Source organism: Alistipes sp. AM16-43 (genome assembly GCF_003435745.1).
Lineage (GTDB): Bacteria > Bacteroidota > Bacteroidia > Bacteroidales > Rikenellaceae > Alistipes > Alistipes onderdonkii.
This window is the reverse complement of sequence record NZ_QTUQ01000005.1, coordinates 1-57,671: the sequence shown is the minus strand read 5'-3', so window position 1 is coordinate 57,671 and position 57,671 is coordinate 1. Positions and strand designations below refer to the sequence as shown.

The following is a 57,671-nucleotide window of genomic DNA, read 5'->3' as shown; positions in this document are numbered from 1 at the left end:
ATTCACCGCCCGTTACGATATGTCTTCGAAGTTCCTCAAGGAGCGCAACGGAGCCTTCTTCCCCTCGGTATCGCTGGGCTGGCGCATGTCGCAGGAGAATTTCATGCAGACTTACCGCGACCGTGTCGGCGACCTGAAACTCCGTGCTTCGTACGGTCTGAACGGTAACCAGCAGGATGTGGGCGATTACGATTTCATGACCACCTACGGCACCTGGGCCAACGCCTACGGTTTCAACGGTGTCCCGGTTCAGGGTCTGATGTTCACCATGGGTAACGAACTGCTGACGTGGGAGACCGCCAAGACTTTCAACATCGGTGTGGATGCGACGTTCTTCAAGAATACCCTGAGCGTCAACTTCGACTACTTCTACAAGCGTACGGAAGATATTCTTCTCTCCCCGATCGTCCCCGGAACCTTCGGTGCCTCGATCGCCAAGGAGAACCGCGGTATCCTCGACAACCAGGGCTGGGAGCTTACCATCAACTATAACCTCTCTCGCGGCGACTGGAAGCACAACTTCTCGCTCAACCTCGCCGACTCGCAGAACGAGGTCGTCCGCTACGGAACCCCGGCTATCAGAACTTCCGACAGCGCCGGCACCATCATCATGGAGGGCCTTCCGATCAATGCGCTCTACGGCTGGAAAACGAACGGTTTCTTCCAGAACTACGATGAAATCCAGGATGCAGCCCTGCCGACCGGCATCGACCGTTCGCAGCTCCGTCCGGGCGACGTGCGCTATGTCGACCTGAACGGCGACGGCAAGATCGACGAAAACGACCGCACCTACCTGGGTTACGCCTTCCCGCGCTATACCTACGGCTTCACCTACAATGTCAAATGGAAGGGCATCGACTTCAGCATCATGCTCCAGGGCGTGCTGAAGCGTGAGAACCCGGTTCGCGGCGAGCTCGTGCAGCCGTTCCACGGCGATTATTCGATGACCATGTTCGACCACCAGCTCGACTACTGGTCGCCGCAGAACCGCGACGCACGCTGGCCGCGCCTGGCAGTATCGGGCTCGGTAAGCGATACGAACAACTGGGGGCACACCGGTTCGGATATGATGCTGCTCGAAGGTGCCTACATGCGTATCAAGAACATCCAGCTGGGTTACACCCTTCCCAAGAAGTGGACGAAGAAATTCGGCTGCGAAGCACTGCGCATCTATTTCGACACCCAGAACCCGCTGACTTGGACTAAAAACGGGTTCGTAGACCCCGAGACCACGTCGTTCGGCAACAACATGAGCGGCGGAGCGGACAACTCTGTGCGCAACTACCCGACCCTGCGTTACTTCGGTGGAGGTATCGACTTGACTTTCTAACAATTAAACAATCGGAAAGAATATGAAAATCAAAAATATATTAGCCGTCCTCTCCCTCGGTATGGTCAGCTGCGTAGGCCTTGAGCAATACCCGACGACCTCCTATACCGACGAGACTTTCTGGACAATCGAGGACAATGTCCGCACGGCCCTGTACCTGGGGTACAACCAGTGCTGGCACCAAGACTACTATTTCGCCAATAACCTGCTGTCGGACGACGTGTACGGCAGCCGCCACTCGACGAACGAAACCAGCATCGTAACGGGTATGGCCAATACCTCGAACGGCCGCTTCTCGGACGAATGGGACAAGTGCTACCAGGAACTGCGTACGATCCACACGGCGCTCGACGCCCAGGATCGCATGAATATCGACGAGACCTTCAAGACGCGCATGCTTGCAGAGCTCCGTCTTATGCGTGCCTTCACCTACCTGCGCCTGGTAACGTGGTTCGGCGACGTGCCGTTCTTCACGACCAACCCGACGCTCCCCGAATCGCGCGTGGTCAAGGTAACACCCGCCACCACGATCAAGGAGTTCATCCACTCGGAACTTGCCGAGGTGGCCGAGATACTGCCGAAAAACACGGATATTCCGGAATCTGAAAACGGACGTTACACCCGCGGTACAGCCGTGGCGCTCAATGCACGTGCATACCTTTATGACAACGATTTCGAGAACTGCGCCATCTGGTGCGACAAGCTGATCAATTCGACGGAGTACGGCACCTACGCACTCGAACAGGACTACAAGAAACTTTTCCATGACCAGTCGTGCTGCTACGGCCCCGAGTCGATCATGACGATCGAATTCGCCACGCTCGGAGGCATTGACAACATCGTCAGATCCTGGAACAATTTCAATGCTTTCGTTCCCCAGTCCATCGGTAACAAGGGTGTAACCACCCAGTCGCCGACGCAGGAACTGGTCGATACCTACCGCAAACTCGACGGCAGCGTCGCCGATGACACGGACTACGAGAAGCGCGACAAGCGTTTCGAAGCAACCATCGCCTACAACAACTGCACCGTGGATATTCCGGAAGCAAAAACCCTGAGTCTGGCTGGCTCGGAAGGCACGGGTAAAGGCACTTACCAGGTCTTTACGAAGGCATCGGACGAGAGCCAAACCAGCGACAAGCAGCACCGTTTCGACTCGTACAACGGCACGCAGGATCGCACGGCTACGGGGTATTATACCCTGAAAAACTACAATGCCGACATGGTCGACAGCAAGGGCAACACCTACAAATCACTCATGGAAATCCGCTACGCCGACGTGCTGCTGATGTATGCCGAATCGATGAACGAACAGAGTAAAATGACGTCCGACATCTGGGACAAGACGATCAAGCCGCTGCGCGAGCGAGCCGGATTCGACGCCGCATACTGCTCCTATCCGGGCAGCAGCGACCTGCGCCAGGTTATCCGCGACGAGCGCCGCGTGGAGCTGGCCCTCGAAGGCCGTCGTGTATTCGACCTGCGCCGCTGGGCGCTGCTCGACAATCCGTCGCTCAAGAGCACGGGAGCCGCATACCTCACGACCCGCGCTACGGGTGCCCCCTTCCTCGACGATGGCAGTAACATCCAGTGCCAGAATGCCTACAACATGAAATACTGGTTCCCCATTCCGCAGAAGGAGCGTGACATCAACGCCAATCTGCCGCAGAACCCGGGATGGTAACAGCCAAGTTGTAAAGGAGATTAACTAACCAATCAAGAAAAACACATGAAAACCATATTGAAAAATATCATGTTGTTCGCTGCAGGAGCCCTCACCCTCGGGTTTACCGCCTGTGAGGAGGATGGCCAGGATCTGAATTTCAATATTCAGCCCGGCAACGAGCTCTACGCACCCGCGGACAATGCATCGGTCAATCTGGATCAAGGATTGAATACCAGTTTCGAATGGGCACCTTCCGTTGCCGAAGACGGCGGATACATCACTTACGAAGTGCTGTTCGACAAAGCGGACGGCGATTTCTCGGCACCGCTTGCCGTTAAGAACAGCCAGATGACCGGCTCCAAAGCCTCGCTGAGCATCTCGGCCAAAGAGCTGAACGAAGTGGCTGCCCTGGCGGGAATCGAGAATGCCAAGACCGGGCAGCTCAAATGGACGGTACGTGCCGGCAAGGGTTTGTTCGCCCAGACCTACACGCAGGCCAATGTGCTCACCGTTTCACGTATCAACCTGGTCGACCCGCTGCCGACGGCCGTTATGCTGAAGGGTGAAGCCGTGGAGGATGCCGCAGGCATCAAGCTGATCCCGGCGTACCTCGACGGCAAAGCAGTCGGTTCGGGTGTATACGAATGCTTCACGAAAATCTCGGAGGGCGAATTCACCGTAGTCGACGAACTGGATCGCTACTACTCGCTCAAGAGCAACGGCCGCATCAAGCATATCGTCGACGGCTCTTCGACCGCCAACACGCTGAAGGCCGGCATCTACTGGATCAAGATCGACTTCAGTGCGATGACCTACACCGCAGTTCAGGTCAGCATGATCGAATACTATGCCGCATCGTGGGCAGACAACTCGATGTCGACCGTCTACAAGACCCTCACCTACAAAGGGAAAGGCGTATGGGAGCTGCTCGACTACGATAACGAAATATCCGTCAACTCTTCCAACGATACGCGCCACCGCTTCAACATGACGACTGCCGACGGCAACAAATGGTTCCTCGGAACGACGTCCTCGCTGGGATCTTCCTACACGACCGACTATCTGAGGGTGTACATCTATACTTTCAACGATAACGATAAGGACTGGAACAAGACCTATAATTTCCTCGTTTCGGATTGCGGCCGTGATTTCGACTGCTACCTTTACCTGAACGGAGACAACAAGGCAGGCGGATTCTGGCATGAATACATCTTCAAATAGCAACAAGATACCGGATGGTTCCTCCCTCCGGGGAGGAGCCACCCGGAACCTTTGCCGCGCAGTCCGCAAGGCGGCACGCGCGGAAAGCTATTCGAAGCACGGATTCGGACACGGAACCGGAAACAAAACAGTATTGAATAAAAATTAAAATCAACCTATAAATTATGAGAAAATCTCTATTCAGATGGACTGTTGCCATGCTGACCCTTTCCGCAGCAGCCGTCTCGGGCGCCTGCTCGGAACAAGAATACGAGGATCTTACCAAGCCGGAAAAAGTAACGGGGAACACCCAGTACGCGCCCTACACGATCGATTGGACTGAGGCTGCGGACTCCTGCTCCACGGCTTTCATCGAGCGCTTCTACTGCAGTGAAAACCGCAATGGCTACGAAGGCGTGTTCTCGTACAGGGAATACAATGCGACCGGCAGTGCCAATTCCAACAACTACTGGCAGCAGGCACACGCCATGGCTGCCATGGTAGAGTACTACAACCGTATCAAGGCGACCGATGCCGAGGAGAAAGCCCGTATCGAGGGCTATTTCCAGAAATGGTACGATAAGCGCGGTAACAACTACGAAGGCAATCAGAACTGGCGCGGTTCGACGGGTTTCGGCAACGATTTCACCGACGACACCTGCTGGATCATTATCGCCTTGTTCCAGATGTACGACGCAACCGGCAACCAAACCTATTACGATGCAGCCAAACAGACCTGGGACGAGTGCGTATGGCCCCGTCACGAGTTGACGCAGTCCGGCTGGCTGCCTTGGAAATGGTCGGATCTGGGGCCCAACGAGTGCACGAACGGCCCTGCAGCCATCGCAGCCGCGACCCTGGCACAGTACAGCCGCGCAGCAGGCAACGAAGAGGCTGCCCAGGAATACATCGACCAGGCCTGCACCTGCTTCGATCAGAACATCGACGTGATGGCATCCGACGGCACGCTGGGTTCGACCCCGCTGAGCTACACGCAGGGTACCTGCATGGAAGCCGGCCGTCTGATCTGGAAACTGACCGGCGACACGGGCTACCTGCGCAAGGCCATCCAGGCGGGCCGCGGCCAAATGACCTCAACCCGCATGAACGAAGTTTACAACTATGAAATGGTATCGCGCGACGAGGGTACGGACGAGAACAACTCGATCTTCCACGCCGTGATGTTCCACTGGTTCACGCGCATGATCCTCGACACGGAAGTCGACTCGTTCGACGGCAAAATCCGCAAGGAGCTCTACGATTATCTCTATCGTCATGCCTCCTACTACTGGGCGACGATCGACAAGACGCCGGAAGGCTGGCCCGAGGCTTACTTCGGTGTGAAGTGCTACCAGCCCCGCTCGTCGATGAACGGCGACGTAGGCGGTTCGCTGGGTGCATATACCAGTGCTGCGCAGGCGATCGAATCCATGTGGATGATCAAGGATGTCAAGTTCTAACCCGTCAAAACCAACCGATTTATGAAGAAGATTATCATGATGCTGGTCGCCGGAGCCATGGCATGTGGCCTGGCCGCCTGCAGCGACGACGATACGACGCCTTCGGGCAATATCACCCCCGCGGATCAGCTTTACCTGCCGCGCAATAATGCGACGATCATGCTGGAGACCGGCAACACCACCCACTTCGAATGGGCGGTTTCCAAAGCGAGCAAGAACGGCTATATCACCTACGAACTGCTGTTCGACAAAGTAGACGGGGACTTCAGCCAGCCGCTTTATGTCCTCACCAGCGACAACAACGGTTACGAACCCTCGGCCAAGGTCGCAAGTTCTACTTTAAATACGGTCGCCACACTCGCAGGTGCAGACCTGGGCGAAACCGCCACCGTCAAATGGACGGTACGCGCCTGGTGCGGCCTCAACTCGGAGATTTACGGCAGCGAAGCCGGCGTACGCACGGTATCTCTCACCCGTATCAATTCCGTAGACCCGATGCCTTCGGAGATCAAGATTTCGGGAGGAATCACCGAGGAACAGAAGGAGCTCACCCTGTTCGCTGCCAGCGTCATCCACACGGCGAAAGGCAAGTACACGGATCAGCGCGAGGCCGGGGCTTACGAAATCTTTACGAAACTGACTGCCGGCGAACTGATTATCACCGACGACCTCAACCGCCATTTCAGACTGGCCGAGAAGAACAGACTGGAACTCGTCAAGGACAACGAAGCGACGACTGCCGTAACTGTCGAACACGACGGCATTTACTGGCTCTACGTGAACTTCTCCAACATGACCTATAAGTTCAAGGAAATCTCGAAGGTCGAGCTCTTCATTTCCAACCCGGGCAACAAGGCCGAACTCACGTACGAAGGCAACGGCGTATGGGGCATTATGGACTACGCATGGAACGTCAAAGAGGGCGGTAACACGGACTCCCGCCACAAGTTCATCTGTACCTATGCCGACGGCTCGTCCGAGTTCTGGGGACATTTCGAAGACGACTGCCATGACTCGGAGAAGTCCGAGGCTGAAAAGAATCCGCTGTTCTACAACATTTTCCGCCATACATTCAACAACCAGTGGGATAACACCTGGAAAGTGAATGAAAAGGAAAGGGAAGGCTACGGAAAGAAAGTTTCGTTCTGGGTTCATATGAACAATACGGATGACGACCTCTTCCTGCTGGAGCGTTCGCTCGGAGTACCCCTCGCAGTCAACATGCAGGGTTCCGCCACCGAGAACCAGGAAGCCATCGCGCTGAACAAGGCACTGCCCGTCCTGGAGACCAAGGGTAGCGACGACTTGAAAGTCGGCCGCGAGGCGAGCATTTTCGAATGCTTCACGCAATTGTCTTCGGGCGATTTCAGCATTACCGACGACAAGGGCCGCTACTACAAGCTCGACGCAAGCAACATGACCTTCGCCATCGCTGAAAGCCCGGCAACGAACGTCGTTTCGAAAGCCGGTATCTACTGGGTCGCACTGGATTTCAACACCATGACCTACAAGATGCGCGAAATCGAGAAAGTGGAACTCTGGAACAAGCCCTGGTTCGGACATGATGTACCCGATACGGCAGAGATGACCTATCAGGGGCAGGGCGAATGGAGTATTTCCGATTATGCATGGGTCGTTTCGCATGAAGACGGAAGAAAGGACACCCGCTACTATTTCATCTGCACCTATGTCGACGGCTTCAAGGAGCGTTGGGCGTATTACAGCGACGACTGCCGGGAGCCCCAGAACAGCAACCCCGGAAATTATCCGAATTTCTACAATATCTACCGCTTCGACCACTCGAAGTTGGAAGAATGGGATGATTCATGGAAAACGCTGAACGACTCGGAAGGCGTAGGCAAAAAGGCGACGTTCCATATCTACATGAACAATACGTACGCTGCAGACTACAAGCACACGCGTTCGTTCAAATAACAGCACAAACCGACAAGGATAGCATCCTTATACAGAAAAGAAACGGTCGACAGAAACAGTCGGCCGTTTCTTTTTACAGTATCCCCGGTCAAACGAGCTATCCGGATAAATATATTACTTTTGCACCTATGAAACCATCCGAAGAACTGAAGGCCTACATCGAGGCCGAGATCATTCCCCGCTACGGGGCGTTCGATGCGGCACACCGCACCGACCATGTGCGCACGGTCATTGCGCAGAGCCTCGTGCTTGCCGGGCATTACGAGGTGGATGCCGACATGGTCTACGCAATCGCAGCCTACCACGACACGGGGCTGGCATACGGACGGGAGTCGCACCATATCCGCTCGGCCGAAATACTCCTCGCCGACACCTTCATGCGGCAACGGTTCACAGAGGAACAGATGGCCGTGATGCGCGACGCCATCGAAGACCACCGGGCCTCGTCCGACCACGCCCCGCGCACGATTTACGGACGGATCGTAGCCGAGGCTGACCGCTGCATCGATCCCGAAACCGTAATCCGCCGCACGATACAATACGGGCTGGCACACTACCCTGCGCTCAGCCGCGAGGGGCAGTTCGACCGTTGCGTGGAACACCTGCAACGGAAATATGCCGAAGGCGGTTACCTGCGGCTCTGGATACCCGAATCGGACAACGCCCGCAAACTGGCGGAACTGCGTGCGCTGATTCGCGACACGGCACGGCTGCGCGAAGCCTTCGGGCGGATTTACGAAGAGGTATACCGGAGCTGATCCCCGGGGACGGAATACCGTATTACGATTCCGGAAACAGCAGGCATCGGGTACGAAACCCCACCTGTAACGGCACACAGCAAGGCAAAACGAAGAGAGAAAGGAAGAGACCCATACCGGCGGATCCCTTCAAACGCAATATTCCCCGAAGACCTCAGCAGATCTCCGGGGAATATTTTACATGCGGCTGCCCGCAAAGGTTATTCGGCATCGTGCGGAAAATATTTCATATACTGCACGCGCTGGTACACGTCGCTTTCGGCGTTGCCGTAATCCATCCTGCCGCGGAACTCGCCCAGCGACTCGAAACCGTGGCGCTCGGCCCACTGGTCGATGAACCGGTTGATGTCGGCAATGACCCCGAAGCCCTTCTCGTGGATCGCCGAGCAGACCTGCACCGCATTGGCACCGCACAACAATGCCTTGACGGCAGCCTCGCCGTCGTGCACGCCCGTCGATACGGCGACATCGAGCTGCGGCAGGGCCGTAGAGCAAAGCGCCACGCTGCGCAGGACATTGCGCAATTCCGCAGGTTCGCTGAACGGGTTGCCGTTGACGAACGCCATGCGCTCCACGTCGATATCGGGTTCGAAGAAGCGGTTGAACATCACCACACCCCGCGCCCCGCGCGCCAGCAGCGAATCGGCGACGGCAAGCACATTGGTCAGGCGCATCGGCAGTTTCACCGACACCGGGATCTTCACGGCAGCCGCCACGCGGCGCACGACATCGGCGTAGTCCTGCTCCAACTCCTGCGCCGTACGGTGGCGGTCGGTCGGTTGCAGGAAGATGTTCAGTTCCAGGGCTGCGGCCCCCGCAGCCTCCATGGCCACGGCGTAGTCCGTCCATCCGTCATCCGCCGCGATGCAGTTGATGCTGGCGATGACGGGTACCCCTGTCGTACGGGCATCGGAGACGAGTTTGAGAAACTCACCCTTATACGCATCGCCGAGGTAACGTTCGAGGTATTCGCCCGAATCGCCCATGCCCTGCGACGGATAGTCCAGCGCGGCGGCATGACGGATGATCTGCTCCTCGAAGATGGATTTCAGGACGACAGCGCCCGCGCCGTTCGCTACGCATTGTCCGATATTGGCCACAGTCGCCGTATAGGGCGAACTGCTGACCACGACGGGACTCGAAAGGTCGAGTCCGAGGTATTTTGCTTTCATATCACAGAATTACATTAATTTTCAAAACATTCCCGAACCGGGCAGGCCGGAGTGCAAGCCGGCCGGGCAGGTTAAACGAACGGGATCTTCACCACCTCGGCGCGCAGGGGTTTCTCGCGGATAACGACGGCGATTTCCGTGCCCGGCTTAGCGTATTCGGGCTTCACGTAGCCCAGGCCGAAGCCAACCTTCAGGCAGGGCGACATCGTACCCGACGTAACATGGCCGATCTCCCCGCCACCGGCCGCAGCGATCGTGTAACCGTGACGCGGGATTCCGCGGTCGATCATCCGGAACCCGACAAGCTTGCGCGTAACCCCCTCGGCCTTTTGTTTTTCCATCAGCGCCCGGTCGATGAAATCCTTTCCTTCGACGAATTTGGTAATCCAGCCCAGGCTGCCTTCGATAGGCGATGTGGTGTCGTCGATGTCGTTGCCGTAGAGGCAGAAGCCCTTTTCCAGGCGCAGCGTATCGCGGGCCCCGAGGCCGATGTTCTTCAGCCCGTACTCCCCGCCGGCCTCCCAGAGCGCCTTCCAAAGTTTGTCGCCGTCCTCGTTGGCCGCATAGATCTCGCAGCCGCCCGATCCGGTATAACCCGTGATCGAGAGGATGGCATCGCAGCCGGCGACCTTCATCTTCTTAAAGGTATAGTATTCCATATCCTCGACCGGCTCCGCGCACATTTTCTGCACGACCTTCATCGCCAGGGGCCCCTGTACGGCCAACTGGCAGATTTCGTCCGAAGCGTTGTAAAGCTCCTTGCCGTGGCCGGCCTCCATGCCGAACGCCCGGCCCTGCTCGCAGATGTGCTTCCAGTCCTTTTCGATATTGGCGGCGTTGACACAGAGCATATAGGTTTCGGCATCGACACGGTAGACGAGGATGTCGTCCACGATGCCGCCGTGCCCGTTGGGCATACACGAATACTGCACCTTGCCGTCGAAGAGTTTCGACACGTCGTTGGTAGTGATGCGTTGCAGCAGGTCGAGCGCCTTGGGGCCCTTGACCCAGATTTCGCCCATGTGGCTCACGTCGAAGACACCGGCGCCGTTGCGTACGGCCATGTGCTCGTCGTTGATCCCCGTGAACTCGATCGGCATATTATATCCCGCGAATTCGGCCATCTTGGCCCCCGCGGCAATGTGGTACTTGGTAAATGCTGTGGTTTTCATATAGGTACGGTTTTAGGTTTTACTCGCGGCGTTTCACCCCCAGGCGCGGACAGCGGTGGAACTCCTTCGTCCGGTCGAAGAGGTAACGGTAGGTGGTGTGTATCTTATGGCGCGTAGCGCAGACATAAGTCTCGATCATACGGTTCATTACGGGGTTGAAATCGCCGATCCAGGCCAGCTCGAGTGTCTTGTAGCGGCTCTGCGTCTCCATCATGAAGTGCCAGTAACGCGCCATGATGGCCGACTCCACACCCTTGCCGTGGAATTCGGGGGCGATGCCGAAGATGATGCCGAAGATACGGTCGCAGGATTTGCGGACTTTCAGCTCCCACATCAGGCGGAGCTTCTGGATCAGCCCGAATTTGCCGTTGAACTTCCCGATGATGCGGTTCAGGTCGGGCACGGTGATGAAGAATCCGATCGGTTCGTCGTTGAAATAGGCGAAAAAGATGATGTCGGGGTCGATAATCGGCTTCATAGCCTTCATCATCTGCATCGCTTCCTCCTGCGCCATGGGTCTGACACCCGAAAAGAGCGCCCACGCCTTGTTGTAAACCAGCCGGAAATTCTCGGCGGCGTCCTCCAGGTTGTTCATGTCGATATTCTCGACATGATACCCCGGCGTAGAGAGGAGCCTTTCGGCGCGGTCGAAAATCCGTTCGCTGGCCTCCGAGACATTGGCACGCCAGATAAAGCTGTGCTGGTTGAAATAGTTTTTGAAGCCGTAATTCTCGAACAGCTCCTTATAATAAGGCGGGTTATAGGGATTCTTGTAGAGCGGCTGGAATTCGTAGCCTTCGACCAGCAGTCCCCACCAGTCGCGCCGCTGCCCGAAGTTGATCGGCCCGTCCATCGCCTCCATGCCGCGGCTGGCGAGCCACATGCGCGAAGCATCGAACATCATGTCGGCGACCTGCTGGTCGTCGATCGCCTCGAAGAAGCCGCAGCCGCCCGTGGGCTGCTCCTCGATGGCCGCCTTTTCGCGGTTGTAAAACGCCGCAATACGCCCCACGACCTCGCCGGCCTTGTTGCGCACCACCCAGCGGACGGCTTCACCGTCGGCGAAAAGTTCGTTTCGTGCCGGATCGAAGACCTCGGTTATGTCCTGATCCAGCGGGCAGACCCAGTTGCGGTTGCCCTTGTAAATCTTCTTGGGTAAATCGAGCCATTCGCGCTCCTGTGCGGAGGTTGTGACTTCCTGAAGGATATATTTGTCCGTATTCATTGCGAATCGTTTTTTTATCAGAACAAAGATAGAAATAAAAAACGAAAATCGCGCAGGCCCTGCCGGAAAGTCGCTGACAGGCAAAAGAAAGCCCCTGTAAATAAACCCCGTTCCGCTTGCGCGCGATGAAAAATATGCCTACATTTGTTTGTTATTGCGTCTTCAAATCCCACTACACCATGACGACATCCAGCTACAATGAATTCGGATGGCGCGACGCCCAGCCGATGTTCTACCACAAACTGCTCGGCAAATACATCGAGCGGTTACTGCCCACGGACGGTTCGCCGATTCTGGATGTAGGCTGCGGAAACGGTTACTTCGCCAATTACCTGGCTGAAAAAGGCTATTGCGTCTACGGCATCGACGCATCCGAACAAGGCATAGCGATCGCCAACAGGATGAAGGGAGGGGGAAATTCGAACCGGTTTTTCGTCTGTGATGTAACCTCGGGCAAACTCCCGCCCGAACTGCGCGGCATTCCCTTCAAAACAGTGATTTCGATGGAAGTCATCGAACACCTCTACCAACCGCGGGCATTCGTATTGTTCATCCGCAGCATCCTCGAAGCCAGCGGCGGAGGTCAGTTCATCGTCACCACGCCCTACCACGGCTACCTGAAGAACCTCACCATCGCCTTGGCCAACAAAATGGATTATCACCTGAGCGCCCTGTGGGAAGGCGGCCACATCAAGTTCTGGTCGCGCCGGACACTCGCCATCCTGCTCAGGGACGCGGGATACCATCATCTGGTCTTTACGGGCGCCGGACGCATACCCTACCTCTGGCGCCACATGGTTTTCAGCGCCAGGGTCTGAACCCGGACGCCGCGCCCGGCACCCCGGCAACTCCCCTCGTCCGCCGGTATCACCTGCCGTCGGGAAATTTCTTTTTACCGGTTGGCGATTTTTTCCTATTTTTGTTGAAATAAACGAAGTCGCGATGAACAAGAATCTCGAAGAATACCTGCCGGACGGGAACAAGGCCCAGTACCGGTTCATGAAATACCGAATCCATAAGATCCTGCTGGTCTGCTGCAGCTACGACGGGTATATCCTCGAGGAGGACGGACACATCGAATCGCAGATCAACCAGGAATACCTCGACCTGAACATGTCGAACCCGCCGTCGTTCACGCGCGTGAGCTCCACACGCGAAGCGTTGGAGCTGCTCGGCCGCGACGACTCGTTCGACTTCATCCTGACGATGTACAACGTCGGGGAGCTGGACGTATTCTCGTTTGCCAAGATCGTCAAGGAACGCCACGCCCAGATCCCGGTCGCGCTGCTCACCTCCTTCTCGAAAGACATCTACCGCCGTTTGGAGGAGCAGGATCGCTCGGGGCTCGACTACATCTTCGGCTGGCACGGCAATACCGACCTGATCATGGCCATCATCAAGCTGGTCGAGGATAAAATGAACGCCGAGGAGGACATCACCGACGGCGGCGTGCAGGCCATCCTGCTCGTCGAGGACTCGATACGTTTCTACTCGACCTACCTGCCCGAGCTCTACAAGCTGATCCTGCTGCAGAACACCGAATTCCTCAAGGACGCCTTCAACGAGCAACAGCAGATTCTGCGCAAACGTGCCCGGCCGAAAATCCTGCTGGCCACCAATTACGAGGAGGCCGTGGAACTCTACGACCGTTACAAGAAGAACATCCTGGGCGTGATCTCCGACGTAGGGTTCGTGTTGCACCGCAACGACCCGCCCGAGAGCGAGAAACGCGACGCGGGCATCGACCTCTGCCGCCGCATCAAGGCCGACAACCCGCTGATGCCCGTCCTGCTGCAATCGTCGCAGACCGAGTTCGAGGTACAGGCCCGCCAGCTCGGGGCGGGGTTCATCGCCAAGAATTCCAAAACGCTGCTCACGCAGCTGCACGAATATATCGACAAGGAGTTCGCCTTCGGCGAATTCCTCTTCAAAGACCCCGACACGGGCGCCGTCATCGGCAAGGCCAAAGACCTGGTGCAGATGCAGGAGATGATCGCCACGATCCCCGACAAGGCATTCGAATATCACACGTCGCAAAACCACCTTTCGAAATGGCTCTATTCCCGGGGGCTGTTCCCGCTGGCGGCGGCGATCCGCCGGGGCAACAAGAGCCAATTCGCGTCAACCCAGGAACATCGCCAGCGCATCGTCAACCTCATCAAGGATTACCGCACGCTGCTCGGGCAGGGCGTAGTGGCGCGTTTCGACCCGGAAACTTACAGCGACGCGGTGGCCTTCGCACGCATCGGCGAGGGTTCGCTCGGCGGCAAGGCCCGCGGGCTGGCCTTCATGAATTCGATGATCCTTAAGCACCGGCTCTACGACAAGCACGCCAACGTGCGCATCATGATCCCCCGCTCGGTGGTCATCGCCACGGATTATTTCGACGACTTCATCCGCCTCAACGGCCTCAAATACATCATTTCGCAGGAGTTCTCGGACGAGGAGATCCTCTCGGAATTCGTCAGTTCGACGGTGCCCGCCAGGTTGCAGCAGGAGCTGAAGGCCTACATCCAGACCGTCCGCACGCCGCTGGCTGTACGTTCGTCGTCGAAGTTGGAAGATTCGCACTACCAGCCCTTCGCAGGCATCTATTCCACCTACATGATCCCCTACGTGGACAACGGGGATCAGATGCTCCGACTGCTGCTCAAGGCTGTCAAGAGCGTCTACGCCTCGGTCTATTTCGCCACGTCGAGGGCTTACCTCTCCTCGTCGCAGAACCTGATCTCGGAGGAAAAAATGGCCGTCATCATCCAGGAGGTATGCGGCACCGAGCAGGACGGCCTCTTCTTCCCGACCTTCTCGGGCGTGGCACGGTCGATCAACTACTACCCCATCGGCGACGAGACCCCTGCCGACGGCGTCTGCAACATCGCCATGGGGCTGGGCAAACTGGTCGTCGACGGCGGCCGCACACTGCGTTTCTCGCCCCGCTACCCGCAGAAGGTACTCCAGACCTCGACCCCCGAACTGGCGCTGCGCGACACGCAGAACGAAGTGCTGGCGCTGAGCCTCAAGCCCGAAGAGTTCCGCACGTCGATCGACGACGCGGTGAACCTGCACAGGCTGGACATCGCACAGATCGCCGGCCTGCGCAACGCACGGTTCGTCTGCTCGGTATGGGACCGCGAGAACGAACGCATCTCGGACAGCCCGTTCGACCGGGGACGCAAAGTAATCACATTCAACAACATACTAAAATACAACACCTTCCCGCTCGCGGACATCATCGGCGATATCCTGAGGCTGGGGGCCGAGGAGATGCGCTGCCCCGTAGAGGTCGAATTCGCCGTCAATATGGACGTACAGGCCGGAGAACAACAGATATTCAACCTGCTCCAGATCCGCCCGATCATCGACAACCAGGACAACCGCCCGATCGACTGGAGCAAGGTGGACGTTTCCGACGCGCTGGTATACGGCCAGAACGCGCTCGGGATCGGCATGATGGGCGACATCGCGGACATCATCTACATCAAAAGCAACACGTTCGACTCGCTCTCGACCGAAAAGATCGCCGAAGAACTGCTCGAATTCAACAACCGGATGCAGGATGAAAAACGCTCCTACATCCTCGTCGGCCCCGGCCGCTGGGGCTCTTCCGACCCGTTTCTGGGCGTCCCCGTGAAATGGAACCACATCTCGGAAGCGAAGGTGATCGTCGAATGCGGCATCGAGAAGTTCGAGGTCGAACCGTCGCAGGGCACGCATTTTTTCCAGAACGTCACCTCGCTGGGCGTGGGTTACCTGACGATCAACCCCTTCCGCGGCGACGGTATTTTCCGCGAAGGGGAACTCGACGGCCGCCGCGCGGTCTACGAAGGGACGTTCCTGCGGCAGGTGCGCTTCGAAAAACCCCTGTGGGTCTGCATCGACGGGCGCTCGAACAAGGGTATCGTCAAGGAAGAGGGCGATAAATAATAATTCCGCGGAAAAATTCGTCCCGAAGTTACAATTTATAAGAAATAATATTATATTTGTAATAAAGAAACAACCTTTTAAAACTTCAGGCAATATGGACGTAAACAAATTGATGGCGGAACTTGAGCGCAAGCACCCCGGCGAAAGCGAATACCTGCAAGCCGTGCGCGAAGTTCTCATGACGGTAGAGGAGGCTTACAACCAGCATCCGGAATTCGAGGCCAACCGCATTGCAGAACGCATCGTGGAGCCTGACCGTATCTTCACCTTCAAGGTGGTCTGGGTCGATGACAAGGGCGATGTCCAGGTCAACCTCGGGTACCGCATCCAGTTCAACAACGCAATCGGCCCCTACAAGGGCGGCCTGCGTTTCCATCCCTCGGTGAATCCCTCGATCCTGAAATTCCTCGGTTTCGAGCAGATTTTCAAGAATGCGCTGACGACGCTGCCCATGGGCGGTGCCAAAGGCGGCTCGGATTTCAACCCCAAGGGCAAATCCGACCGTGAGGTAATGCGTTTCTGCCAGGCCTTCATGGTCGAGCTGTGGCGCCATATCGGCCCCGAGACCGACGTCCCGGCGGGCGACATCGGCGTGGGCGGCCGCGAAATCGGATACCTCTACGGCATGTACCGTAAACTGGCACGCGAGAACACGGGCGTACTGACCGGCAAGGGCATGACCTACGGCGGTTCGCTGATCCGTCCCGAGGCCACGGGGTTCGGTGCCGTTTATTTCCTGCGCCAGATGCTCGAAAAAGCCGGCATGGACATCAAGGGCCAGACCATCGCCATCTCGGGCTTCGGCAACGTGGCATGGGGCGCTGCGACGAAGGCTACGGAGCTGGGCGCCAAGGTGGTGACGATTTCGGGCCCCGACGGCTACATCTACGACCCCGCAGGCCTCGACGCCGAAAAGATCGCCTATATGCTCCACCTCCGCGCATCGAACAACGACGTGGTGGAACCCTATGCCAAGAAATTCCCCGGTTCGCAGTTCTTCGCGGGCAAGAAACCGTGGGAGGTCAAGGTCGACATCGCCATGCCGTGCGCCACGCAGAACGAGCTCGACGGCGAGGATGCCCGCAAACTGCTGGCCAATGGCGTGAAGGTCGTGGCAGAAGTTTCGAACATGGGCTGCCGCCCCGAGGCGATCGACGCTTTCATCGAAGCCAGGATTCCCTATGGCCCGGGCAAGGCCGTGAATGCCGGCGGCGTCGCCACGTCGGGTCTGGAAATGACGCAGAACGCACAGAAACTCAACTGGACGGCCGAGGAGGTCGATGCCAAGTTGCACCAGATCATGTCGTCCATCCATCACGCATGCCTCGAATACGGCACCGAGAAGGACGGTTACATCAACTATATGAAGGGCGCCAATATCGCCGGCTTCATGAAGGTTGCCAAGTCGATGGTCGAACAGGGTGTCCTGTAAAAACCGACCGTAATACACAGAGAAGCGGGCTCCCGGAAAGAGGGGCCCGCTTTTTATTCGGGGACGGGATCCTGAAACCGGGGACTCCCTCCTAAAATACGGCACATGCAGCCAGTGAAAACGTCAGCATATGCAACCGCTGGCGGGAATCCTTCGCAAAAGGCGGCGCCATGTCGTAGTCGGTCGAGAAGCGGATCCCGAAATTCCGGGAGGCAAGGTAGGTGGAAGAGATGCCAGTCGCGAGCACAAAGCCGCCACGGTCACCCAATTTCTGCAAATCCGTGTTACACGATTTATAGTATCCGTACCCGCCGAGCAGTTTCGACCCGACCAGCCACCGGACGGAAAGCGGATAGGACAGGTAAAGGCCGGCAGCCGCCGAGCCGCTCTCCAGATTATCGTCCTGCGGCACGCCATTGACGGTCATCTCGAGGTTCGTCACGGCAAAACGCCCGCCCACGCCGACATAGGGCGAGGCGAACCATGCCCCCTGCGCCCCGACCGTAGGCCCGGCCTTGAACGAAGTCCTCATCCCCGGGTACGGCAAATAGGAGCCGGGCGAAGTGGTCACACCGACCGTAAAACTGAGGAACGAAGGCCGGCGGAAGCGGTCGTACACGAGTTGGGTCTCGCCGACATGCAGCCCTTTGTCCTTGAATATCAGGTCTGCGAGGAAATAGCCAAACTCCGTGGCGAGGATACCGATACCGGCGCCGACCATCACGTCGCTCATCCAGTGGCGGTTATTGAGCTGGCGCGTAACGCCGGTGACCGTCGCCACGGTATAGGCCCCGATGCTGTACCACGGGCTGCGGTGCCCGTACTCCTTGTGGAGCATCGTCGCCGTCATGAAAACCGTGGCCGTATGCCCCGAGGGAAACGAATTGCGGGTAGAGCCGTCGGGACGCATCACACGGAACGAATATTTCAGCGAATTGACCGCTGCGGCCATCAGCCCCACCGAGAACGCATCCGAGACGAGCATGCGGCCCCAGGAGCTGCGCCCCTTGACGCCGAAAGCCTTCAAGCCGAGCATCACGGCAGCGGGTGCATATTGCAGGTAGTCGTCGTAATCGTGGTGGAACGACTTTACGTAGCCGTTGCGCAGTCGCCGGAAATCGGTGTCGTAAACCGACATCACGGCACCGCCCACGATCAGCGGAGCCGCAATGAAGGTCATGCGGTAGCCCTTCGTGGAGGTGCGCCGGTCGATATAACGGGCGAAACCGCCCTCATCGGCAGCCGGGACAAGACAAACCTTCCCGAGGCTGTCTGTGATTTGTGCCGATACGGTGACAGACGCAACCACCGCCAGCAAGCAGCAACAAAAGAATTTCTTCATATGTGGGATCGGGGTGGGTCAACGCTTGCGGCCTATGGCCCGGACGATCTCGCCGCCGACAGCGATCAGCGACGTACTGCCGATGATAACAGCCCACTCCCGCCATGCCAGCGGTTCGGTTCGGAAAACCTCGCCGCCGAATTCGACGATGAGCACCTGCCCCACGGCGATGGCCAACAGGATCAGGAAGAATTCACGGCACCCGCGCAGGCAGAAAAAGACCGAATGGCGTGTTTCGAAACCCTTGGCGTTGAACATATTCCAGAATTGCAGGAATACGAACGTCGAGAAGAAGACCGTCAGCTGGCGCACGGTCAGCCCGCCGGTCGTGATCGTCCACCAGAACAGCATGCCCAGCAATATCGCGACCATGACAATGCCGCACGTGAAAAGCGTGCGTGCCATGGCCCGCGTAATGATGAATTCATTGCGCGGACGGGGTTTTTCGAGCATCACCTCGGGGTTCGGCGGCAGCGAGGCCATGGCCATCGCGGCGAAAGTATCCATGATGATGTTCACCCACAGGATCTGCACCACTGTTAGCGGCATGTCCGTACCGAACACGGCGCCGACGAAGCAGATCAGGATCGCCGCGAAGTTGATCGTGAGCTGAAACAGTACGAAACGCTGGATATTGCGGTATAGCGAGCGTCCCCACATCACGGCCGTGGCGATCGAAGCGAACGAGTCGTCGAGCAGCGTGATGTCGCTGGCATCCTTGGCCACCGACGTCCCGGAACCCATCGAAAGCCCGACGTTGGCGAAATTCAGCGCCGGAGCGTCGTTCGTACCGTCGCCCGTGACGGCCACCACCTCGCCGCACTGTTGCAACAGGCGCACGAGCCGCTGTTTGTCGAGCGGCCGGGCACGCGACATGATCTTCAGTTCCTGTACGCGGCCGAGCAGCTCCTCGTCGCTCATCGCGGCGAATTCCGTACCGGTCATGTGGTTGCGGTCGGTATTCCGGGCGTCGTTCCACAGGCCGATCTGGCGGGCGATCTCACGCGCCGTAGCCGGGGTGTCGCCCGTGACGATCTTGACGTCGATCCCCGCCTTCAGGCAACGCCCGACGGCTTCGGGGACATCCTCGCGCACGGGGTCGGAAATCGCTGCGACGCCCGCAAAATGAAGCTGCGCCGCGGCGACAGCCCGCTGACAATCGTCCTCGGCCGTCTCGGCCCATGCCACGGCCAGCGTACGCATCGCCCGCCCCTGGAACCCGAGCAGCTGTTCCGCCACCTGCTCGTCTTTCCCGTCCGGCGCACACATCGCACGCACGATTTCGGGCGCACCCTTCACGCAAACGATCCGGCGGCCCGAAATACCGCTCTGGATAATCGTCGCCATATACTTGCGCTCGGTGGAGAAGGTCAGCCGGTCGACGATCTTCGCGCCGGCACGCAGGGGTTCGTAGTCCTCGCCCTGCGCGTGCAGCCATTCGAGCAGCGCCCCTTCGGTCGGATTGCCGATCACGGCACCCGAAACATCGAGGAAGGCCGTCGAATTGGCGGCTACGATCTCGGCGAAATCGTGCATCGGCAGCGCATCGTAGCGCACCAACTCCTGCACGTGCATCCGGTTCTGGGTCAGCGTTCCGGTCTTGTCGGTACAAATCACCGTCACCGCCCCCATCGTTTCGCAGGCATGCATGCGCCGCACGAGGTTATTGGTCTTGAGCATCCGCCGCATGGACATGGCCAGCGACAGCGTAATGCTCATGGGCAACCCTTCGGGAACGGCCATCACGATGATCGCCACCGAAACCATGAAGATGTGCAGCACGTGCTGCGAGATGGCGAGCCAGTCGCCTTCGAGCAACCCGTTGATGAAGATCGCCTTGCCGAGCATGACGCAGAAAATAGCGATGGAAAGCACGATGCCTGCACGGCCGATCAGTTTCGAAAGGCGTGTCAGCTGGCGGTTGAGCGGCGTCTGCTCTTCGCTCTGGACGGTCGCCTGTTCGGTAACGCGCCCGGCTTCGGTCGCATCGCCCACGGCCGTCGAAACCATCACGCCGTAACCGTCGGCGACCGTAGTGCCGCGCAGCACGACGTTCGACGGATAGGTGGCATCGGGGTCGAAATGCGCCTCGTCCACCGTTTTGTCAACTTCCAGTTCGCCCGTGAGCGTGGATTCGTTGATCCTCAGCGACACGGCCTCGACCAACTCGCCGTCGACAGGCACCGTCTCGCCGCTCTCGATGTAGACCACGTCCCCGACCACGACGTCGCGGCGCGGGACTTCGTGCATCGCACCGTCGCGCATCACCTTGACCGGAATATCGTCGTTGACCTGGTTCAGCCGCCGGAAACGCCGCATGGCATCCCACTCGAACCAGAAACCGACGCAAGTGGCTAAAATAATCGCACAGATAATACCGATGGACTCGGTGAAATCCTTATGCACGAAACCGATGGCGAGCGAGAGCACCGCAGCCAGCAGAAGGATGCGGATGATCGGGTCGCGGAACTTATCGGCCAACAGTTTCCATACCGAATCGTCCTTCGGCGGCGTAATGACATTGTCGCCGTGCTGCCGTCTGCTCTCGGCGACCTCGTTCGGAGACAAACCCCGGGGATTGTAACGGATCATGTGTGTCAGAATTTATTATTCAGGGAGAATTGCCGCGTCGACGCATCGAGCCGTACGGCAATGAACAACAGTATTGTAAAGGCAATGAGCGACGAGCCGCCATAGCTCATGAACGGCAGCGGGATCCCCATGACGGGCATCAGCCCGATGGTCATCCCCACGTTCACCAGCACATGGAACAGCAGGATGGCCGCCACGCAATAGCAGTAAATGCGGCCGAAAGGTTCCTGCTGCCGCTCGCCCATGCGCATCAGGCGCAGGATCAGCAGGCACAGCAGCGCCAGCACGACCATCGTCCCCACAAAGCCCCACTCTTCGCCCACGGTACAGAAGATGAAGTCGGTATGCCGCTCGGGCACGAACCCGTACTTGATCTGCGTACCCTGCAGAAAGCCCTTTCCCAGAAAGCCGCCGGAGCCGATGGCGATCTTCGACTGGTTGACGTTGTAGTCCGTCCCCAGCGGGTCGCTGATGATGCCCAGGAAGCTCAGGATACGGTCTTGCTGGTGGGGTTTGAGGATCGAATTGAAAATATAGTTGGTCGTAGGCAGGAAAACCACCGTGCAAAGGAACAGCCCGACCGTAATGAAGATATTGTTCAGGTTGGTGCGGTAGGCATAAACCACCACCCAGACCAGCGACAGCAGCGTCACGGTCAAGAGGCAGGCATGCAGATCCATGAAGCCCGGCGCGACAAGCCCCATCGCCATGCAGAGCAGGATGCTCCCCAGGGCCAGTGCGGCAAGGTAAACGAGGCATTGGCGCCAGTGGCCGTTCATCATCGCCTGCGAAAGGGTGCAGACCAGAATGATCGACACGAGCATCGTCATGGGCGAAAGCAGGAACGAGAAGATGAACAGCGCGGCGATCAGCAGCGCCGGGATGCAGAGCCACTTGTTGAGCCCTTCGCGGTAGAGCACGAAGAGGAACGACCCGAGCACGATGCCCGAACCGGTATCGTTCTGCAGGATGATGATAAACAGCGGGACGCAGATCACCATCCCGACCTTGAACAGGTCGCCCGGCCGGTTGATCGAGAACGAATAGGCGCTCATCACGCGGGCGAGCGCCAATGCCGTAGCGATCTTCACGAACTCGACCGGCTGCATGCGGAACGACCCGAACTCGAACCACGCCTTGGCTCCGTTGACCTCCCGGCCGAACAGCAACGCACCGACCAACAGCGCAAGGCCCGCGAAATAGGCCGGGTAAGCGAACATATGGTAAAACCGGTCGTCGAGCAACAGCACGACGACCGCCGTAGTCCATGCCACGCCGATCCACATCAGCTGTTTCATGTAGAAGTGCGAAAAGGAGAAGACATCGGCCGTACCCTCGTCGTACGAGGCCGAAGTGATCGACACCCACCCCGCCATCACGATCAGGACATAGAGCAGGACTGTCCAGAGGTCGACACCGTAGAAGATACTGTTATGGCAGTTAGCGGTCATACGCGGGGTAATTTATGGTCATGTTCCTGACATAATCCAGCAATGCCGGGCGGCGGATCGTATCCGTCAGGTAATACTCTTCCAGCAGGCTGGCGATGGGCAGCGCCGCCGAGGCGCCGAACCCGCCGTTCTCGACATAGACCGAAATGGCGATCTTCGGGTTGTCCTTCGGTGCGAACGACAGGAAGGTCGAGTGGTCGCGCCCGCGGGGGTTCTCGGCCGTACCGGTCTTACCGCAGACATCGAGCCCTTCGAGCCGGGCCAGCATCGACGTGCCGCCGACGTTGACGCCCCGCCACATGCCCTCGACGATCGGCTCGAAATGCCTGGGGTCGACTTTCGTATAATGGCGCTCGTAGAAACGGCGGTCGAGCGAATCCCGCCCCTCGACCTTCTTGACGATATGCGGGATGTAGTAATAACCGCGGTTGGCGACGATGGCCGCGAGGTTGGCCAGCTGCAACGGCGTGCAGCCCAGCGCATCCTGCCCGATGGCGAGCGAAATGACCGTCAGCGAATTCCACGACCCGCGGTACTGGCGGTCGTACCAGCCCCGGTCGGGGACATACCCGTCGCGCTCGTCGAGGAAGTCGGAACCCAGCTTGCGGCCGAAACCGAAGCTCTCGACATACTCTTTCCAGGCATCGTACCCCTCCTTGACGTTCCCGTATTTGGGATTGTCCAGGATATCGCGGAATACATAGCAAAAATAGGCATTGCAAGAAGTCGCCACGGCAAAACGCAGGTCGAGCGGCGAAGCGTGCGAATGGCACTTCATACGCCGTCGCCCCGCCTGGTAGCCCTCGTGGCAGACATGCAGATCCGTAGGCCGGAGCACCCCTTCCTGCAAACCGATCAGGCCCTGCACCAGCTTGAAGGTCGAACCCGGCGGGTATTTGGCCCTCACGGCACGGTTATACAAGGGCTGGCGTTTGTTGCCCAGCATCTTCATGTAGTTGTTGCCGCGCTCGCGCCCCACCAGTTCGTCGGGATCGTACGTCGGCGAGGAAACCATCATCAGGATCTCCCCCGTCGAAGGTTCGATCGCCACGGCCGCCCCGACCTTGCCGCGCATGAGTTCTTCGCCCAGCAGTTGCAGGCGGGCGTCGATGGTGCTGACGATATATTTGCCGGGCTCGGGCAGCGAATCGTAAACGCCGTTCATGTAGGAGCCCTTGATGGCCCCGTGGGTGTCGATCTCCTGGATCTTCACCCCCTTCGTTCCCCTCAGCAACGGTTCGTAGGCCGACTCCACGCCGCCCATGCCCACGTAATCTCCGATCTTATATTCGGGATTCCGCTTGAGGTAATCGGCATTCACCTCGCTCACATACCCCAGCAGGTTACCGCCGATTTTACGCGGATAACGGCGGACGGTGCGGTAAACCGTATAGAAACCGCGGAAATTGCACTCATCGAAACGGAGTTTGTCCTCTTTCGAAATATAGTTGGTCACGACGCGGGGCGCACGGGGGCGCATCCGGGCATTGGCCAGCTCTTTTTCGAGTTTCCCGCGCGAAAGTCCCAGCACGTCGCACATGCGCACGGTATCGAACCCATGCTTGTCGATCTCGCTGTAAATCACCATCAGGTCGTAGCACTCGCGGCTCTGAACCAGGTATTCGCCGTTGCGGTCGAACACCTCGCCGCGCGGCGGGTACTGCACCACATGGCGCAGCACATTGGCCTTGGCCAGTTCGTTGTATTTCGAATCGACAAGCTGGATATAGGCCAGGCGGCCGGCGATCAGCAGGAAGATGAAAAGCACCACACCCTGCAAGGTACGCATCCGCACGAAACCCTCGGAACTTTTCATATGCGGACGGGGAGTTTGGCGGTGAAGATGCGGGCGATGACCCAGATGAAGGCCACCGACACGGCACCGCTCGCCACGGTACGCACGATCGTGCGCACGATATGCGCCCACGAAAGTGCTTCCAGCGAGAAAAATACGGCATGGTGCACCAGCACCAGCACGATCAGGTAATTCAGGAAGACCCGGTTCCCGAGCCGTCCGGTACTGGGGATGCCTCCCTCCCGAATATCGTCACGGGAGTACAGCAGCCCGAGCAGCGTCGGGCGGGCAAAGGCGATGAGCAGCGTGGCGATGGTGTTCACACCGGCAGCCCCCATGGCCAAGTCCATCGTAACACCCGTGGCCAGCCCCGACAACAGCAGCACGACAGGCGGCGTGTCGAGCGGCAGCAGGGCGATGAAAGCCACGTAGACAAGCGGATTGAGGTAAATGCTGATGGACAGGTTGTCGAAAAGGAAAACCTGCAAGAGCACCACAACGGCAAAGAGTGCGAGATATGGGAGCGTCTTGTGCATCTATCTGTTCTGTCGGGTATGTTGTTCTACTTTCTCACTGTTTTGCAATTCGCGCACCTCCGTGAGGTCGCGGTTCTCGACGAGGATCACGTCCGTCAGGCGCGTCATCTCGGCCGCCAGCCGCACGTGCACCCGGTATGCCGTACGGGTCTCGTTCAGATGGGCGCTCTCGACCCAGCCGATCAGCACGTCGGCCGGGAAATACTGCGAAAACCCGGTCGTCACGACCTCCTGCCCGGGTTGCGGGTCGGCATACTTGGACAACTCGTCCAGCACCACCGTATGCTGGTCGCCCCCGTCCCAGTAGATCGAGCCGAAATAATCGGAGCCGGCGAGCTTGCCGCTGGCCCGGAACGAGGTGTTGAGCACCGACATCGCCACGGCATAGCGCTCCGTGCAGTCGACGACATACCCCGCCATGGCCCCGTCGGACGACAGCACGGCCATCTCTTCGGCGACCCCGTCGCGGCGGCCGCGGTTGAGCACGATCAGGTTCTGTGCCCGGTTGACCGTATTGGACGTTACCGAAGCGGTCATGATGCGGTATTTCGAAACCCCGATATCCTGCATGTAACCGTCGAGCCGGGCTGCGGTCTCGGCCTCTTCGTACATTGCCAGTTGTTCCTTCATCCGGGCGACATGCGCCAACAGCTCACGGTTCTCGCGCCCGAGCGAAAAATAGTGCCGGACACCCGCGAACAGCCCGTGGACGCCCCCGACCAGTTGGTTGGAACGTGCCAGCAACCGTGCCTGGGTGTAGTAGGTCGAGTGGGCGTAATAGCTGATGGCTATTGCCTCGAGCACCACGAACAGCACCACGACATAGACGCTTCGGATAAACTCTAAGAGCTTGCGCAAGGTTTCTCGTTAATTTGAGATTGCGGACACTGGGCCCGCAATCCGTTTATGTGACTACACACTCCCGTCCCGGCAAAGCGGGGACAGGCCGCAACTATTTCATCAAGAATGAGAAGCGGTTGATATTCTTCAGTGCGATGCCCGTACCGCGCGCAATGGCGCGCAGCGGGTCTTCCGCGACGTGGAACGGAATGCCCGTCTTTTCGCCCAGGCGCCGGTCGAGCCCCTTGATCAGGGCGCCGCCGCCGGCCAGGTAGATACCGTTCTTCACAATGTCGGCATACAGCTCGGGGGGCATCGATTCGAGCACCTTCATCAGCGCCGCGTCGATCTTGGTGAGCGACTTCTCGAGCGCATAGGCGATCTCGCTGTAACTGAGCGAAACAGTCTGCGGCAAGGCCGTCAGCATGTTGGGCCCCGTAACCACGAAATCCTCGGGTTCCTCCTCCAGGTCGGAGACAGCGGCACCGATCGAACACTTGATGGCTTCGGCCGTGCGTTCGCCGATACGGATATTATGCTGCTGGCGGACATAGCTCTGGATGTCGTTGGTAAAGACGTCGCCGGCCGTATTGATCGACTCGGAGCAGACGATGCCGCCCAGCGAGATGCAGGCGATCTCCGACGTACCGCCGCCGATGTCGATGACCATGTTGCCTTCGGGGGCCTCGACGTCGAGGCCCGCACCCAGCGCCGCGGCCATCGGTTCGTAGATCATGTAGACTTCGCGGCCTCCGGCGTGCTCGGCCGAATCGCGCACGGCACGTATCTCGACGTTGGTCGATCCCGACGGGATGCAGATCACCATCCGCAGCGAGGGGGCGAAAAGGCTGCCCGAGGTCTTGACTTTCTTGATCATGCCGCGCAGCATCAGCTCCGTGGCATTGAAATCGGCGATCACGCCGTCCTTCAGCGGCCGGATCGTCTTGATGTTCGGGTTGGTCTTTTCGTGCATCTGGCGCGCCTGGTGGCCGATGGCGACCACCTTGCCCGTATGCACGTCGAGGGCCACGATCGACGGTTCGTCGACAACGACCTTGCCGTTATAGATTATCAGCGTGTTGGCCGTTCCGAGGTCGATGGCCAGCTCCTGTGTCAGTGAAAAAAGTCCCATAATGTCACACCCAACTATTATTTTTCCTAATCATTTTATAATCAACTCCATAAACCCCTCCCCGCCCGAACCGGCGCGAAAAGGTTACATATCCGGACAAAGGTAGCAAAAAGCGAGGGATATTTTTACATTTTTTTATTATTTTTTTTGATTACATTTGTCCTGCGAAACAATCGATCCGCACATGGAATATAAAATCGGAAAAGAGGCCCGCTGCGCCGTAATAGGCTACGGCAGCTGGGCAACGGCCATCGTGGGACTGCTCACGGCCAACGAAACCCGCGTAGGCTGGTATGTCCGCAATCCCGAAGTGCTCGAAGGGCTGCTCACCGAAGGCCGCAACCCCCGGTACCTGAGCGACATGGAGTTCGACCGCGACCGCATCGCCCCCTCCGACGACCTGGACGGGATCGTCCGCGAAGCCGACATCCTCATCCTGGCCACCCCCTCGGCCTACCTCAAGACCTTCCTCGAACCGCTGACCGTTTCGCTCAAGGACAAGTTTGTCGTTTCGGCCATCAAGGGCATCGTCCCGGGCGACTACAAGACCATCGTCGAGTATATCCACGACCATTACCGGCTGTCCTACAAACAGATAGGCATATTCACGGGCCCGTCGCACGCCGAGGAGGTTTCGCGCGGAAAGCTCTCCTACCTGACGGTCGTCTGCACCGATCCCGGAAACGCACGGTCGTTAGGCGCAAAATTCGCCACGGACTACATACACCTGAGCTACTCCACCGACCTTTACGGCATCGAATATGCCGCCATCCTGAAGAACATCTACGCCCTGTCGGTCGGCATCGCCGTGGGACTGGGCTACGGAGACAACTTCCTGGCGGTGCTGATCGCCAACAGCGCGGGCGAGATGCGCCGTTTCCTGGAGGAGAGTTACCCCGCGGAACGCGACACGCTCGTATCGGGCTACCTGGGCGACCTGCTGGTGACCTGCTACTCGGTATACAGCCGCAACCGGCGGCTGGGACTTCTGATCGGCCACGGATGCACGGTCAAAAGCGCCCTCAACGAAATGACGATGGTGGCGGAAGGCTACTTCGCGGCCGACTGCATCCGCTACATCAACGCCCGCCACAAGGTCGACATGCCGATCGCCGACATGGTCTACAAAGTCCTTTACGAAGGCGCATCGGCCCGCAAGTGCATGAAAGAACTGACAACCAAATTAATCTGACGATAACATGGAAACGATTAAATTAGACATCTCCAAAACCGGCATTGCGGTCTCGGCCGAAATGCAGGCCAAAGCACAGGCCGCCAACGCCCTGCTCGAATCGGGCAAAGGCGCGGGCAAAGACTTCCTGGGCTGGGTACACCTCCCGTCGTCGATCTCGGCGGCAGAAATCGAAGCCATCGAAAAACAAGCCGCGAAACTCCGCGAAAAGGCCGAGGTTATCATCTGCATCGGCATCGGGGGTTCGTACCTGGGCGCCAAGGCCGTGCTCGAAGCCATGAGCGACCCGTTCAGATTCCTGCACAAGGAGCAGACGGCTCCCGTGGTGCTATTCGCTGGCCAGAATATTTCGGAAGACTACACCTACGAACTGCTCGAAGCCGTAAAGGAGCACTCGATCGCCACCATCGTGATTTCGAAATCGGGCACGACGACCGAACCGGCCATCGCCTTCCGCCTGATAAAGGCCGAGATCGAAAAGCGCTACGGCAAAAAGGAGGCTGCGGAACGGATCGTGGCGATCACCGACAAGGCGCGCGGCGCTCTGAAAACGCTCGCCACCAACGAGGGGTATCCGACGTTCGTCATCCCGGACGACGTGGGCGGCCGCTTCTCGGTGCTCACGCCCGTAGGCCTGCTGCCCCTGGCCGCCGCCGGCGTCGACATCGCGGCACTGGTGCGCGGTGCGCAGGAGATGGAGCGTGCGACGGCCGACGGCACGCCTTTCGAACAGAACCCGGCGGCGGTCTATGCAGCCGTGCGCAACGAACTTTACAACGGCGGCAAGAAGGTCGAAATCCTCGGCTCCTATGAGCCCAAGCTGCAATACATCAATGAGTGGTGGAAACAGCTCTACGGCGAGAGCGAAGGCAAGCAGGGCAAGGGTATCTTCCCGGCCAGCGTCACGCTGACGGCCGACCTGCACTCGATGGGACAGTACATTCAGGACGGCGAACGCACGCTGTTCGAAACGATCATTTCTGTTGCCAAACCCGCCCACGAGGTGGTTATCGAGGCCGAGGCCGAAAACCTCGACGGCCTCAACTTCCTCGCAGGGAAACGCATTTCGGAGGTCAACCGCATGGCCGAGCTGGGCGTGCAGCTGGCACACGTCGACGGCGGGGTGCCCAACATCCGCGTCGAAATCCCCGCAATCGACGCACACGCCATCGGTTCGCTGCTCTACTTCTTCGAGAAGGCCTGCGGCATCAGCGGTTACATCCTCGGCGTAAACCCGTTCGACCAGCCCGGCGTGGAGGCGTACAAGAAAAATATGTTCGCCCTGCTGGACAAGCCGGGCTACGAGGAGGCATCGAAAGCCATCAAAGCACGGCTGTAAACAGCCCCGGATTATGGAAATGCGGAACCTCGCACGGGGTTCCGCATTTTATTTTGCCCTCCGGAAACCGGACGGGAGGGCACGCAGGAACGGTATGGCATAAAAAATGCACCCGGGCAATCAGCCCGGTACGGGTATCACCCCCACCGTAAAATTATGAAAGTACGTCCGTTATTGATTCTGCTGCTGTTCGTGGTATCGACAGGCATCCTCGTCTGGATATACTTCGCGGCACTGCGCGGGCAGCGGGCACCGCATCGCCGGCAATGGACGGAGACGCTGGCCGACCTGGACGCCTGCTGTCGCCAAAAACACATCAAATCGAAGCAGTACGACCATTTCGCAGAGACCGCCCGGGCGGAACAGCGGCCCGGCGCGGAACACCTGTTCCGGGCGATGGCCTTCTCGGCTCGCCTCCATGAATACAACTGCGCCAACGCGATCGTGCGGCTCGGCGGCCGCTACACCCCGCCGGAGAAGGTCACGGTTTTCCGCGGCACGACCGACCAGAACCTGCAACGGAGCATCGACTACGAACGCCGCACGCCCGACGCACTGCACGCCGGGGAGATCGACCGGGCACTCGCCGCAGGCAACCGCTATGCGGCCCGGGTGCTGATCTGGTCAAAGGCGGGGGATGTCCGCCATAGGGCATTGATGGCGAGGTATATTGCCACAGGCGATACCGGGCATGAAGCCGGCTACCGGATATGCCCCGTCTGCGGCAATATCTATGCAGCGGAATATTGCGACCCGTTCTGTCCGCAATGCCTGACCGACGGCCGGGAATTCGTCCGCATCGGGGAGTGATACAGGCACTAATACGGCCGGTAGCAAGTTGCATATGGGGGGGGGCAGACATGCCGCGCCGACCGACCGCAGCCGACGGAACCGGGGATGGAATCGGGGGATGAATCGGGGAGTGGAGCCGGGGGAATGGCACCGGAGGCCGGAACCGCAAATGACACCGGGGCGTGGCGGAACCGCAGCACAGCCACGAAAGGAGGGGCTGCCGCCACTTTACGGAAGCACCGGAAGCCGGGCGGCGGATGCCCGGAGGTAAGATTCGAACCGGTCGTCGAACCTGAACTGCCCGATGCCAATCAACGGCTTGGTCTTGCCGTGGAAATCGCTTCCGCACGTCATAAGCGCACCGCGCCGCTGAACCAGCGGGGCGAAATAGCCGATCTGCGTTGTATCGTGGTAGTTGTTGAAGACCTCCAGCCCCTCGGCCCCGAAGTCGAGCAATCTCTCGGCCACACGTTCCCTGCCCCGGAAATTGAGCCCGGGATGTGCCACCACAGGCACGCCGCCGTTGTCCCGGATCAGGGCGACGGCATTCCGGTAATCCATGAAATCGACGGGCACGAACGCAGGCCGCCCCTGCGCCCCGTAATCCAGGTAAAAGTTGATGTAGGGCATATCGCCCCGCGCTCCGCCCTCGCGGTAGGGAGCCAGCAACGGCGTGTCGTACGCCGCATCCGACAGCATCACTTCGGCGACCAGTTCCAGAGTGGGCAGCTTCCCGCCCGCAGCCGCAAGCACCGCCGCCCCGTCGACCGCAAACCCCAGCTTGCGGAGCCGGCGGATCGTCTCCCCGAATGCCTCCGTGACCTTCGCCGCAACGTCCTCCTCCAACGACGCGAAATCCCGGGAACGCCAGTCGATGCCGTATCCCAGCAGGTGCAGATCGGTGCCTTCGAAATTGCAATCGACCTCGATGCCGGGCACAAATCCCAGCCCAGCCTTCGACGCGCACCCGGCGGCTTCGTCCAGCCCCCGCACGCAATTGTGATCCGTCAGCGAGAATATCGCCGTCCCCGAAGCCGCACACCGCTCCGCAATACCCGCGACAGGGATTTCGCCGTCGCTGCTGTAAGCGGAGTGGATGTGCAAATCCATACCGATCCTGTGTTCCATCTCATTCCGGGAGCCCGTTTATGGCCTCCCCGTGCGTAAAGGTAGGAAATAAAGCGGCGGCGAAAAAAAATCCGCCCCGGAAAAACAGGCTTCCGGGGCGAAAAGATATCGGGCATGAAACGGCGGCTACTCCTCGTCCACCTCTTTCATATTATGGTATACGTTGGTCACGTCGTCGTCCTCTTCGAGCTTCTCGACGAGTTTCTCGATCGACTCGCGCCCTTCGGCATCGAGCTCCTTGGTGTCGGTCGGCAGGTAGACCGACTCGCCCGACACGATTTCGTAGCACTTGTCGTCGAGCCATTTCTGGATCGCCCCGAAGGATTCGTAGGGAGCGTATACCGTCACACCGTCCTCCTCGGGATAGAACTCGTCGACACCCAGGTCGATCATTTCGAGCTCCAGCTCCTCCATGTCGGCACCTTCGGCCGCATGGAACTTGAAGACGCATTTATGGTCGAACATGAAAGCCACGCTGCCGCTGTTGCCCAGCGTACCGCCGCACTTGTTGAAATACATGCGGACGTTGGCCACCGTGCGGTTGGTATTGTCGGTCGCAGTCTCCACGAGGAAGGCGATGCCGTGCGAGCCGTAGCCTTCGTAGATCACCTCCTTGTAATCGGCGGCGTCCTTCTCGGTGGCACGCTTGATGGCACGCTCGACGTTCTCCTTGGGCATGTTCTCGGCCTTGGCGTTCTGCATCAGGATACGCAGGCGGGTATTGCCCGAAGGATCGGGGCCCCCGGCCTTGACGGCGATCTCGATTTCCTTACCGATCTTGGTAAACACGCGGGCCATGTGTCCCCAGCGCTTCAGTTTACGCGCCTTGCGATACTCAAATGCTCTTCCCATATGAATTTTTCGTTATTATTTTATTCGTGGTGCAAAGGTATAAAATTAAGCATTAAAAAATAAGAATTATAGATAAAATTTATATATACGCGGGGCGTATGCGGATTTCACGATAATTGTGTAATTTTGCAGCGTACAAAATTTGGGAACCATGGAAATCAAGAGCCGATTCGACCATTTCAACATCAACGTCACCGACCTCGCGAAGAGCCTGGAGTTTTACGGCAAGGCACTGGGGCTGAAAGAGACCGGCCGCAAGGAGGCTGCCGACGGGAGTTTCGTACTGGCCTATCTGGGCGACGGGCAGACGGGATTCCGACTCGAACTGACCTGGCTGCGCGACCACACCGGGGCCTACGAACTGGGTGAGAACGAGAGCCACCTGTGCATGCGCGTGGCGGGCGACTACGACGCCGTGCGCGAATACCACCGTGCGCTGGGCTGCATCTGCTACGAAAACCACGAGATGGGGCTCTACTTCATCAACGACCCCGACGACTACTGGATCGAAATACTGCCCGCAAAATAACCGACATGCAGAACAACAACGAATTGCAGCGCGAGGCCGACGAGGCTGTCCGCGTGCTGAAAGAGGGCGGCATCATCCTCTACCCGACCGATACGGTCTGGGGACTGGGCTGCGACGCGACCAACGCCGAGGCCGTGGAACGCATCTACAAACTCAAGCGGAGCGAAAACAAGAAGTCGATGCTCGTGCTGTGCGCCTCGGCCGACATGGTCGTGCGCTACGTCAACCGGGCACCGGGCATCGCCTTCGAGGTAATGGAACTGGCGACCAGCCCCCTGACGGCGATCCTCCCGGGTGCCGTGGGCGTTGCCGGGAACCTGATCCCCGAGGAAGGGACGCTGGGCGTGCGCATCCCCGACCACGCCTTCTGCCAGCGGATGCTCCGCGGGCTGGGCAGGCCGATCGTTTCGACCTCGGCCAACATTTCGGGCGAAGCGACGCCCGCGGGGCTCGCCGAGGTGTCGCGCGAGGTGGTCGACGGTGTCGATTTCGTCGTTAACCCCCGTTTCGAAGGCAAGCCCACGAAAAAGGCTTCGGCGATCATCGCCTTCGGCGAGGGCGGCGAAGTGAAAATCATCCGCGAATAACGACAAATGGCAAAGGTACTCGAAACAGATATTCAGAAACGGTTTTCGGACGTAGACCCGTTCCAGCACGTCAACAACGTCTCGCAGCAGATGTATTTCGACGTGGGGAAGATGGAATACTACGAGCGGGTGCTCGGCGACGAAGTGTTGCTGGGCGACCTGCGCATCATCACCGTTTCGACTTCGACCTCCTACATGGGGCAGATCCGCCTCCACGACCGGGTGCGCGTCACCACGACCTGCGAGAAGATCGGCAACAAAAGCCTCACGCTGTTCCAGCAGCTCGTCGTCGACGGCCGGGTGCGCAGCGAGAGCCGCTCGGTGATGGTCGCCTTCGACTTCGCCAGGCAGCTGAGCATGCCCGTGCCCGAGGCGTGGCGCACGAGGCTGCTCGCGGACTAAGCGCGCAGCCGCCCGTCGTGCCCCACGGGCGGGAGCCCGTGGCGGACATAGTATTTATACCCGATCACCACCAGGACGACCCCCGCGAAGATGAAGGCCAGCGCCACGATATTGGCGGCATCGAACACCGCCTGCCCGCGAACGATGGCCAGGATGCCGGCGATGACGGGCTGGATATAGCGGTACAGGGCCGTATGCACCGAAGTCAGTTTCTCGGTGCCCCGGTAGAGCAGGTACATCGGCAACACCGTCCCCAGGATCAGGATGTAGGCCAGTTCGGCCTGTGCCTGCAACGGCAGGCGCAGGAATTGCGTATGGTCGACGTATTTCCAGAAGAACGGCGCTGTCACGGCCAGTCCGACGATGTAATACCACCCCATCACGACCAGCGTTCCCAGCCGTTCGAGCTGGGGCTTGATAATGACCGTATTGATGGCGATCGCCACCACCGCGACGAGCACCAGCGCATTGCCGTAGGCGCGGCTGCCGTGCGTGAGCACGAAGCCGTGGTCGAAGAGCAGCACCGCAGCCCCCGCCAACGCACAGACGACACCCACGACCCGCGCCTTGATATATTTGTGCGGGTGCATGATGTGATCCATGATCAGCGTCACGGCCGGGCCAAGCGTCGAAATGATCGAGGCGTCGATGGGCGAGGTGTAGGAGGATCCCCAGAGCAGCATGTACATCCAACCGTAGACAATCAGCATGGTGACGACCAGTATGTTGCCCGCGTCGCGCCACCGGATGCGGAAAGACTGCTTCGAAAAAAGGGCGAACGGGATGAAGAAAATCGCGCCCGAAAGCACCTGCAACATGAATATCTGCTGGAAATCGAGGTAATTGCGCGTGAGCGAGACATAGAATGAAAAGTTCGCCCCGAAAAAGATGTTGGCAAATACCAGGTCGAGATTATAGCGCGTTTTACTCACAAAGATCCATCCGGGCAATTATTACACCAAATTTTACCTATATTTGCCGCGTCAATCCCGCAAGCGTATGGACGGAAAACTGAAAGGGCATGCGGCCCTTTGGGTCGCGAATATCATCTGGGGCCTCAACGCACCGATCGGCAAAAGCGTACTCTGGTCGGAAACGCACCCGCAGGGAGTCAATCCGTTCGCACTGAGCGTATACCGTATGCTGGGCGCCTGCCTGTTGTTCTGGACGGTATCGCTCTTCCTGCCCAGGGAGAAAGTTGCCCCGCGCGACATCGTGCTGCTGCTGTTCGCCTCGGTGTTCGGCATCCAGCTCAACCAGATGCTTTTCCTCTGGGGCCTTTCGCTCACCTCGCCCATCGACACCTCGATCATCGCCACCATCGTCCCCGTACTCACCATGGTGCTGGCGACGCTGTTCCTGCGCGAGCCGATCACCTGGCTCAAGGCGGGCGGCGTACTGCTCGGCTGCGGCGGGGCGCTGCTGCTGATCCTCGTCAGCCGGCACGGCACGGGCGGCACGTCGAGTGTGGCGGGCGACGTACTGTGCGTCGTCAGCGCTGTCAGCTACGCCACCTACCTCACGGCATTCCGCAACGTGATCGTCAAGTATTCCCCCGTGACGACGATGAAATGGATGTTCCTCTTCGCCGCCGTCGCCGCCGTGGCGATCTACTACCGGCCGCTCGCAGAGGTGGACTACGCCGCACTCGCACCCCGCACCTGGGCCGGCATCGGCTATGTGGTGGTCTGCTCGACCTTTCTCTCCTATTTCATGGTGCCGGTCGGACAGCGTTACCTGCGCCCGACCGTCGTGTCGATGTACAACTACGTGCAGCCCCTGGTGGCGGTGCTGTTCACCGTCGCCGTCGGGCTCGACACCTTCGGCTTTACGAAAGGCGTCGCAGCCCTGTGCGTTTTCGCCGGGGTATGGCTGGTCACCAAGTCGAAATCGCGGGCACAACTGGATGCGGAGAAGGCCGCGGCGGGACAGGCACCGGAGAATCGGCCCCGGGCATAAAAAACCGGCTGCCGGAAATACTAAATTACTGATTGTTCCCGTTTTGCAGGAAACCGACCTCTTACTGACATGAAATCCCTCCTGCTCCTCGCCGCAACGATCTGTTGTGCATGCTGCTCTTGCGTGCAGCCCAAACACTACCCCGACTATTCCGTCTCTTCGGGCTTCGCACTGGACTCCCTCGACGCCCGGGATCCGCAGGTCATCGAAAACCTCGGTGTCACCTGCCGTGTATGGGGTTACGTCAAGTACCACCATCCTGTTTTCGCCGATTCGACCCTCAATGTCGATTACGAGCTTTTCGGACTCTTGCCGCAAGTCGCCAAAGCCACACCGGAGGAACGAAACAGGGTACTTTACGAATGGGTAAAGGGGCTCGGACGGTTCAATACCGACAAGGCGGAATACGACGAAGCCCTGAAAACGGTGAAATGCACCCGGACAGCCGACCTGCTCTGGATGGACGACACGGCACGGTTAGGCAACGCCCTCCCGCGCCTCCTGCGGGAATTGCGCTACGCCAAACGCGAAGCAAACCGCTACACGGATTTTACAGCAAACGCAGGAAATTTCGTGATGCGAAACGAAAGCACTGCCGGTTCGTCCGACGACTGCGGTTACCGGATGCTGTTCCTGTTCCGCTTCTGGAACGTCATCGAATATTTCTCCCCCAACCGTAACCTTACCGATACCCCGTGGGGCGAAATCCCGGAAAAATACATTCCGCTTTTCATACCCGGGCAAACACCCGGCAACCCCAACCAGGCCATGCTCCTGCGGGAGCTGTGCGATTCGCATTCAGCCTCGGTCAGATACAATATGTTCGGTTACAACACCGTTCCGGCGGAGGTGCGCAACGCCGATGACCGGGTCTTCGTAATCGCCGACGGCCCGCTGCGCAAAGGCGACGAAATCCTCTCGATCGACGGCCGCGGATGGAAAAGCACGCACGACGGGCTTGCCCGTTTCGAAGCCGCATCCAACGCCGAGAACCGCAACTACATGGCGGCCATGTGTATGGTCTGTTCCCACCGGGATACGGCCGCCGTGGAGCTGGTGCGCGACGGCCGGCGTATGACGGAACGGATTGCGACGCGCAGTGTCATGAATTGGAGCCCCTACATCACGGAGCGCATGCTCGACACCGCCAACATACGCCTGCTCGCCGACGGCATAGGTTACATGACGGGGGTTAACTACACCAAAGCGGACGGCGCCCGGATTATGGAAAAATTCCGGGATACGAAGGCCCTGATCGTCGATCTGCGCTGCTATCCCCGCGAGTTCATGATCTTCGACTTCATCGGCCGCTACTTCATGCCCCGTACGTCGCCGCACGTCATCTGGCTTGCGCCGACCGGCGCACTGCCCGGAGTATTCCATGAGTTGCAGGACTCCCTCTTCGTAAACCCGGACAATCCCGCCGTCGCGGAGAATCCCGCTTACTACAAGGGGCGCGTCATTGTGCTGGTAGACTCATCGACCCAAAGCCAGGCGGAATATACTGCCATGGCATTCCAGGCCACACCGCGCTGCACGGTCGTCGGCACGCAAACGGCAGGCGCCGACGGCAACATTTCGGCACTCGTAATGCCCGGGGGCGATTTCGGATATTTCTCCGGGCTGGGCGTCCTCTATCCCGACGGCACGAACACCCAGCGCGCAGGCATTCGGATCGACGTCCCGGTTCATGCCACGGTTCCGGGCTTACAGGCCGGACGCGACGAAATCCTGGAAAAAGCCCTCGAAATAATCGCCACCGGGGCTTACGACCCGGCAGCCAAAATATAATCCGGCGAATAAAAAAGGCCGAGCGGAAAACTCGACCTTTTTTATTTAATACAACGACGGGGCGGCAGGCGTTCCTACGGGTTTCGGGCCGCGGCTTTGGTCAATCCCTTTTCCGCGGCCAGCCGCTCCATCAGAGCATAGGCCGCGTCGTAGTCGTTGGGAATCTCCCCGTCGAGGATCGCGTTCTTGATGACCTCCTTGATGTCGCCGATCGCACGGCACGGCCCGATGCCGTAGGTCTGCATGATGACCTCGCCCGTGATCGGAGGCTGGAAGTTGCGGATACGGTCACGCTCCTCGAGGTCTTTCATCTTGCGGCGTACCAGGCCGAAATTGGCCAGGTAGCGCTTCACCTTGGCGTCGATGCCCGACGTGATGTCGGCCTCGCACAGGGTCATCAGCTTTTCCACATCGTCCCCGGCTTCGAACAGCAGTCTGCGCACGGCCGAGTCGGTGACCATATCCTCCGAAAGGATGATCGGCCGCAAGTGCAGGAAAACCATCTTCTGCACGAATTTCATATGCTCGTTCAGGGGCAGTTTCAACTGCCGAAAAATCCCGGGCACCATCTTCGATCCCACGACCTCGTGCCCGTGGAACGTCCAGCCGGCCTTCGGGTCGTAGGCCTTGGTCAGCGGCTTGGCGATGTCGTGCAGCACGGCGGCCCAGCGCAGCCACAGGTCGTCGCTGTGCCGGGCGACGTTGTCCAGCACCTTGAGCGTATGGACGAAGTTGTCCTTATGCGCATGGGCGCCGCGTTTCTCGACCCCTTTGAGGTTATGCAGCTCGGGGAATATCCGCTCCAGCAACCCGGTCGCCTCCAGCAGTTCGAAGCCGATCGACGGGACGGGCGACAGGACGATCTTGTTGAGTTCGGCGGCAATGCGCTCCCGGGATACGATCCCGATCCGCGGCGCATTGCGGCGGATGGCATCGAAGGTCTCCTCCTCGATCGTGAAGCCCAGCTGCGAGGCGAAACGCACGGCACGCATCATGCGCAGGGGGTCGTCCGAGAAGGTGATGTCGGGGTCGCACGGCGTACGGATGATGCACTCCTCCAGGTCGTACATCCCGTCGAACGGGTCTACCAACTCGCCGAACGAATCGGCATCGAGCGACCACGCCATCGCATTGATCGTAAAGTCACGGCGGCGCTGGTCGTCTTCCAGCGTCCCGGCCTCGACCTGCGGCTTGCGCGAATCGTGCGTGTAAGACTCCTTGCGGGCGCCCACGAATTCGACCTCGATTCCCCCGGCACGGAGCATCGCCGTGCCGAAAGTCTTGAAAACGGACACTTTGGCGTGCAATTCGCGCCCCAGAGCTTCGGCCAGGGCAATCCCGCTCCCCACGACGACCACGTCGATGTCGGTCGAAGGGCGGCGAAGGTAGTGGTCGCGCACGTAACCGCCGACGACAAAGGCCCGCACACCCTGCTCGCCGGCGATACGCGAAATTTTCCGGAATATGGGGTTCGACAGCGGCACGCGGCTATTTCACGTATTTCTCGATGACCTCTTTCCAGGCGAGATACCCCTCGCCCATCAGGTGCAGCCCGTCGTTCGTATAGCGCTGGTCGAGCATTCCTTTCTGATCGACCAGTGCCGAATAGACGTCGATGTAGAGCACATTCTTGCGGCCTTCGCAGAGCGCTTCGATCAGTTTGTTGGCCTCGATGATCTCGGCGCCCTTTTTCCAGTGGTTCTTGACCTTAGCCTTGGTATCCACGCCGTTCACAGGGAGGATGCTCTGTACGTAGATCTTCGTCCAGGGCGACTCCTCGGCGAAGCGGTCGAGCAGTTTCCCGATGTTGGCGGCCACCTCCTCGGGCGACACGCCGGCCGCCAGGTCGTTGGTGCCGATCATCAGGAACAGTTTCTTGGGATGGCCGTTGACGATCGGATCGAGACGGTCGAGCAGCCATCCCGAACGGTCGGCGCTGATGCCGCGGTTCTTGATATGGCGGTTGTTGAACAACTCGGCCCACTCGCAGCCGTCGGTGATGCTGTTCCCGAGAAAAACGATGTCGTTACCCCGGATCGGCAACTGTTCGAAAAGGCTGCGTTTTTGATAGTTGTATTCGTTTTGGGCGAACGATGCGACCGCGACGAACAGAGCCGCGGCAAAGAGAATGGCTTTTTTCATATCCGGCTTCTATTTTTTTTAATATTTAAGTTCACGTTTATAAAGCTGCACGGTGTTTTCCAGCCCGTAGTAGAGCGCATCGCAGATCAGCGCATGGCCGATCGACACCTCGTCCGTCCACGGGATGCGCCCGACGAAGAAGCGCAGGTTTTCCAGGCTGAGGTCATGCCCGGCGTTCAGCCCCAGCCCCTGGCGACGCGCCTCTTCGGCAGCAGCCAGGTAGGGTGCCAGCGCAGCATCGGCACCCGCAGGGTACTCGCGGGCATAGGCTTCGGTATAGAGCTCCACGCGGTCGGCGCCGCAAGCCTTCGCACCGGCGACCATCGCAGGGTCGGGATCGACGAAGACCGAAACCCGGATACCCTTTTCGTGGAACCGCGCCGCGACCCCGGTCAGGAAATCCCGGTTGGCGAGCGTATCCCACCCGGCATTCGACGTAATGGCGTCATGCGCGTCGGGCACCAGGGTCACCTGGGCCGGGACGGCCTCCAGCACGAGGTCGACGAAACTCGGGATGGGGTTGCCCTCGACGTTGAGTTCGGTGGTTAGCACACGCTTCAGGTCGCGCACGTCGTCGTAACGGATATGCCGGGCGTCGGGGCGCGGATGCACCGTGATGCCGTCGGCGCCGAAACGCTCGATATCAAGGGCTGCGCGAACCACATCGGGCATGTTGCCGCCCCGCGAATTGCGCACCACGGCAATCTTATTGATGTTTACACTTAACTTTGTCATAAAATTCGCTATATTTGCACGTAATGACGGCACAAGCCGCTTGTATAAAGCCCCAGGCGGAGCACGAACCATGCCGTCCCGATGTTGAACCCGACCGCGCCGGCCGATCCGCACGGGGGCACGAACGGCTCCCGGATGTCGTCTTGACGTGGTAAAGTTACTTATTTTTTCGAAACTCCGCCGATGAAAATCATACTTTTTTCCCGCAGGCAGCTCTCCCACACCGCAGCCGAGATATGCCAATTGTTCAATGCACTCCGTCTTTTCGGGTTCGACTACGCCGTCAACGAGGAGTTCGCCCCCCTCGTCACCGAACTCACGGGCATGCAGATCCCGCCCGAAAAAGTCTACGGGCAATGCATCGGGCAGCAGCCCGCCGACAGCCTGATGGTCTGTTACGGCGGCGACGGCACGCTGCTTGAAGGCGTACACCGCCTCTGCGGCGCCCCGATCCCCGTCATGGGCATCAATGCCGGGCACCTCGGGTTCCTGACCAGCGCCCCGAGCGCCGGGCTGAACCTGATCTTCGAAGAGGTCGCGGCAGGACGCCTCACCACCGAGCCCCGCTCGATGATCGAAGCCACGGGCGACTATGCCGAGCAGCCCGACACGGAGCTGGGGCTCAACGAATTCACCGTACAGCGTCACGGTGCCGGCATGATCTCGGTCGAAACCTACGTCGACGAGCAGATGGTGGCCACCTACCACGGCGACGGCGTGATCGTCTCGACCCCCACGGGGTCGACGGCCTACTCGCTCAGCGCCGGAGGCCCCGTCGTAGCCCCGACATGCGCCTGCCTGGTGATTTCCCCCCTGGCTCCGCACAACCTCACGATGCGCCCTGTGGTCATCCCCGACTCGGCCACGATCACGCTCCGTGTCGACGCGCGGCGCTCCGACGCATTCGTCACCCTCGACAGCCGTGTGTACGCCATCGGGCAGGAAGCGGCCTTCACGATAAAACGCGCCGATCAGAAGATTTTTCTGGCCGTACCGCACAATATATCATTTTATGACACGTTACGGAATAAAATGATGTGGGGCATCGACATCCGCAGTTGAAGCCCTTGTCTTAAATCGGTGTAAAGTTGTTCAGTAAAGTAGGTAGATTTTCATTTTAATTCCCTATATTTGTGCCCTAATATGAGCGAGCAGAATCGCATACCCCAACACGTCGCCATCATCATGGACGGCAACGGCCGCTGGGCCGAGCTGCGCGGCAAGGAGCGTTACGAAGGCCATGTTGCAGGTGTGGAGCCTGTCCGGGCATCGTTGCGCGCAGCGGCACGCTGGGGCGTCAGGTACCTGACGCTCTATGCGTTCTCGACCGAAAACTGGGGGCGTCCCGCACAGGAAGTCGACGCGCTGATGGAGCTTTTCTGCAAGAGCGTGGTCAACGAGACCCCGGAACTGATCCGCCAGGGGGTGGAGATCCGGATGATCGGTGACCGCACACGATTTTCGGAGAAGGTACAGCGCTACCTCTGCGAGGCCGAGCAACGGACGGCCGGGGGCAAGACGCTGACGCTGATCCTTGCGCTCAACTATTCGTCGCGCAGCGAGATCACGCGCGCCGTGCAGCGCATCGCCGCAAGGGTCGCAGCCGGAGAGCTCGCCCCGGGGGAGATCTCCGAGGGAACGGTCAGCGCTTCGCTCGACACGGCGCCCTACCCGAACCCCGACCTGGTCGTCCGCACGAGCGGCGAATGCAGGTTGAGCAATTTCCTGCTCTGGCAGGCATCCTATGCCGAACTTTATTTTCCGGAGGTGCTGTGGCCCGATTTCACCGAAGAGGAGTTCGACCGGGCAATCGAGGAATACGCCCGCCGCGACCGACGTTTCGGGCTGGTTAAATAGATGAAGTAAAGATTAGATTAAAATAGATGAATTATTTCGGTAAGATATTCACGGCAGCCGTGACCTTCGTGTTATGCTGCACGAATATATTCGCCCAGGAACAGAATCCTGCAGACACCGCGGCCTCGTCGAAGCCCGCATTCCCGGAAAACGCCCCCATGATGCGGCAGGATGGCGCCCAGAAGCTCTACTACATCCGCGACATCAATATCCACGGTGTGCAGTACCTCAATTCCGACATCCTCAAATCCTCGGCGGGACTGATCGCGGGCGACTCGATCTACCTGCCCAGCAACTTCATCGCCAATGCCATTTCGCGCCTGTGGAGCCAGCGGTTTTTCTCCGACGTGAAGATCGGAGCCGAGATCGAGGGCGACAGCCTCGACCTTGAGGTCTTTCTTAAGGAGCGTCCCCGTGTCAACAACTGGGATTTCGAAGGCATCTCGAAGGGCAAGAAGAAAGACCTGCTGGAGAAGCTCAAACTCAAGCGGGGCAGCGAATTATCGGATTATATCATCGACAAGAACAAAAAGCTCATCAAGGCCTACTGGTCGGAAAAAGCCTTCCGCAATACGGAGGTGGACGTGCGCATCACCAACGACACGCTGCGCCCGCAGATGGTGAACGTCACGTTCCTCATCGACCGCAAGAACAAGGTCAAGATCGGCAAGATCAATTTCACGGGCAACGAACAGTTCAAGGACAAGCGCCTGCGCCGTACCTTCAAGAAGACCCACCAGAAGAGCATCAACATTTTCCGCGGGGCGAAGCTCAACGAAAATGATTACGAAGAGGACAAAGACCTCCTGATCGACTTCTACAACTCGCGCGGTTACCGTAACGCTACGATCGTGCGCGATTCGATCTACCCGATCAACGACAAGCGGCTGGGCATCGACCTCGAAGTCTCGGAAGGCAACAAATATTACATCCGCAACGTATCGTGGGTGGGCAACTCGGTCTACGAAACCAACGACCTGCAGCAGATGTTCGGCGTGAGCAAGGGCGACACCTACGACAAAAAGTCGATGCACAAACGACTGGGCATCGGCAAGGAAACCGACCCCGAGGCGATGTCCGTCTCGTCGCTCTACCAGAACAACGGTTACCTGATGTCGCAGATCGAACCCGCCGAGACGATCATCGGCCCGGACTCGATCGACATCGAGGTCAAGGTATTCGAGGGCAAGCAGTTCCAGATCAACGAGGTGGGCATCACGGGCAACCAGCGCGTCGACGACGAAGTCATCCGCCGCGAGCTGCGCACCTTCCCGGGCGAACTCTACGACCGCTCGCTGCTGATGCAGACCATCCGCACGCTCGGTTCGATGGGGCATTTCAACCCCGAGACGATCATGCCCGACATCAAACCGGTATCCGACCGGCTTGTCAACGTCAACTGGCCGCTCGAGGAGCAGGCTTCCGACCAGTTCAACATCGCGGGCGGCTGGGGCTCCGGCACGTTCGTAGGTTCGGTCGGCATCACGCTCAACAACCTTTCGGTCAAAAACTTCTTCAAAAAGGGTGCATGGCGCCCCTATCCGATGGGGCAGAACCAGCGCCTGTCGATATCGGCCCAGACCAACGGCACCTATTACAAAGCTTTCGCCCTGAGTTTCACCGACCCGTGGCTCGGCGGCAAGAAACCCAACTCGTTCACGATCTCGGCGCATTTCTCCGAACAGAACAACGCCTACTACGTATGGCAAAAGAGTACGCAGTATTTCCGTACGTACGGCGTGGCAGCCGGACTGGGTAAGCGTCTGAACTGGCCCGATCCCTACTTCACGCTCTACGGAGAGGCCAGCTACGAACGTTTCTCGCTCAAGAACTGGAACACGTTCGGCATGACCAACGGTGCAGCCAACCTGCTTTCGCTCAAACTCGTATTCGCCCGCAACTCGGTCGACCAGCCGATCTATCCGCGCCGCGGTTCGGAATTCAGTGCTTCGGTGCAGTTCACGCCTCCCTATTCGCTCTGGGACGGCAAGGATTATAAGAAACTCGAGCAACTGGCCAACAGTACGAACAGCACGACCGCCGACAAGGCCAACCAGGAGCGTTACCGCTGGGTAGAATTCCACAAATGGCAATTCAAGGCACAGTGGTTCCAGGCGCTGACGAAAAACTCGAACCTGGTGCTGATGCTCAAGGCCGAGATGGGTTACCTGGGCAACTACAATAAACACAAGGTTTCGCCATTCGAGCGTTTCGAGGTCGGCGGCGACGGTATGTCGGGGTATAACATATACGGTATCGACATCATCTCGATGCGCGGTTACGAAGACGGCGCACTCGACCCCACGAGCGACTATTCGGTCGGCTACAACAAATACACGGCCGAGTTGCGCTACCCGGTCATCCTGAAACCCTCGTCGCAGATCTATGTACTGGGCTTCCTCGAAGGCGGTAATGCGTTCGAATCGTGGAAGAAGTTCTCGCCCTTCAAGATCAAGCGTTCGGCCGGTTTCGGCGTCCGCCTCTACCTGCCGGTGGTAGGTATGCTGGGCATCGACTGGGGTTACGGTTTCGACGCCCCGGCAGGTTCGACCAAGAAGAGCGGCAGCCAGTTCCACTTCGTACTGGGGCAGCAGTTCTAACCCGCGGCACGGCACGACGGCCAGAAGAGGGGCAATCCCTCACGATAATCCGTGCCAATATACGGGAAGCGCAAATAAAGCGCAGTGTGGCAATAAATTTGAAAGAAAATAGTTATATTTATAGCACCGTTCCGGGAAACCGGCCGAATATTAACTTAAAGCACAAAGGATTATGAAACGTCTGATTTTAATAGCGGTATTCGTTCTCACGGCCGGCACATTGGCGGCACAGAACTACATAATCGTCAACAGTGAAAAGGTCTTCAAGTCCATCGACGCTTACAATACGGCGCTCTCCACGCTGGACAAACTGGCCGAACAATATCAGGATATGGTTGACGCGAAGTTCGCAGAGGTGGAGACGCTCTACAACAATTACATGAACCAGAAAGCCTCGCTCACGGCCGCGACGCGCCAGGCCCGGGAAAACGACATCCTGGCCAAAGAAAAAGCGGCACAGGAGTATCAGGAAACCCTCTTCGGCAACGACGGCACACTGATGAAAAAGCGAATCGAAATGATCGAGCCGATCCAGAAACAGGTCTTTTCCGCGATCGAAGCCTATGCCAAACAGGTGGGTGCCGACGTGGTGCTCGATTCGGCCAACAACCCGACGCTGCTCTACTCGAACCCCAGTGTGGATCGTACGCAGCAGGTTATCGACGTCCTCAAAAAATAGAATCATCAAAACATTAACTGATAATTTATGAAAAAAACAATCAAACTAACCCTTGCGGTTGTATTCGTGATGGGCGCCACATCGCTCTTCGCACAGAAATTCGGGCGCATCAACACCCAGGAAGTTATCTCGGTGATGCCGGAAATGAAGGAGATGCAGACCAACATCGAAGCTTACAGTAAGGATCTTCAGGAGAGCATGGAGAACATCGTCGTCGAATATAACAACAAGTATCAGGAGTTCAACAAGAATTTCTCGACCATGTCGGACGCCGTGCGTCAGCTCAAAGAGAAGGAACTGAATGATCTCATCCAGCGCCGCAACGATTTCGAACAGGTCGCACAGCAGGATCTCCAGAAGCGTTACAACGAGTTGCTGGCCCCGATCATCGACAAGGCCAAGGCCGCTATCGACAAGGTTGCGACCGCAGGCAGCTACCTGGCAGTCTTCGACACTTCGACAGGGTCGCTGGCCTATTTCGACGAGGCCATGCTGACCGACCTCGCCCCGGCCGTGAAGAAGGAACTGGGAATCACGGACGCCCCGGCAGCTACGCCCGCCGCTCCCGCAGCACCTGCGGCAAAATAAGGTAAGACGAATAAACTCAAAATAAAAACTTAAAAAGTGCCGGCTCCCCGGCACTTTTTTCATGCCCATATCCGGCAAAACGACCGGAAAAATACGGAAAGGAGTCTATATTGTTCATTTCGTTCGATTATCGAACATAATGAACTTAAATTACTGTTTTTTTGCTATATTCAGCCCGACTGTAAGGGATAAATGAACAGAAAACACACAGAAACTATGATCAACTCATTCACGCTGTCGCAGCTCATCGAAATGTCCGGGGACAACCGCCAGGGCCTGATGAGGGAGTGCTTCACGGCCAGCAGCGACAACCGTATGGAAATTTTCCGGTTCCCGTGCCGCATCGACGCCTTCGTCATCGGCGTCGGCACGGAAGGCGAAACCAGCGTATCGCTCAACCTGCACGAATATCGGCTGAAGAAAAATTCGATCTTCATCTTCAGCCCGAAGAATATCCTCCAGGTCAAGTCGGAGGAGTATTTCAAGGCCGACGTAATCGTCGTATCACCCGATTTCCTGCGACGCATCAACATCGACACAAAAAACCTGCTCCAGCTTTTCCTGCAATTCGCAGCCAACCCCTGCCTGACGCTCACGCACGAGGAAAGCCACTCGATACGCAGTTTCATCGCGCAGATCGAGCGTGAAACCCGGGGCAAAGAAACCCATTTCACGTACGATATCATCAACGGGCTGATTGCCGCGACGATCTACAAGGTCGGGGACGTCCTCTACAACTACCTCTCGGAGCATCCCGAAGTACAGAATCCCATACACAACCGGGCCGAAGAATATTTCAAGCAATTCACGCACTTGCTGGGCGAACACTACCGCACCGAACGCAGCGTGGGGTTCTATGCCCGACAACTCTGCATCACGCCCAAATACCTCACGACGCTCATAAAACGGATCAGCGGGCTGTCGGTTTCGGAGTGGATCGACAACTACGTGATCATCGAGGCCAAGACACTGCTCAAATATTCCACCATGAGCATTCAGGAGATCGCCTACTACCTCAATTTCCCGAACCAATCGTTCTTCGGCAGCTACTTCAAACGCAATACGGGCATGTCGCCTTCGCAGTACAAGGCACAGAACTGACGGCACGGCATTGCCGCAGACAACGAAGCCTCCCCGGCCATACGGCCGGGGAGGCTTTATGCGTCGGGCTCCGAGGGTAATCCTCCGCCGGCAAAAAAGGAAAGGGCGGGGATCAGAAGGGATACCCCACGCCGAAATTGAGCGCCGTATTTTTCCAGCGCAGGTTGTGTATCCACTTTTCGCCGGAGGGATTGTTCGGATTATGGAGCTGCACGCCCCAGTCGAGGCGGAGTACCGCAAACTTGATGTCCAGCCGCAGGCCGATCCCCGTATTGAAACCCAACTGCTTGTAAAACTTGTCGAAATGAAAGACCGCATCGTCGGAGTAGTCGGAGCTCTGGCGGATATACCAAATGTTTCCCAGGTCGAAGAAGGTCGCGCCATGCACCATGCCCCATACCGGGAAACGCAGTTCGAGGTTGGCCTCCAGCTTCACATCGCCCGTCTGTATCGGGAAGGAGCTGTGAGGGTCGGGCACCGAACCCTGCCCCAGCGTACGGGGCGCCCAGCCGCGCATGCCGTTGCTGCCGCCGCAATAGAACTGGCGGTCGAACGGAACGGAGGCCGAATTGCCGTAAGCCATCGCCACGCCGCCATAGATGCGGCCGACGAGTGCCGTGGCACCGCCCAGCATGATCTTGCGGCTGATGCTCAGGTCGGTACGGAAATACTGTGAATATTCGATCCCGAAGATCTTGGCCGGGCTTCCGTCTTTAGGACGTGCGTAGAACAGGCGGTCTACGGCGTCGATCAGGTTGCCCGCCGTCTCGAAATTGAACCGAATATTGGTCGCATTGCCCCCAAGGTTCTTGCGCTGGTTGTTGTACGAATAGCCGAACGTCAGCCCGCCGATGAACTGCGTCCGGAAACTCTCGAGCAGGTACTTGTTCGGAGTGAGTTCCTGGTGCCCCGCAGAGTCGGTCTTGTTTATCATCAGGAACGATTCGTCGAGGTTGTTGACATCGACCACGTTGATGTCGATGGGCCGCAGCGAGAACGACGAGTAACGGTCGTTCGTCCACTGGTAGGTGATGCCCGCACTGGAAAGCGTGCGCCGGTAATAGGGGCGATCCTGGAAATTGACCGACAACTCGACCTTGGTCTTGGGCTGGTTGACCGAACGGAACCGCCGCGTGCGCCAGGGCATCAGGAAACGCGGGAAAGTCAGCCCGGTCGTTATGCCGAACTCCGTAGCCCGCTTCTTCCTGGCATCGGGAGCCTTCATAAACTCATAACCGGCCGTGAACGAAACGTCGAATGCCTCGGCACCCCGGAAAATATTGCGGTTCTGGTAGCCGACGGTGGCTTTCAGTCCGTAGAAGCTCGACGTGGTGCTTCCTTCCAGATCGACCTTGAAACTCTGTTTCAGGGTCGGGGTACAGAGGATATTGCATTTCAGGTACCCTTCCCGCGTATAGCGGGTCTGCGTGGAATCGGCCGATGCTCCGATAAAGGAGACATAGTTGGTGACATCGGCACTCTGGGGCTGCTCCTCGAATTCGATTTTGGCGCTCTTGAAATACCCGAGCGACATCAGGTCGGTATACGCGCGGTTCACCTGTGCCGAATTGTAGACATAGTTCGGGTAGAGCGGCACCGCCTGCCGCAGGATCGCGGGTCGCAGGTTGGGGCGTTTCTCGTAGACGATATTCAGGCCGCGGTAATAGAGCGTGTCGAGCCGCTGCAGGAAGGTCGAATCGGCTCGGGCTACCGTAGGGTCGTAATTGGGGAAGACGTTGATCTGGTCGATACGGTAGACCATGTTGTTGTCCATGACCGGAAGGCCGCGCTCGTCATATCCCGTAAGGTTCTGCTTGACAACCAGTTCGAGCCCGACCTTATGGCCGCCGCCCAGCGTATCGGCCACATACTCGATGTTGTTGACCGTAAAGTTGTAATACCCCCGCTCCTTGAGGTAGGCCGCAATACGCTCGCGCTCGCGGTCGAGTACCGTGATGTCGAAGATGCGGCCCTTGCGGAGCAGCGTATTGGCGGTATCGGGAAGGATGATCTGTTCGAGGAACTTGTCCCGGAACTCATAGGAAACGGAGTCGATCCGGTAAGGCTCGCCCTGCCGGGTTCGGTAGGTGACCCTGGCGCGTTTGCGCCGCGAAGTGGTATCCACCTCGAAGGTCACCTGCGACGCACGAAATCCCTTCGAATCCATAAAGATCTTCAGGTTCTGGGCACTCCGCTCCGTCAGGCCCATGTCCAGCAATACGGGCTCCTGCCCGATCCGGCGCTTCCAGTTGTTCCACCAGTTCTGCTTGCCGGGATTGGCCTGCTCGTAGAGCCAGACATAGAAATTGGTACCCAGAAAACGTTTGTTAGGGGTCTGGCGCACGTATTTCTCGAAATCGGCCGCAGTGATGCGCTCCTTGCGGGGCGTCGACTTGTCGGCGTCGATCTTCACCTTCTGCAACAGGTACTGACCTTCGGGGATCTTGCGCGTGACGCTGCATGCGGAGCAGATCAGGCCCAGCATGGCGGCAACGAATATACGACAGGCCCCCCGCACCCCAGCGTCAGTTGTTAAAGAACCCTTTTTCCTTCAGGAGCGCGAAATAGGAGTTCGAAATCGCGAGGTTGTCCTTGCGGACGTAGCGGCGCTGCGTGAAGACCTGCGCCAGGTTGGGCAGGTCGTTCTCCTCGAGGAGGCGTTTGGTGAGCTCCGACTCTTCACGCTCGGCCCACAACTCGTCGATTTCGGCGGCCGTATAGTCGGTATATTTCTCATAGTGCACCACGCCTTCGAGCGGCAGGCGGTCGGTCAGCCCGGGCGACTCGTCGGGATACCCCACGACGACGGTCGTCAGCGGAATGACGCCCTTGGGCAGTTCCAGAATGTCGGCGATCTCGCCGGCAGTATAGATCGTCGTTCCGAGATAGCAAATGCCCAGCCCCTTCAGTTCGGCCTCGACGCACAGGTTCTGGGCGGCGAGCAGGGCATCGGTCGCGGCATTGAGAAACCACGCGAAATTGTCATAGGCCGGGTCGGCATCGCGCTGCCGGCACCACATCGAGAAGCGGTGCACATCGGCGCAGACCGTCACCACGCACGGAGCCTGCGTCACCATCGGCTGGTTGAAGTGGCACGGGGCGAGCCTCCCGCGTAAAGCGGCATCGCGGGTCACAACCAGCGAGTAGAGCTGCATGTTGCCGCATGTCGAAGCACGCGATGCCGCTTCGAGAATCTCGTGCAGCACGTCCTCGGGAATTGGGGTGGAACGGAACTTACGTATCGAACGATGCTTGAAAAGCACACTTTTCATGGGAATTGTATTTATAGGTTTTCTGAAAAAACAATACGGGCGCCTGCCGGTACCGGCGAATACGCATATTTTCCACAAAAGTAGTAAAACTTTTAGAAGTTTTATTATTTTTGCGATGATATAACCACTATCGGAAGTGCTGGTAAAATTCGTCAAATACGAGGGGGCGGGCAACGATTTCATCCTGATCGACGACCGCGAGGGAGCATTCCGGCCGGATGCCGGACATATCGCCGCCCTGTGCGACCGTCATTTCGGCATCGGCGCCGACGGGCTGATGACCCTGCGCCGCAGCGCCGGGCTGGACTGCTCGATGCGTTACTACAACGCCGACGGGTCGGCAGGGGAGATGTGCGGCAACGGCGCCCGCTGCTTCGCGCTCTTCGCCGAACATCTGGGCATCGGCGGGGAAACCAAATATTTCGACGCGACGGACGGCGTGCATACGGCACACATCCGGCGTGCGCAGGGCCCCGCGGGCGAAATCGAGCTGGGCATGATAAATGTATCGGAAATCCGCAGCGGCGACGGCTGGTGGTTCCTCAATACGGGGGTTCCCCACTACGTGGAAATGGTGCATGATGTCGACGGCATCGACGTAAACGGGCGCGGCAGGGGTATCCGTTACGATACGGGGCGGTTCCCACAGGGTACGAACGTCAATTTCGTCGAGGTCACGGGCAACGGGGCGATCCGTATGCGCACCTATGAACGGGGCGTCGAGCACGAGACGCTGGCCTGCGGCACGGGTGCCACGGCTGCGGCGATCATAACCAACTATGCTTTGCAGCACGGAACGACAAAATACCGGATACAGGTTCCCGGCGGAGAGCTGATCGTGGGCTTCACGCACGAGGCCGGGACACAGAATTATACGAATATCAGGCTCACGGGCCCTGCCCGCAGGGTTTTCAGCGGGGTATTCGAAACCGACAATTTCTAAAACCAATCCTCTCCCACCCATGAAAACACCCAAGGGAATCCGCGAACACGACGCAGACGAACTTCGAAAGGCAAAACGCCTCGATCCGATACGCAAGAGCGGCAAAGAGCGGCACTCGCTCTACCGTTCGATCGACGAAGAGGACGACGAGAACCTCCTCGGCACGACGCGGCGCGAATCCGTACTCGACTACCTCGACGAAGGGGATGACGAGGAGGAATAATTCCCGGGACATGACCGAAAAATTCATAATGGCGGGGACTACGGCCCTGCATATCTGCGATTCACAGGCCGGTGAAAAGTGCGTCGTGCTGCTGCACGGCTATCTCGAATCGTCACTGGTATGGGAGGATTTCGTCCCCTACCTCTATAAAGAGGTACGCGTAGTGACGCTGGACCTGCCGGGGCACGGCATTTCGGTCGTCACAGGCGAAGTGCATACGATGGATTTCCTGGCCGACACGGTAGCCGACGCCCTCACGGTCCTTGGTATCGGGCGCTGTACGCTCGTTGGACACTCCATGGGCGGCTACGTGGCACAGGCATTCTGCGAGCGCCATCCGGAGATGCTCGACGGGCTCGTCCTGCTCAGTTCCACGCCCAATCGCGACACTCCCGAAAAAGCTGAAAACCGCCGCAGGGAGATCGCCCTCGTAAAGGCAGGCAAGAAGGAGATGCTCGCCCGGGTAGCTCCGGCAGCAGGCTTTGCCGAAGAGAACCGCGCGCGGATGCAGGATCATATCGAAGACCTGACCGAACAGGTTTTCCTTACCGAGGACGAAGGGATTGTCGCCCTGCTGGGCGGCATGATCGCCCGCAAAGACCAGAACGCGATGTTGCGCTCGTCGAAGGTGCCGCAGCTCTTTATCCTCGGCAGGAAAGACGGTTACATCCCGCCCGAAGCGGCCGAGAAAATGGTCGCGGAGCATCCGCAGGCGAAGGTCGTATGGCTGGAAAACTCGGGACACATGGGATTCCTCGAAGAACCCGAGGCGACGGCCCGGGCGATCCTGGATTTCGTGCCAAAATAACACCCCCACCCCAACACACAATCCCAAACAATAATGACAAGAAAACACTTTCGCCGGCTTATCAGCGGCATTTATCTGATTTCAACGGGGATAGGCATTTCAATCTCCCTCATAGCCCTATACTCCAAGTTGGGCAGCGACTACTCGACTCCTCTGACATGGCTCGCCGTCTTCGAATTCTGGACTCTCCTGCTTCCCGCACTGGTGACCTGCATAATCGTGGGGCTGGTGCGACTGACCAATAAAATAGAACCTCTTTCGGAAGAGGAGCGACAGCAGAGTTTCGTGGAGCGATTGTCGAAAACCCAGCTCTTCATACCACTGTCGCTGTTGCTGGCCGTACCGTCCGCCTTCTTAGCTTCCACAATACCCGACATCTGGATTCGGGGATTCTTCCGGGTATTCTCCATTTTCATTGCGGTACATCTTTTTATTACCTGGCTGCTGGTACTTCTCCTGCGCAGAACCACCCGTATCCGAAAAACCGGCTGGAAAATAGTGCTGATCCTGCTTTTCATGCTGTCGACCATCGCATACATTCTGGTCTCGACCATCGCATGCGACCTCGCCTCGACCGACGCATTCTATTGGTCGGAATCGCATCGCCGCTCGACATCGGACAACCGGGAATATACGGAATCGGACGCGCAGCGAGAAACCCCGGACTGCCCCGACGAAGAGGTAGTCGTGAGTGAAGAAACCGCAGAACGTCTTGCCGACGACGCTATGTATATCTACAACCAATACGATTGGGCAGCACTGGGTGAAGACTACGTTTATTCTTTTGTAATGGAGTGCAGCGAAATATTGGAATATAATCCGAATGCGATTTATACGCCTTGTATCCTAACGAGTCCCGAGGAGATAGGCGAAGAAAAATACAGGGAATTCGCGGCAAGGGACAGCATGCGCTTCGTCGTCAAACAGCGGTTAAGCCGCTTTTACCATCAGGTATTCCACTCGGACTATGAGGATTTCGATTCGGAGGATTTCGACACCATGCTCTGGTGGCTGAAAAAAGCGCTGCTGAAAAGAAAGGACGCTATCGATTATAATTTCTTTGCCAAAAGGGTCGACATGCTCGATCTGGCCTGGCGGGAGTTGAACGCACTGGGTGAAAAGAACGGCAGGGACGCTTTCACTGACATTTACAACTATGCAAACGAGGAAGACACGTATCTGCTTTGGCGAGAATACGGCGACTACATCACCAATCCCTATGTACGCTACACGGTCAACAGAAATTCCGACGATCAATATCTGTTGCTTTGGGCTTATACGTTCTGGGGGCGGCGTTCCAACGACGGAACCAGCGCCATGTGGCGCATACTCCTCGATCAAATACTCGACGTGTATCCGAACGAACTTTATCCTGCGGAAACGGTTCGCAGCCAGACCCGCAATATAGCCCGGGCCAAAGAGAGGGCTACCGAGTTTATCGACTGGTACAAAGCCAATTACTGGTCGTTCAAGGAGCTGAAAGCTGCAAAATACGATGACGAAGGCAAACTTGTAAAACTCGACCGGGATGAACTCGGCAAATACGTCCACGCACTGAAGCAAAGCAATTACCTTACGCCCGACCTGCTCAAGAGTCTGGAAACGACTTTCGACCAGATGGCCGATAGTGTTAAAACAGGCAAAATAGGCAGCGGACAGGGCGAGTGGCTCCGCAAGGATCCGCTGATCGACAACTACTCCGCCATCGCAGAAGAGATGAACCCGATAACCTGGGAAGTGGACTTTATCTGGGATACCAGACGGCAGGAGATGCAACTTACCTCATCGGACGGGAATCTGAATGCCACGGTCAAAGGTATAGACGACCAATGGATGATCGACTGCTTTTGCTTTTAACCATGCCCGCGAATATATCCGGCAAATAAATTTGCCGGAAACGGGAATTGCCTAAATTTATAAAATGGATATTTCCGGCACAGACTAAACCGATCCTCGACGAACCGCGCCTCATCGGTTCCGGCAAGATATAAAACTTTAGAACGATGAACGAAGAGATGAAATTCTGCCAGAGCTGCGGCATGCCGATGCAGGCGGCGGGCGATTTCGGCACTGAAACCGACGGAAGCCCGAGCGGGGAATACTGCGTCTATTGTTACAAGGGCGGCACCTTCACCGCGGCATGTACGATGGAGGAGATGATCCGCCACTGTGCACAGATCCACGAACAGTTCCGCGACGAAAATGGCAAAAGCTATACTTTCGAGGAGTCCGTCACGCTGATGCGCGAATACTTTCCCACACTCAAGCGCTGGAAAAAAGACTGAGCTTCGCAGCACGGCAATAACATTCGGAACCGGGAAAACCGAATGGGCTTTACGTCCATAGCGGTTCCCGGATAATTTGCTATCTTTGCCTGGAAACTTAAAACTCCGTAAACGAAAATGAAGAAACTCCTGCTTTTATGTTCCGTCCTGTCCCTAAGCGTCCTGTTGCCCGGGGATGCGATTGCCCAGCTGAAAATCGGCGGCAAGAAACTCAACACGGCAAAACTGCTCGACGCCGGGAAGGATGTCGCCAAAGCGGTGACCCTGAGCGACAGCGACATCGCACAGTTGAGCCGCGAAGCCGTAGCATGGATGGACGCCAACAACCCCGTCGCCGATGAGACAACCCAATACGGGGCCCGCCTCAAACGTCTGACCGAGGGTATCACCGAGGTCGACGGGTTGCCGCTCAATTTCAAGGTTTACGATGTGGCCGACGTCAATGCCTTCGCCTGCGGCGACGGTTCGATCCGCGTTTTCAGCGCCTTGATGGATCTGATGGACGACGACGAACTGATGGCGATCATCGGGCACGAAATCGGCCACGTAGTCCATGCCGACACAAAACATGCGATGAAAAACGCCTACCTGGCATCCGCGGCCCGCAATGCCGCCGGGGCTGCGGAAGGGAGCAGGCTGGCCAAGCTGAGCGGCTCGCAGCTGGGCGAATTGGTGACGGCCTTCACCGATGCGCAATTCTCGCAGAAACAGGAGTACGAAGCTGACGAATACGGATTTGAATTCTCCGTAAAACACGGTTTCAGCCCCTATGCGATGGGTAACTCGCTGAACAAACTGGTAGAACTTTCGAAGGGAGCCAAGGCATCGACCGTACAAAAGATGTTTTCATCGCACCCCGACAGCGAGAAACGCGCCGCCAGGATGAAAGAGAAGGCCGACGCACACGCGGCTGCGCAACAACAGTAGAAGTTACACCGAATAATACCGGCTCGCCCGGGACAGGGTCGTGCAGGGAGAGTCCGCACAGCTATTCGGCAGCCAATGCGCCCAATAATCTATCTGCCGCACAATTACGCAAAAGCCGGGGAAATCCCCGGCTTTTGCCGTTCATGCTTTCAGCGGGGACACAGGCCGGACTTCTTTGAAAAACACCTTCGTCCCCGGTAAAGCCGGAGCTATTTCAAGGGCTGGCAATGCGGGCAATAGTAAACCGCCCCGCCCAGATAGGCCTCCTTGACAAGTGCACCTCCGCATACAGGGCACGGATCCGTATATGTATTTTTCGAGAGGATGACCTTGTACCCGCCGGAATTGCCGAAAAGATCCTTCTCCGTATCCCGGCCACCGACCGCTGTCATTTCGGCCAGCGTGGATTTCACAGCGCCGAACAGCGCGTCCAGTTCTCGCTCGCCCAACGTCGCCATCTTCCGTTTAGGGTGGATCCGTGCATTGAAAAGAATATCCTGCAGGACGCCGTTTCCCAAGCCGGGAATCCGCTGTTGCGTAGCAAGGAATGCTTTGGCGGAAAGATTAGGTTTAGCACCGGCCACCAGGCGGTCGAAATAAGCGGCATCGAACCGGTTGTCGTGCGGGGAAGGTTTCGACAAGGCACCCAGGTAGTACGGATTATCCAGCTTATCCCGGAAAGCATTGATCCCGCCATACATGGCCACCGTGAAGACCAGAAAACTGTCATCGTCGAATGTTATCAGCAACTGGTATTTGGACGGGATGTCCGCTCCGGCCGAACAGTAACGCATGTGTACCCCGTCCGAAAGCGCGACATGCACCTTATCCTCCAACAGCAGGTCGACAAATGCCCCATAACCTGCGGCAGACAGGAATTTCTTTCCGGCGAGCAAATTCCTGTATGCGGCCGGATCCCCGGTATACCAGGTAAATTTATGAGGATACGTTGCGTTGAAAACATCGGTAACCGTCCGTCCGGACAGCATATCGCCGGCTTGCCGTGCATACGCGTTAGATTCGGGAATTTCGATCATTTTTTTAGTTTCAGGTGTTGCAGCAAAGATAATCAAATTTCCATGCGATGCCGGAGATCGGCTTCGATTTCGGCTATTCCGATTTTTTATATATATTTGTAGTGACGAATTTTAAATCGCACCGCCTATGAATTAACAACAGAAGATCTCTAATTCAGATTATTACGCCCTTGCATTCAAAAAAAGCAGGGCATACATATAAAAAGCGTTAGCTTTATACCTTGCTTTTCGAAACTTAGGAACTTTCTGAAGTAGTACGAGGAATGAAGTTTGACGCTCACGTTTCCAACGTGGGCTTCATTCTATATTTGTACTACATGGTTTCCTAAGACCTCGAAAAGCAAATATATGAGTTTTGTCCCACGTTTTTTTATGATACAATCCCACTATCCCCACTTACATACGCCGAGGGACCGGCTGACTGATATTATGAATAGCTATCTACTGCTAATCTGCATCAGTTTCGTCCCTGCAACAGTCAGTATTTGCGCCACACTGCCGCTCTGGTTCTCGAAACACATGCAGAACAGGATCATCCGCCTATCCGGACTGACTGTACTTTCTTTGATAATGGCAGGCGGATTATTTTTTGCATTTGCCTGCCAGAATCCTTGGTTCGGATTGTCATGCATCGCCGTGAGCAGCATTAATATCCTCCTGTTCAGGCAATATGAACTGTTATTATCGACACTGCGCTGCTCCAAGTGCCATAATATTTCATTGCATCTCCTCTCCGTCCAAAACAACACTTACGAGTTGACATGCAGCCACTGCGGATTTCATAAAAAATGGAAGAAATAAAAAACAGAGCACCCTAAAGGCCGTCCGTTTTCGACATGCGACTCCGGCCGTAAAAATCTAATGTAACGTGAGAGTTCGGAAAGGGGCAAAAAAAGGTCAGACCTAATGATCTGACCTTGAAGAGGCGGCTACCTACTCTC

At 57.9% G+C, this 57,671-nt stretch carries 48 protein-coding genes (1 of these 48 running past the window's edge); 29 read left to right on the top strand and 19 right to left on the bottom strand.

Features of this window, described 5'->3' with window-relative positions; translation table 11 throughout:
• The 6 genes from DW189_RS10205 to DW189_RS10180 all read left to right on the top strand — a co-directional run.
• Positions 1-1,330, top strand: the final stretch of a protein-coding gene (locus DW189_RS10205) for a SusC/RagA family TonB-linked outer membrane protein (protein WP_220398832.1). Its footprint begins 1,829 nt before the window's first position; the window shows 1,330 of its 3,159 coding nt (coding positions 1,830-3,159); its start codon lies off the left edge, out of view; its stop codon occupies positions 1,328-1,330.
• A 22-nt stretch (positions 1,331-1,352) separates the two neighbouring features.
• Positions 1,353-3,014 carry a RagB/SusD family nutrient uptake outer membrane protein gene (locus DW189_RS10200; protein ID WP_117507992.1) on the top strand — a complete coding sequence of 554 codons (1,662 nt, stop codon included), beginning with the start codon at positions 1,353-1,355 and terminating at the stop codon, positions 3,012-3,014.
• Positions 3,015-3,059: 45 nt separating this feature from the next.
• Positions 3,060-4,217 (top strand): SusE domain-containing protein, encoded by a 1,158-nt coding sequence (locus DW189_RS10195; RefSeq protein ID WP_117507990.1) that lies wholly within the window; start codon positions 3,060-3,062, stop codon positions 4,215-4,217.
• A 164-nt stretch (positions 4,218-4,381) separates the two neighbouring features.
• The gene (locus DW189_RS10190; RefSeq protein WP_117507989.1) at positions 4,382-5,656 is read left to right on the top strand and encodes a glycoside hydrolase family 76 protein; all 1,275 of its coding nucleotides are present in this window, start codon (positions 4,382-4,384) and stop codon (positions 5,654-5,656) included.
• A 21-nt stretch (positions 5,657-5,677) separates the two neighbouring features.
• Entirely contained in the window at positions 5,678-7,591 is a 1,914-nt protein-coding gene (locus tag DW189_RS10185) for a SusE domain-containing protein (RefSeq protein WP_117507987.1), read from the top strand.
• 128 nt (positions 7,592-7,719) lie between these two features.
• A complete protein-coding gene (locus DW189_RS10180) occupies positions 7,720-8,349 on the top strand; it encodes an HD domain-containing protein (RefSeq protein ID WP_117507985.1) in 630 nt (209 codons plus the stop codon).
• Positions 8,350-8,549: 200 nt separating this feature from the next.
• Here the strand turns inward: DW189_RS10180 and DW189_RS10175 are convergent, their stop codons facing one another.
• From DW189_RS10175 to DW189_RS10165, 3 genes are all read right to left on the bottom strand, one after another.
• The gene (locus tag DW189_RS10175; RefSeq protein ID WP_055211580.1) at positions 8,550-9,521 is read right to left on the bottom strand and encodes a dihydroorotate dehydrogenase-like protein; all 972 of its coding nucleotides are present in this window, start codon (positions 9,519-9,521) and stop codon (positions 8,550-8,552) included.
• Positions 9,522-9,592: 71 nt separating this feature from the next.
• Entirely contained in the window at positions 9,593-10,693 is a 1,101-nt protein-coding gene (gcvT, locus tag DW189_RS10170) for a glycine cleavage system aminomethyltransferase GcvT (RefSeq protein ID WP_117507983.1), read from the bottom strand.
• Positions 10,694-10,712: 19 nt separating this feature from the next.
• Positions 10,713-11,918 carry a hypothetical protein gene (locus DW189_RS10165; protein ID WP_022333709.1) on the bottom strand — a complete coding sequence of 402 codons (1,206 nt, stop codon included), beginning with the start codon at positions 11,916-11,918 and terminating at the stop codon, positions 10,713-10,715.
• 179 nt (positions 11,919-12,097) lie between these two features.
• Here DW189_RS10165 and DW189_RS10160 point away from each other — a divergent pair, with 179 nt between their 5' ends.
• The 3 genes from DW189_RS10160 to gdhA all read left to right on the top strand — a co-directional run bounded on the left by DW189_RS10160 (position 12,098) and on the right by gdhA (position 17,274).
• Positions 12,098-12,736: a class I SAM-dependent methyltransferase gene (locus tag DW189_RS10160; RefSeq protein WP_117507981.1), complete on the top strand. Its 639-nt coding sequence runs from the start codon at positions 12,098-12,100 to the stop codon at positions 12,734-12,736.
• Positions 12,737-12,860: 124 nt separating this feature from the next.
• Positions 12,861-15,842, top strand: a complete 2,982-nt coding sequence (locus DW189_RS10155) for a PEP/pyruvate-binding domain-containing protein (protein WP_117507979.1) — start codon at positions 12,861-12,863, stop codon at positions 15,840-15,842.
• A gap of 94 nt (positions 15,843-15,936) precedes the next feature.
• Positions 15,937-17,274, top strand: a complete 1,338-nt coding sequence (gene gdhA, locus DW189_RS10150; protein ID WP_117507977.1) for an NADP-specific glutamate dehydrogenase — start codon at positions 15,937-15,939, stop codon at positions 17,272-17,274.
• Between the two features lie 91 nt (positions 17,275-17,365).
• Here gdhA and DW189_RS10145 read toward each other — a convergent pair whose 3' ends face one another.
• The 7 genes from DW189_RS10145 to DW189_RS10115 form a co-directional block, all read right to left on the bottom strand.
• Complete coding sequence (locus DW189_RS10145; RefSeq protein WP_117507975.1) at positions 17,366-18,616, bottom strand: phosphatase PAP2 family protein; 1,251 nt, start codon at positions 18,614-18,616, stop codon at positions 17,366-17,368.
• Between the two features lie 18 nt (positions 18,617-18,634).
• Positions 18,635-21,208, bottom strand: coding sequence for a calcium-translocating P-type ATPase, PMCA-type (locus tag DW189_RS10140; RefSeq protein ID WP_117507973.1), 2,574 nt, complete (start codon positions 21,206-21,208; stop codon positions 18,635-18,637).
• 5 nt (positions 21,209-21,213) lie between these two features.
• The gene (gene rodA, locus DW189_RS10135; protein ID WP_117507972.1) at positions 21,214-22,659 is read right to left on the bottom strand and encodes a rod shape-determining protein RodA; all 1,446 of its coding nucleotides are present in this window, start codon (positions 22,657-22,659) and stop codon (positions 21,214-21,216) included.
• Positions 22,649-24,475, bottom strand: coding sequence for a peptidoglycan D,D-transpeptidase FtsI family protein (locus tag DW189_RS10130; protein ID WP_117507970.1), 1,827 nt, complete (start codon positions 24,473-24,475; stop codon positions 22,649-22,651). The genes rodA and DW189_RS10130 overlap by 11 nt, the downstream gene beginning before the upstream one ends.
• Positions 24,472-24,990, bottom strand: a complete 519-nt coding sequence (locus tag DW189_RS10125) for a hypothetical protein (RefSeq protein ID WP_022333702.1) — start codon at positions 24,988-24,990, stop codon at positions 24,472-24,474. Before DW189_RS10125 ends, DW189_RS10130 begins: the two co-directional genes overlap by 4 nt.
• A complete protein-coding gene (gene mreC / locus DW189_RS10120) occupies positions 24,991-25,848 on the bottom strand; it encodes a rod shape-determining protein MreC (RefSeq protein WP_022333701.1) in 858 nt (285 codons plus the stop codon).
• Between the two features lie 94 nt (positions 25,849-25,942).
• A complete protein-coding gene (locus DW189_RS10115) occupies positions 25,943-26,962 on the bottom strand; it encodes a rod shape-determining protein (RefSeq protein ID WP_018696759.1) in 1,020 nt (339 codons plus the stop codon).
• Between the two features lie 184 nt (positions 26,963-27,146).
• Here DW189_RS10115 and DW189_RS10110 point away from each other — a divergent pair, with 184 nt between their 5' ends.
• The 3 genes from DW189_RS10110 (at position 27,147) to DW189_RS10100 (ending at position 30,303) form a co-directional block, all read left to right on the top strand.
• A complete protein-coding gene (locus DW189_RS10110; RefSeq protein WP_117507968.1) occupies positions 27,147-28,154 on the top strand; it encodes an NAD(P)H-dependent glycerol-3-phosphate dehydrogenase in 1,008 nt (335 codons plus the stop codon).
• 7 nt (positions 28,155-28,161) lie between these two features.
• Positions 28,162-29,493, top strand: coding sequence for a glucose-6-phosphate isomerase (locus tag DW189_RS10105; RefSeq protein ID WP_117507966.1), 1,332 nt, complete (start codon positions 28,162-28,164; stop codon positions 29,491-29,493).
• 156 nt (positions 29,494-29,649) lie between these two features.
• On the top strand, positions 29,650-30,303 hold the full coding sequence (locus DW189_RS10100) for a rubrerythrin family protein (RefSeq protein WP_162851419.1): 654 nt from the start codon (positions 29,650-29,652) through the stop codon (positions 30,301-30,303).
• A gap of 210 nt (positions 30,304-30,513) precedes the next feature.
• Here the strand turns inward: DW189_RS10100 and DW189_RS10095 are convergent, their stop codons facing one another.
• The gene (locus DW189_RS10095) at positions 30,514-31,395 is read right to left on the bottom strand and encodes a PHP domain-containing protein (protein WP_117507963.1); all 882 of its coding nucleotides are present in this window, start codon (positions 31,393-31,395) and stop codon (positions 30,514-30,516) included.
• Between the two features lie 144 nt (positions 31,396-31,539).
• Positions 31,540-32,265 carry a YebC/PmpR family DNA-binding transcriptional regulator gene (locus DW189_RS10090; RefSeq protein WP_117507961.1) on the bottom strand — a complete coding sequence of 242 codons (726 nt, stop codon included), beginning with the start codon at positions 32,263-32,265 and terminating at the stop codon, positions 31,540-31,542.
• 151 nt (positions 32,266-32,416) lie between these two features.
• On the opposite strand from DW189_RS10090, the gene DW189_RS10085 reads away from it, so the two are divergent.
• The 3 genes from DW189_RS10085 to DW189_RS10075 are packed head-to-tail and all read left to right on the top strand — an operon-like array spanning position 32,417 to position 33,783.
• Positions 32,417-32,794: a VOC family protein gene (locus DW189_RS10085; protein WP_022332434.1), complete on the top strand. Its 378-nt coding sequence runs from the start codon at positions 32,417-32,419 to the stop codon at positions 32,792-32,794.
• A 5-nt stretch (positions 32,795-32,799) separates the two neighbouring features.
• Positions 32,800-33,381, top strand: coding sequence for an L-threonylcarbamoyladenylate synthase (locus DW189_RS10080; protein WP_117507959.1), 582 nt, complete (start codon positions 32,800-32,802; stop codon positions 33,379-33,381).
• Positions 33,382-33,387: 6 nt separating this feature from the next.
• Complete coding sequence (locus DW189_RS10075; RefSeq protein ID WP_117507957.1) at positions 33,388-33,783, top strand: acyl-CoA thioesterase; 396 nt, start codon at positions 33,388-33,390, stop codon at positions 33,781-33,783.
• Here the strand turns inward: DW189_RS10075 and DW189_RS10070 are convergent.
• A complete protein-coding gene (locus DW189_RS10070) occupies positions 33,780-34,733 on the bottom strand; it encodes a DMT family transporter (RefSeq protein ID WP_022332431.1) in 954 nt (317 codons plus the stop codon). The genes DW189_RS10075 and DW189_RS10070 overlap by 4 nt on opposite strands.
• Positions 34,734-34,782: 49 nt before the next feature.
• Between DW189_RS10070 and DW189_RS10065 the strand changes: the two genes are divergently transcribed.
• On the top strand, positions 34,783-35,742 hold the full coding sequence (locus DW189_RS10065; protein ID WP_117507955.1) for a DMT family transporter: 960 nt from the start codon (positions 34,783-34,785) through the stop codon (positions 35,740-35,742).
• Positions 35,743-35,811: 69 nt separating this feature from the next.
• On the top strand, positions 35,812-37,533 hold the full coding sequence (locus DW189_RS10060; protein ID WP_117507953.1) for a S41 family peptidase: 1,722 nt from the start codon (positions 35,812-35,814) through the stop codon (positions 37,531-37,533).
• Between the two features lie 74 nt (positions 37,534-37,607).
• Here the strand turns inward: DW189_RS10060 and DW189_RS10055 are convergent, their stop codons facing one another.
• The 3 genes from DW189_RS10055 to DW189_RS10045 are packed head-to-tail and all read right to left on the bottom strand — an operon-like array spanning position 37,608 to position 40,410.
• Positions 37,608-39,017 carry a CCA tRNA nucleotidyltransferase gene (locus DW189_RS10055; protein WP_117507951.1) on the bottom strand — a complete coding sequence of 470 codons (1,410 nt, stop codon included), beginning with the start codon at positions 39,015-39,017 and terminating at the stop codon, positions 37,608-37,610.
• 4 nt (positions 39,018-39,021) lie between these two features.
• On the bottom strand, positions 39,022-39,675 hold the full coding sequence (locus DW189_RS10050) for a GDSL-type esterase/lipase family protein (protein WP_117507949.1): 654 nt from the start codon (positions 39,673-39,675) through the stop codon (positions 39,022-39,024).
• 18 nt (positions 39,676-39,693) lie between these two features.
• Positions 39,694-40,410 carry a pyridoxine 5'-phosphate synthase gene (locus DW189_RS10045; RefSeq protein WP_117507947.1) on the bottom strand — a complete coding sequence of 239 codons (717 nt, stop codon included), beginning with the start codon at positions 40,408-40,410 and terminating at the stop codon, positions 39,694-39,696.
• A gap of 183 nt (positions 40,411-40,593) precedes the next feature.
• Here DW189_RS10045 and DW189_RS10040 point away from each other — a divergent pair, with 183 nt between their 5' ends.
• The 6 genes from DW189_RS10040 to DW189_RS10015 all read left to right on the top strand — a co-directional run bounded on the left by DW189_RS10040 (position 40,594) and on the right by DW189_RS10015 (position 47,235).
• Positions 40,594-41,472, top strand: a complete 879-nt coding sequence (locus tag DW189_RS10040; protein WP_117507946.1) for an NAD(+)/NADH kinase — start codon at positions 40,594-40,596, stop codon at positions 41,470-41,472.
• Positions 41,473-41,553: 81 nt separating this feature from the next.
• The gene (uppS, locus tag DW189_RS10035) at positions 41,554-42,267 is read left to right on the top strand and encodes a polyprenyl diphosphate synthase (protein ID WP_117507944.1); all 714 of its coding nucleotides are present in this window, start codon (positions 41,554-41,556) and stop codon (positions 42,265-42,267) included.
• A gap of 26 nt (positions 42,268-42,293) precedes the next feature.
• On the top strand, positions 42,294-44,867 hold the full coding sequence (locus DW189_RS10030; RefSeq protein WP_117507942.1) for an outer membrane protein assembly factor: 2,574 nt from the start codon (positions 42,294-42,296) through the stop codon (positions 44,865-44,867).
• Between the two features lie 172 nt (positions 44,868-45,039).
• Positions 45,040-45,546 carry an OmpH family outer membrane protein gene (locus DW189_RS10025; RefSeq protein WP_117507940.1) on the top strand — a complete coding sequence of 169 codons (507 nt, stop codon included), beginning with the start codon at positions 45,040-45,042 and terminating at the stop codon, positions 45,544-45,546.
• A 27-nt stretch (positions 45,547-45,573) separates the two neighbouring features.
• Positions 45,574-46,134 carry an OmpH family outer membrane protein gene (locus tag DW189_RS10020; RefSeq protein WP_055204884.1) on the top strand — a complete coding sequence of 187 codons (561 nt, stop codon included), beginning with the start codon at positions 45,574-45,576 and terminating at the stop codon, positions 46,132-46,134.
• A gap of 216 nt (positions 46,135-46,350) precedes the next feature.
• Complete coding sequence (locus DW189_RS10015; protein ID WP_232045656.1) at positions 46,351-47,235, top strand: helix-turn-helix domain-containing protein; 885 nt, start codon at positions 46,351-46,353, stop codon at positions 47,233-47,235.
• A 112-nt stretch (positions 47,236-47,347) separates the two neighbouring features.
• On the opposite strand, the gene DW189_RS10010 is transcribed toward DW189_RS10015, so the two are convergent.
• Both DW189_RS10010 and DW189_RS10005 read right to left on the bottom strand, forming a co-directional pair.
• Positions 47,348-49,720, bottom strand: coding sequence for a BamA/TamA family outer membrane protein (locus tag DW189_RS10010; RefSeq protein ID WP_232045657.1), 2,373 nt, complete (start codon positions 49,718-49,720; stop codon positions 47,348-47,350).
• Positions 49,721-49,760: 40 nt separating this feature from the next.
• Positions 49,761-50,507, bottom strand: a complete 747-nt coding sequence (locus DW189_RS10005; RefSeq protein WP_022332420.1) for a nitroreductase family protein — start codon at positions 50,505-50,507, stop codon at positions 49,761-49,763.
• Between the two features lie 136 nt (positions 50,508-50,643).
• On the opposite strand from DW189_RS10005, the gene dapF reads away from it, so the two are divergent.
• From dapF to DW189_RS09970, 6 genes are all read left to right on the top strand, one after another.
• Complete coding sequence (dapF, locus tag DW189_RS10000; RefSeq protein ID WP_022332419.1) at positions 50,644-51,450, top strand: diaminopimelate epimerase; 807 nt, start codon at positions 50,644-50,646, stop codon at positions 51,448-51,450.
• A 19-nt stretch (positions 51,451-51,469) separates the two neighbouring features.
• Complete coding sequence (locus tag DW189_RS09995; protein WP_022332418.1) at positions 51,470-51,673, top strand: hypothetical protein; 204 nt, start codon at positions 51,470-51,472, stop codon at positions 51,671-51,673.
• A 10-nt stretch (positions 51,674-51,683) separates the two neighbouring features.
• Complete coding sequence (locus DW189_RS09990) at positions 51,684-52,481, top strand: alpha/beta fold hydrolase (RefSeq protein WP_117507934.1); 798 nt, start codon at positions 51,684-51,686, stop codon at positions 52,479-52,481.
• Between the two features lie 33 nt (positions 52,482-52,514).
• Positions 52,515-54,338 carry a hypothetical protein gene (locus DW189_RS09980; RefSeq protein ID WP_141417686.1) on the top strand — a complete coding sequence of 608 codons (1,824 nt, stop codon included), beginning with the start codon at positions 52,515-52,517 and terminating at the stop codon, positions 54,336-54,338.
• A 146-nt stretch (positions 54,339-54,484) separates the two neighbouring features.
• Complete coding sequence (locus DW189_RS09975; protein WP_117507930.1) at positions 54,485-54,766, top strand: zinc ribbon domain-containing protein; 282 nt, start codon at positions 54,485-54,487, stop codon at positions 54,764-54,766.
• 117 nt (positions 54,767-54,883) lie between these two features.
• Positions 54,884-55,693, top strand: coding sequence for a M48 family metallopeptidase (locus DW189_RS09970; protein ID WP_117507929.1), 810 nt, complete (start codon positions 54,884-54,886; stop codon positions 55,691-55,693).
• Between the two features lie 209 nt (positions 55,694-55,902).
• Here the strand turns inward: DW189_RS09970 and DW189_RS09965 are convergent, their stop codons facing one another.
• Positions 55,903-56,730, bottom strand: a complete 828-nt coding sequence (locus DW189_RS09965; RefSeq protein ID WP_117507927.1) for an endonuclease VIII — start codon at positions 56,728-56,730, stop codon at positions 55,903-55,905.
• Positions 56,731-57,671 lie beyond the last annotated feature (941 nt).

Excerpts from the sequence above, each read along its gene's own strand:
- DW189_RS10015 (WP_232045656.1), top strand. The coding sequence starts at position 46,351 with ATGATCAACTCATTCACGCTGTCGCAGCTCATCGAAATGTCCGGGGAC.
- DW189_RS10050 (WP_117507949.1), bottom strand. The coding sequence starts at position 39,675 with ATGAAAAAAGCCATTCTCTTTGCCGCGGCTCTGTTCGTCGCGGTCGCA.
- DW189_RS10045 (WP_117507947.1), bottom strand. The coding sequence starts at position 40,410 with ATGACAAAGTTAAGTGTAAACATCAATAAGATTGCCGTGGTGCGCAAT.
- gcvT (WP_117507983.1), bottom strand. The coding sequence starts at position 10,693 with ATGAAAACCACAGCATTTACCAAGTACCACATTGCCGCGGGGGCCAAG.
- DW189_RS10130 (WP_117507970.1), bottom strand. The coding sequence starts at position 24,475 with ATGAAAAGTTCCGAGGGTTTCGTGCGGATGCGTACCTTGCAGGGTGTG.
- DW189_RS10155 (WP_117507979.1), top strand. The coding sequence starts at position 12,861 with ATGAACAAGAATCTCGAAGAATACCTGCCGGACGGGAACAAGGCCCAG.
- gdhA (WP_117507977.1), top strand. The coding sequence starts at position 15,937 with ATGGACGTAAACAAATTGATGGCGGAACTTGAGCGCAAGCACCCCGGC.
- uppS (WP_117507944.1), top strand. The coding sequence starts at position 41,554 with ATGAGCGAGCAGAATCGCATACCCCAACACGTCGCCATCATCATGGAC.
- DW189_RS10095 (WP_117507963.1), bottom strand. The coding sequence starts at position 31,395 with ATGGATTTGCACATCCACTCCGCTTACAGCAGCGACGGCGAAATCCCT.
- DW189_RS10085 (WP_022332434.1), top strand. The coding sequence starts at position 32,417 with ATGGAAATCAAGAGCCGATTCGACCATTTCAACATCAACGTCACCGAC.
- DW189_RS10100 (WP_162851419.1), top strand. The coding sequence starts at position 29,650 with ATGAAAGTACGTCCGTTATTGATTCTGCTGCTGTTCGTGGTATCGACA.
- DW189_RS10025 (WP_117507940.1), top strand. The coding sequence starts at position 45,040 with ATGAAACGTCTGATTTTAATAGCGGTATTCGTTCTCACGGCCGGCACA.
- DW189_RS10020 (WP_055204884.1), top strand. The coding sequence starts at position 45,574 with ATGAAAAAAACAATCAAACTAACCCTTGCGGTTGTATTCGTGATGGGC.
- DW189_RS09970 (WP_117507929.1), top strand. The coding sequence starts at position 54,884 with ATGAAGAAACTCCTGCTTTTATGTTCCGTCCTGTCCCTAAGCGTCCTG.
- DW189_RS10110 (WP_117507968.1), top strand. The coding sequence starts at position 27,147 with ATGGAATATAAAATCGGAAAAGAGGCCCGCTGCGCCGTAATAGGCTAC.
- DW189_RS09965 (WP_117507927.1), bottom strand. The coding sequence starts at position 56,730 with ATGATCGAAATTCCCGAATCTAACGCGTATGCACGGCAAGCCGGCGAT.
- DW189_RS09980 (WP_141417686.1), top strand. The coding sequence starts at position 52,515 with ATGACAAGAAAACACTTTCGCCGGCTTATCAGCGGCATTTATCTGATT.
- DW189_RS10190 (WP_117507989.1), top strand. The coding sequence starts at position 4,382 with ATGAGAAAATCTCTATTCAGATGGACTGTTGCCATGCTGACCCTTTCC.
- DW189_RS10060 (WP_117507953.1), top strand. The coding sequence starts at position 35,812 with ATGAAATCCCTCCTGCTCCTCGCCGCAACGATCTGTTGTGCATGCTGC.
- DW189_RS10040 (WP_117507946.1), top strand. The coding sequence starts at position 40,594 with ATGAAAATCATACTTTTTTCCCGCAGGCAGCTCTCCCACACCGCAGCC.
- rodA (WP_117507972.1), bottom strand. The coding sequence starts at position 22,659 with ATGACCGCTAACTGCCATAACAGTATCTTCTACGGTGTCGACCTCTGG.
- DW189_RS10105 (WP_117507966.1), top strand. The coding sequence starts at position 28,162 with ATGGAAACGATTAAATTAGACATCTCCAAAACCGGCATTGCGGTCTCG.
- DW189_RS10200 (WP_117507992.1), top strand. The coding sequence starts at position 1,353 with ATGAAAATCAAAAATATATTAGCCGTCCTCTCCCTCGGTATGGTCAGC.
- DW189_RS09990 (WP_117507934.1), top strand. The coding sequence starts at position 51,684 with ATGACCGAAAAATTCATAATGGCGGGGACTACGGCCCTGCATATCTGC.
- DW189_RS10175 (WP_055211580.1), bottom strand. The coding sequence starts at position 9,521 with ATGAAAGCAAAATACCTCGGACTCGACCTTTCGAGTCCCGTCGTGGTC.
- DW189_RS10125 (WP_022333702.1), bottom strand. The coding sequence starts at position 24,990 with ATGCACAAGACGCTCCCATATCTCGCACTCTTTGCCGTTGTGGTGCTC.
- DW189_RS10185 (WP_117507987.1), top strand. The coding sequence starts at position 5,678 with ATGAAGAAGATTATCATGATGCTGGTCGCCGGAGCCATGGCATGTGGC.
- DW189_RS10065 (WP_117507955.1), top strand. The coding sequence starts at position 34,783 with ATGGACGGAAAACTGAAAGGGCATGCGGCCCTTTGGGTCGCGAATATC.
- DW189_RS10140 (WP_117507973.1), bottom strand. The coding sequence starts at position 21,208 with ATGATCCGTTACAATCCCCGGGGTTTGTCTCCGAACGAGGTCGCCGAG.
- DW189_RS10075 (WP_117507957.1), top strand. The coding sequence starts at position 33,388 with ATGGCAAAGGTACTCGAAACAGATATTCAGAAACGGTTTTCGGACGTA.
- DW189_RS10165 (WP_022333709.1), bottom strand. The coding sequence starts at position 11,918 with ATGAATACGGACAAATATATCCTTCAGGAAGTCACAACCTCCGCACAG.
- DW189_RS10180 (WP_117507985.1), top strand. The coding sequence starts at position 7,720 with ATGAAACCATCCGAAGAACTGAAGGCCTACATCGAGGCCGAGATCATT.
- DW189_RS10080 (WP_117507959.1), top strand. The coding sequence starts at position 32,800 with ATGCAGAACAACAACGAATTGCAGCGCGAGGCCGACGAGGCTGTCCGC.
- DW189_RS10090 (WP_117507961.1), bottom strand. The coding sequence starts at position 32,265 with ATGGGAAGAGCATTTGAGTATCGCAAGGCGCGTAAACTGAAGCGCTGG.
- DW189_RS10195 (WP_117507990.1), top strand. The coding sequence starts at position 3,060 with ATGAAAACCATATTGAAAAATATCATGTTGTTCGCTGCAGGAGCCCTC.
- DW189_RS10005 (WP_022332420.1), bottom strand. The coding sequence starts at position 50,507 with ATGAAAAGTGTGCTTTTCAAGCATCGTTCGATACGTAAGTTCCGTTCC.
- DW189_RS09975 (WP_117507930.1), top strand. The coding sequence starts at position 54,485 with ATGAACGAAGAGATGAAATTCTGCCAGAGCTGCGGCATGCCGATGCAG.
- DW189_RS10160 (WP_117507981.1), top strand. The coding sequence starts at position 12,098 with ATGACGACATCCAGCTACAATGAATTCGGATGGCGCGACGCCCAGCCG.
- DW189_RS10115 (WP_018696759.1), bottom strand. The coding sequence starts at position 26,962 with ATGGGACTTTTTTCACTGACACAGGAGCTGGCCATCGACCTCGGAACG.
- DW189_RS10010 (WP_232045657.1), bottom strand. The coding sequence starts at position 49,720 with ATGCTGGGCCTGATCTGCTCCGCATGCAGCGTCACGCGCAAGATCCCC.
- DW189_RS09995 (WP_022332418.1), top strand. The coding sequence starts at position 51,470 with ATGAAAACACCCAAGGGAATCCGCGAACACGACGCAGACGAACTTCGA.
- DW189_RS10145 (WP_117507975.1), bottom strand. The coding sequence starts at position 18,616 with ATGAAGAAATTCTTTTGTTGCTGCTTGCTGGCGGTGGTTGCGTCTGTC.
- DW189_RS10030 (WP_117507942.1), top strand. The coding sequence starts at position 42,294 with ATGAATTATTTCGGTAAGATATTCACGGCAGCCGTGACCTTCGTGTTA.